Raw genomic sequence first — 56940 nt, 5'->3', positions numbered from 1 at the left:
GATCAGAAAGCCCAGCGGGATGGCGATGGCCGCGGCAATCAGGTAGCCCAGCCCGACCCGGCCCAGCGAGTGCGCCAGCTGGATGCCGATGCCCTTGTCGTTGGGCCCGTTGTCATAGAAGGGGTCGCTCAGGTTCTGAGCGATCACCTCGCCCATCTGGTGCAGCGTGGGGAACGACGACCCGCCACTGCCGCCACTGGCTTCGGCGGCCGGGTCCTTGCCCATGAGCTTGAGGTACTCGATGCGCTCGGGCGTGAGCGTGACGGTGCTGACCTTGGGCAGCGTGGCCACGTGCCAGATGCCCAGCAGCACCGCCAGGATGAGCACCGACAGCACGGTGGATTTGGCGCGTTCGCCTCGCCACCACGGCAGGGATCGTGACATGGCGGGGCCCTCAGGTGCGCTTGATGGCGAAGCTGTTGATGTAGGCGTCGGGCTTGGCCGGATCGAACGCCTTGCCCATGACCTTGAAGCCGGGGTAGGCGCCGTCGGGCGCCGTTTCGCCCAAGGCCTTCATCTGCTTCTTGGCGTCGGTCAACAGGAAGACCTGCTCGGCCAGCTGCTTGTAGTTCACGTCGCCCTTGACGTAGCCCCAGCGCTTCATCTGGGTGAGCATCCACACGGCCATCGACTGCCACGGGATGGGGTTGAAGTCGGCCCGGTCGGGCACGTTGCGGACGTTGCCCAGGCCGTCGGCGAACCTGCCCGTGAGCACCTGGGTCAGCACGGCCTCGGGCTGGTTGAGGTATTCCTTGGGCGCAATCACCTTGGCGATCAGCTCGCGGTTCTTGGCCTGGCGGGCCATGGCGGCGGCCGTGAGCACCGCGCGGTACAGCGCGGCGAAGGTGTTGGGGTTCTGCTGGATGAACTCGGCACGGGTGCCGAAAGCGCAGCACGGGTGGCCATCCCACAGCTCTTTCGTCAGCAGGTGGATGAAGCCGACCTCGTCGTACACGGCACGCTGGTTGAACGGATCGGGGCCCAGGTAGCCGTCGATGTTGCCGGCGCGCAGGTTGGCCACCATCTCGGGCGGCGGCACCACGCGGATCTGGATGTCCTTGTCCGGATCGAGCCCGTGCTCGGCCACGTAGTAACGCAGCAGGAAGTTGTGCATGGAGTACTCGAAGGGCACGGCAAACTTGAAGCCCTTCCAGTCCTTGGGGTCGCGCTTGTCCTTGTGCTTGACGTGCAGCGTGATGGCCTGGCCGTTGGTGTTCTGGATGGTGGCCACGTGCATGGGCTTGGCGGTAGAGCCCAGGCCCATGGTGATGGACAGCGGCATCGGCGACAGGAAGTGCGTGGCGTCGTACTCCTTGTTGAGCATCTTATCGCGGATCAGCGCCCAGCCGGCCGTCTTGACCACCTGCACGTCCAGCCCCTGCTTCTTGTAGAAGCCCAGCGGGTGGGCCATGATCAGCGGCGTGGCGCAGGTGATGGGGATGAAGCCGATCTTGAGTTCCTTCTTCTCGAGCGGCGCGGCCTCCTGGGCCATGGCCTGCAGGCTGGCGGTGGGCAGCACGCTCGAGAGCGCGGCCATGGCCGTGCCCTTGCCGACGGCGCGCAGGAAACGGCGGCGCACGGCATCCTGCGGGAACAGGGCCTTCATCAGGCTGGCTTCGATGAACTCGCGCGAGTGCTGCTCGAAGTCCTCGCTTTCGCTGCGCGCCTGCAGCGTCTGCACGGCGGCATCGCGACCGGCCTGGGCGGCCATCGCGGCCTCGTGTTCTGCGGGACTGTGGGCGCCGCCGCAGGCGCAGTGCAGGCGCAGCGGACGGTCGGCGTCGAACGGATCGAAGTAGCGGGACATCGGGGCTCCTTGCGGTCAGCGATGTGCCACTGTAGAAAGCGGGCCGGTCGGGCGCCATCACGGCGCCCGTGATTTCCCTGTAGGGCTGGCCCTACATGGCCTTGCGGGCGCCGCGCTCCAGGTCAATCGTGTGGGTCACGGCCGCTTCGGGTACACCCAGCGCCTGCAACGCCGATGCCGTCAGCTGCAGACCGGCTTCCACGGCCTCGGGCACGACGACGGTGGCGCCCGCCTCGAGCAGCTCGCGCGCGTGGTCTTCATCGCGGCTGCGGGCCACCACCGGCACGTGCGGGCAGGCACTGCGCAAGGCCTGCACCGCATGCAGTGCGGCGGCTGGCTGGTCCATCGTGACCATGACGACGGCGGCCCGGTCGACATGCAGCTTCTGCAGCATTTCGGGGCGGGCCGCGTTGCCGTAGTACACCGGCCGCCCCTCGCCGCGCCATTGCGCCACGCGGGCCGCGTCGTGCTCGACCGCAATCCAGGGCACCCCCTGGCGGCTCAGCACATCCCCGGCCAGGCGGCCCACCCGGCCGAAGCCCGCGATGACGACATGGCCGTGCGACACCTGGGCCTCGTCGACAACGGTGGTGTCGCGCGGGCCACGCAGACGGGCGTCCAGCGCCTCACCGGCCATGGCGCCCCAGCGCGCCAGCATCGGGGTCACGAACAGGCTCAGGCCCACCACCAGCAGGATGAACTGCACGGTCTGGCGGTCCATCAGGCCGGACGTGGCGGCCACGCCCACGACGATGAAGGCGAACTCGCCGCCCTGGCCCAGCAGAAAGCCGCCTTCGATCGAGCGGCCCCACGACAGTCCGCCCAGACGGAACAGCCCGGTGACGATGGCCGCCTTCAAAAAGATCAGACCGACCACCGACAGCGGCAGCCACACGGGATCACGCAGGATGGCGCGCACATCGATGCCCATGCCGACCGACATGAAGAACAGGCCCATCAGCAGACCCTTGAAGGGCTCGATGGTCACTTCGACCTCGTGTCGGAACTCGGTTTCGGCCAGCAGCAGGCCGGCCAGGAAGGCGCCCAGGGCCATCGACAGGCCCGCCGCAGCGGTGAGACCCGCCATGCTCATGCTGATCAGCAGCGTGAGCGCCATGAAGACCTCGGGCTGGCGCTGCTGGGCGAATGCGCGGAACAAGGGCTGGATCAGCCGGCGGCCGAACACCCCAATCAGGCCGACCACCAGCACCGACTTCAGCACCGTCAGTCCCACGGCCGTGCCCACGTCGTCGCCCGCGCCGCGCGGGCCCAGCAGGTCGATGAGGATGAGCACCGGCACGACGGCCAGGTCCTGCAGCATCAGCACCGAGAACGTGGCCTGACCCAGCGGGGTGCCGAGTGCCTGTCGCTGCGTGAGCAGCTGCACCACCACCGCGGTGGACGACAGCGCCAGCACCAGGCCCAGCACGAGCGCGTTCGGCCAGCGGTTGCCGAAGGCCCACGCGAGCAGCCCGATGCAGGCCGCACTCAGCAGCACCTGCGCGGTGCCGGCACCGAACACCCATTTGCGCAGCGCCCACAGGCGTTCGGCCGACAGCTCCAGGCCGATCATGAACATCAGGAAGATCACCCCCAGTTCGGCCAGCTGTTCCACCCCCTCCGTCTCATGGAAAGTGATGTGGGCCAGCCAGGGAAAGGTGTCGATCCACAGCGCGAGGCCATGGGCCCCAAGCAGCACCCCGACCGCCAGGAAGCCCACGATCTGGTTGATCCGCAGGCGTTGCAGCAGCGGGATCAGGATGCCGGACAGGGTGAGAAACACCAGCGCTTCGCGCAGAAACGGCAGGGTGTGGGATTCGGACAAGAGCGGGGTCTCCTCGGCATGCGAACGGGTTTCGGAGGGCTGGCCTCCACGTTCCGAGCATAGCCTCAGTGCCGCGTCGGGGGTCCGAGGAGGAGCGCCTCCCGGCCGCCGCTTCTTCGCACGCCCGCCGAGGGGGTATCAGCGGCGGGCCACGGCCGTGCACCCGGCTCGGGCGAACACGCCGATGGCGTCGCCCAGCCGCCCAGCGCGGTCCTGCAGATCAGCGGCACTGTCGGCAGCCCGCTCCACCAGTGCGGCGTTCTGCTGGGTCATCTGCTCGAGCTGCGAGACCGCTTCGCAGACCTGGGCCACGCCGGCCGACTGCTCGGAGGTGGCTTCGCTGATGTCGTGGATGAGCGCAGTCACCTCGCGCACCTGGGCCACGATGGACTCCATGGTGCGACCGGCCGTGTCCACCAGGGTGGCGCCGTCCTGCACCTTCTGCACGCTGTCGTGGATGAGGCTCTTGATCTCGCGGGCGGCATCGGCACTGCGCTTGGCCAGGCTGCGCACCTCGCTGGCCACGACGGCAAAGCCGCGGCCCTGGTCGCCCGCGCGGGCCGCTTCGACGGCGGCATTCAGCGCGAGGATGTTGGTCTGGAAGGCAATGCCGTCGATGACGCCGATGATGTCGGCAATCTGTCGGCTGGACGACGAGATGGTGCTCATGGTGTTCACCACCTCGCCGACCACCTTGCCACCCTGGCCCGCAGCCACGCTCGCCAGCCCGGCCAGCTCGGCGGCCTGACGGGCGGTGTCGGCATTGGCGCGCACATTGGCGGTGATCTGCTCCATCGAGGCGGCGGTTTCCTCGAGGTTGACGGAGGTCTGCTCGGTACGGGCGCTGAGGGCATCGTTGCCCTCGCTGATCTGCCCGCTGGTGCCCCCGACCCCCTGCACCTGCTCCGCCACGTCGTCGACCAGCGAGCGCAGGTTCAAACCCGCCTGGTTGACGGAACGCAGGATGGTGCCAATCTCGTCGACGCGGTCGAGGTTGACGTTCTGTCCCGGCTGGCCCGCCGCCACGCTGAGCGCCTGCCGCTCCAGCAGGCCAAGCGGCGCCGCAATCTGGCGCTCCAGCCACCATGCGGAGGCGCCGCCCAGCGCCAGCAGCACCCCGGCCATGGCGGCCAGCGCCGGCCCCTGCAGTCCCAGCAAGGCGGCCGCCGTCAGCGCCAGCACCCCCGACACGAGCACCGGCGCCAGCAAGCGGGCGCGCACGCGCAGCGTCTGCAGGCAGGAAGCCCAGCGCCACAGGCCCGTGCGCACCACCAGCCCCTGATGAAAGCCCAGCGCCCCCTGCTTCTGCTCGCGGAAGCGCCGGTACAGCGCCTCGGTGGCCGCCACCTCATCGCGCCCGGGCTTGGTGCGGACCGACATGTAGCCCACCACCCGGCCATTGCGCATCATCGGCGTCACGTTGGCCCGCACCCAGTAGTGGTCGCCGTCCTTGCGGCGGTTCTTGACCAGCGCCGTCCAGGAACGCCCTTTCTTCAGCGTGGCCCACATGTCGGCGAAGGCCTCCACCGGCATGTCCGGGTGGCGCACGACGTTGTGAGGCTGACCCAGCAGTTCCTCGCGCTCGAACCCGCTGACGGCCAGGAAGGCGGCATTGGCGTACGTCACCCGGCTGTCGGCATCGGTCGTGGACAGCAGGGTGGCGTCGGCCGGGTAGTCGTGTTCGCGCTGGGTGACAGGCAGGTTGTGACGCATGGGAGGCTCTCGAAGGGGGAGGTCAGAACCGGCTGAGGTTTTCCGGTCATTCGGCGCCGAGATACTCCCATAACGCGTATCGAAATGTAATTAACCCATCTCGTTATCCTGGGCAGCTCCCGTGAACAATGCCACGGCGCCTGGGTTCAGACCGCGACGAGGCGCTGGCGCACGGCATACAGCGCCAGCTCGACGTCGTTGCGCGTGCCGGTCTTTTCCAGGATGCGCGCCCGGTAGGTCGAGACGGTGTTGGGCGACAGGCTCAGGACCTGTGCGATCTGGCTGACCGACTGCCCCTCGGCCAGCAGCCGAAAGACCTGGTGCTCGCGCTGTGACAGGGCCTCGTGGCCGGGGCGCTCGCGCAGTTCGTGCAGCGACACCGCCATGGCTTCGGCCGCCGCCGCCGTCAGGTACACACCGCCCGCCGCCGCCTTGCGCAGGGCCGCGGTCAGTTCGTCGGGGTCGGCTGTCTTGTTCAGATAGCCGGCCGCGCCGGCACGCAGGCAGCGCACGGCAAACTGCTTGTCGGGGTAGGTGCTGAGCATCAGCACGGCAAGCCTGGGGTGTTCGGCCTTGAGCTGGCGCAGCACGTCCAGCCCGTCGCGGCCGGGCAGCGCGATGTCCAGGAGCACCACGTCCAGGCCGCCCCCGCCCTCGGCCAGCCGCGCGCGCACCTGCTGCACCGCATCGCCGGCATCCATCGCTTCGCCCACCACGTCGATGTCGGCCACATCGGCGAGCAGCTGGCGCAGCCCGCGGCGCACCACGAGGTGGTCGTCGACCAGCAGCACGCGGATCATGCGGCGCGCTCCTGAGGCAGGCGGCTGTGGGCGCCGGCCTGGTACAGCGGCATGCTGAGGATCACCTGCGTGCCCTGGCCTGGCTGGCTGTCGATGTGCAGCCAGCCTCCGAAGTGGCCCGCGCGCTCGCGCATGCCCATCACGCCCCAGGCATCGGGCCGCTCGAAGGCGCTGGGCGGGGCGCCGCGGCCGTTGTCCTTCACCCGCAGCGTCAGGTCGCTGGCGGTGGCGCTGATGCGCACCTCCACCCGCGTGGCGCGCGCATGCCGTGCCACGTTGCTGAGCAGCTCCTGGAAGATGCGGAACACGGCCGTGGCCAGCGGGCCGCCCGGGTCTCTCAGGCCGGGGGCGATGTCGATGGCCCAGTCGCACGTGAGCTCGCTGTTGTCGATGAAGTCCTGCAGCTGCCACTCCAGCGTCGCCCACAGGCCCTGGTGATCCAGGATGGAGGGGCGCAGGTCGGTGATGATGCGGCCGACGTTGTCCACGGCGCGGTCGATGAGCCCGCGCATGTCCTGGCACTTGCAGCGCAGGGTGGGCTGGTCCAGCACGCGCTTTTCCATCCAACTCACGTCCATCTTCAGCCCCACCAGCAGGCTGCCGAGTTCGTCGTGGATCTCGCGGGCGATGCGGATGCGCTCCTGCTCGCGCACGTGCTCGATGTGGGCCTGCAGGTCCCGCAGCTGGCCCAGGGCCTGGCTCAGGGCCTGGGTGCGCTCGGCCACGCGGTGCTCCAGTTCGTCACGCGCCTGGCGGATCAGGTCCTGCTGCTGCTTGCGCTCGGTGATGTCGACAAAGGTGACCACCGCGCCCAGCACCTGCCCGCCATCCAGGATGGGATAGGACGAGTACTCGGCCGGGAATGCGCGGCCGTCACGCCGCCACAGCACCTCGGTGTCGATGCGGCACGGCACGCCGGCCCGGAAGGCGTTGTAGATCGGGCAGTCATCGACCGGGTAGCCGCGACCGTCGGCATGGGTGTGGTGCGCCAGGTCGTGCATGTTGCGGCCCAGCACCTCGTGCGGCTCGTAGCCCAGCATGCGGGCGCCTGCGCGGTTGATGAAGGTGCACAGGCCATCCATGTCGATGCCATAGACGCCCTCGCCGGTCGATTCCAGCAGCAGGCCCAGCCGGTCGCGCCAGACGGCGGCGGCCCGGGAGGCGTCGGCCCCGGCAGCGGCGGGCCCCGAGAGGGGGTGAGGAGGGGTGCTCATGGTGCCAGGGGCGTTCGCAAGGCCCATGCCACCACGAGGCCGCCCGGCCCACAGGAAAACCCGCAGAACCGAGCCCCCGGCCCCTCAAATCGCGAAGGCCTGGCGCACCGCGGCGGCCAGTTCGGCGTGGGCTTGGCCGGCTTCGGGGATGAAACGCCCCATGTTGATGAAATCGTGCAGCACCCCGGGCCACACACGCACCTGAACGGGTACGCCCGCCGAACGCAGCCGGTCGGCGTACAGCTGGCCCTCGTCGGTCAAGGGGTCGCATTCGGCCAGCCCGATCCAGGCCGGCGCCACGCCCGTGTGATCCGGCGCGAACAGGGGCTCGCGGAACCAGGCCTGATCGGGCGGCAGGGGCGCGGCCGACTGGGCCTGGAACCAGGCCATCAGCTCGGCCGACAGCGGGGTGTCACGCGACCAGGTCTTGAACGACTCGGTGGCCTGGCGCGCCTGCACCGTGGGGTAGAAGAGCGCCTGCAGCCGCAGCGGGATGCCGGCATCGCGCGCCATGAGGGCGGTCGATGCCGCCAGGCACCCGCCGGCGCTGTCGCCCGCCACGGCCATGCGGCGCGTGTCCAGACCCAGCGTGTGACCGTGGTCTGCCAGCCAGCGCAGCGCAGCCATGCTGTCTTCCAGGGCGGCCGGGAAGCGGTGCTCGGGCGCCAGCCGGTAGTCGATGGCGACCACGGCCACGTCGGCCAGCTGCGCCACGCGGCGGCACATGGCCTCGCAGGTGTCGAGGCCGCCGATCACGAAGCCCCCGCCGTGCAGGTACAGCAGCACGGGCAGCCCCGCTTCGGTGCGCGGGGCCCACAGCATCGCCGGGATCTGGCCCGCAGGGCCGGGGATGCCGAGCCGCTCGACCCGACCCAACGCCGGGCCGGGCTCGCTCATGGCGCCCACGCCCGCGGCATAGGCCTGCCGCGCGGCCGCCAGAGGGAGGGTGTGGAGGGGCGGCAGGCCGGCGCGGCGGATGTTGTCCAGCAGGGCACGGGTCAGGGGGCTGAAGCGGTCGGAGGGCGACATCGAAACGCAGGAGGTGGGCAAGGGGCATCCTGTGCGGTGGCACAGGATGGACGGTCGTCGGCCGCGGTCAGGGCAGGCTGATGCGGATTTCCAGCACGCCGCTGTCGTCGCGATCGACGGAGCGGGTCGACAGCGTACCAGCCTGCTGGGCTTCGGTGCGCTGGCCGCTTCGCGCCACCACCGTCCATTCGCCCAGGGGCACGAGCAGGGTCGAGGCCACCTCGGTGCGCCGGCTGACGCCATCCGGCTCGTAGGCCTGCCCTGCGCGGGCCGAACTCGCCTGGAAGGCCACGCGCACCGGCGCACGGCCGCCCGGCCAGCTGGGCTGCACGCTGAGCCCTTGGCCCAGGTCCAGGAACACCGGCGCCGCCGCTGCCCCAGTCCCACTGCCACACGGTGTAGGGCCGGCTTTCGCCGACGAACAGGCGCGCCTGCCCGCCATTGAGCACCAGCATCTGCTGCTGCCCTTGCTCCCGCGTGCGGGTCTGCACGCTGCCGCCCCCGATGGTCACCGTCGTCTCCGAGCGCCGGGTGGTGGACACGGTGTAGCCACCCTGCGGCCCCGGGCTGGTGGTCGTGATGCTCACCCCGGCACCGGCCCGGTTGTCCGCCACCTGGCCGGCCACCCGCCACTCGATCAGCAGATTGCGCTGGGGCAGGGCTTCGGCGCGCACGCCGCCGGTGGCGCCCAGCGCCATGAACGTGGCGGTCAGCGCCCCGATCCAGACGGGGAGGACGGGCTTCAGAAGGCTCGACAAGGTCATGACGCGTTCCTCGAGAACTGGACCACCGCAAGGGGCTTTCTTGCGTCTTCCGAAAAACTGTGACGCGCGAAGCTCAAGACCCGGCCGCTGGTGGTCGATATCTGGTCAATCTGCCACAGACCGGGCGCCCCTGCCGGGAAGTCGGTCGGCGGTGCCCTATGTGTCTTTCGAGATGGAGGCTCGCACACATGCAGCTCGAAGCCCTTTTCAAACAGCCCCAGGCCCTGCCGGCCGTCCCCAAGATCGTTCACGAGTTGATCGACAGCTTCAACAGCGACGACATCTCGATCGACGAGATCGCGCGCAAGCTGGCCGCCGACCCGGTGCTGTCGGCACGGCTGCTGCGCCTGGCCAACTCGGCCTACTACCACGTGTCGCGCAGCATCGGCACGGTCAACGAGGCGCTGGCCATGCTGGGCTTCGTCACGGTGCGCACGCTGGTGATCAGTTCGGGCCTGACGGGGGGCTACAAGTCGATGCCCGGCATGGACCTCAAGCGATTCTGGCGCTACAGCCTGCACACGGCCGCCGTCGGTGGCTGGCTGGCGCGCAAGGCGAATGTCAACAGCGACCAGGCCTTCACGGTGTGCCTGATGCACAGCATCGGTGAGCTGGTGATGCATGCCGGCATGCCGGAACAGATGCTGCAGCTGGACAAGATCGCCTCGCCGATGGACCCGCGCCGCATGGACATGGAGCGCACCTCGTTCGGCTACACCTACGCCGACGTGGGCGCCGAGTTGGCGCGGCTGTGGCGCTTCCCGACGGCGTTCGCCGATGCGATCCAGCACTTCCCGGAGCCGCTGGCGCATGCCCCGTTCGACCCGGTGGCCGCGCTGGTGCACGTGTCGGCCTGGCGTGCCCGCTCGGAGCACAACGAGCTGAGCCCCGAAGAACTGGCCGCCACGGTGCCGACCGCGGTGCTGGAGCGCATGGGCCTGAAGGCCGACCTGATGCTGACCGAGATGCCGCCGCTGGCAGAACTGGCCGAGGGCCTTGACTGCCTGATCAGCTGAGGCCTTCGCTCAGATCGACAGCGGGTCCACGTCCACCGCCCAGCGGATCAGACCGCTGCGGCGGTGTTGCTGCGCCTGGGCCAGCCACACCGGCTGCGCCGCGACCAGAAAGCGCTGCAGCGCCAGCCGCTGGGGTGATTCGATCATCATCTGCGCGCGCTCGACGTTGGCCACCCGCTGCACCGGGGTGGGCACCGGCGGATACAGGCGCACGGCCTCGTCCGCGTCGGTCTGCACGGCGCGCGCGGCCTCCAGCAGAAAGGCCTGTGCCGCCTCCTGCGTGCGGGCTTCGGCCCGCAGCATGGCGAGGCTGGCGTAGGGCGGCAGGCCCGCCATCTCGCGCTCCTTGAGCTGCTGGCGCGCAAAGTCGGCGTAGTCGTAGCGCCGCAGCGCCTGATAGAGCGGGTGCAGGGGGTGCCAGGTCTGCACCCACATCTCGCTGCGCCCCGCCACATCGGCGTCCCGCCCGGCCCGCCCGGCGGCCTGCAGCAGCAGCGCGAACTGGCGCTCGGCCGCGCGGAAATCGCTCGCGAACAGCGCCGAATCGGGATTGACCGCCGCCACCAGCGTGATGCGCCGGAAATCGTGCCCCTTGGCCACCATCTGCGTGCCCACCAGCACGTCGACCTCGCCCGCGTGCACGCTGGCCAGCTGCGCCTCCAGCGCGCCCTTGTGCCTGGTCACGTCGGCGTCGATGCGGCCCAGGCGGGCACCGGGCAGGGCCTCGGCCAGCTGCTCTTCCAGCCGTTCGGTGCCACGGCCCACGGGCGCGATGTCCTGGTTGCCGCAATCCGGGCAGGCCCGCGGCACCCGCTCGGTGAAGCCGCAATGGTGGCAGCGCAGCGTGCGGTCGACCTTGTGGAACACCCGCCAGGCGCTGCAGTGCGGGCAGCCGCTCTTCCAGCCGCAGTCGCAGCAATGCAGCACCGGCGCGTAGCCCCGGCGGTTCAGCAGCACGAGGCTCTGCTCGCCGCGTTCGACGCGCTCGGTGATGGCGGCCAGCAACTCGGCCGCCAGCGGCGGCGCGCTTTCGCCGCGAGGCGGCTTGGGTGCGCGAGACAGGTCCAGCACCCGCACCACGGGCATGTTGCCGTCGCCCACCCGCGCCGGCATGGCCAGGCGCCGGTAGCGACCGGTGCCCCCCTCATCGGCAGGCAGCGCGTTGAACCAGCTCTCCAGGCTGGGCGTGGCCGAGCCCAGGATCACCGGCACCTTCTGCAGGTGCCCGCGGTACACCGCCAGATCCCGGGCCGAATAGCGGGCGCCGTCCTGCTGCTTGTAGCTGGGGTCGTGCTCCTCATCGACCACGATCAGGCCCAGGCGGGGCAGCGGTGTGAACACAGCGAGCCGGGTGCCCAGCACCAGATCCGCGTGGCCGTAGTGCGCCATCAACCAGTTGCGCAGGCGCTGCGCCGGCGTCAGGCCGCTGTGCAGCGACACGATGCGCCGGTCGGCGAACCGGGCCGCCACGCGGGCTTCCAGCTGCGGCGTGAGGTTGATCTCGGGGACCATCATCAGCACCTGCTGCCCGGCATCGAGCGCCCGCTCGGCCTGGCGCAGGTAGACCTCGGTCTTGCCGCTGCCGGTGCTGCCCCACAGCAGGAAGGGCTTGAGCTGCCCGGCCTCGCTCAGGGCGGCCAGCGCCGCGTCCTGCTGGGGTGTCAGGTCGGGGCGCGCGGCCCCGGCGGCGTTCGGGTCGTGGGCCGCCACGGCCTTGTGCAGGCGCTTCTCGCGACGGGCCCACTGGGTGGCATCCAGCTGGCGCAGTTCAGGAGGCAGCACCATCAGGGCCATTTCGCCCAGCGCGCGCTGGTAGTAGCCGGCTGCAAACGACACCACCTGTCGCCATGCCGCAGGCAAGGGGGGCAGACCGTCGAGCACCTCGGTGATGGGCTTGAGCTGGTCGTCTCGCAAGGCGGACACGCTGCCATCCGGCACGGCGATCTCATCCCACACCACCCCGAGCACCACCCGGCGGCCCAGCGGCACGCGCACCAGCGTGCCGGGCGGCAAGGCCTGCGGTGCGAGGTAGTCCAGCGGGCTGGTCAGGCCGCTGTGCTGCGGCGTCTCGACCACCACAGCCACGCGCGCACCCGGGGCCGCCCCATCGGCGGCCAGCAAGACGTCCCCGACGTGTCTCTGTTTTTCTGACAAGGGCATGAAAAAGAATCGGCAAGTGCTTGATCCAGAAGGACCGCGCCCTTATCCCCGACGCCTGTGGATAACTTTGTGGGGAAGCGTTGTAAACGCACGCTAACTGCTTGTCACGCCGGGCGCTTCTCCAGATTGCCTCATCGCGCAGCATCGGGAGCACCTCTATAAGAATCAAACACTTAGCGCACGCGCCCTGGGATCATACCCGGGCTGCGCCACAGCGCGGCGCCTGCAGCGTCGCTCGTGGCGCAGTGGGGATAACTGAGAGCCCGCAAAACCGAAACAAGGGTTTTCCCTAGTTGCCCACACGATGACGGGCGCTGCCGTCAGACCGTGACGCATGCCACGGAAAATCGGACGGCCCATCGCATTCCGGACATCCCTGACCCCAGTTGCATGCCAGAGCGGATGCAATGCCGACAGAGTGCCATGCAAGTCCTTGATTCTTCGACCCTCGAAGCGCCGCCCAAACCTGTGGATAACTTTGTGGGAAAAAACGGGACGGTTCTCACGCCCGGGCCTTGTCCCAGGGTTTCCACCCACTCCACCCAGGTCAGGGATTTCCGGAAAAGCCTTTCAATATCAATCACTTGCCACGAGTTTTCGTGCATTTTGCGGGTCTTGACCGCAAGGCCGAAAGGTGGTCCCCCGCTCGCCCGAATGTGGGGATAAGTGTCTGACCGCGGACAATGCTCGTGCATCTTCCGAGGGCGCACTGCCCCTGTTTTGTGCTAGCTTGGGCGACCGGATCGGTGCAGGCCGCCCGGATGAGCGGACAGGCGACAAACAATCGTTTGAACGCGGTATGCTACTGGTTGCACACCGGCCTGTGGCGTGGACACGCTGCGCCGTGCGCCCCCTGTCAAACCCATCACTGAGAGACACAAGCATGAGCTTCTCGATCGAAACCAAACTCGGCGACCTGCTGGACAACGAAGCCACCAAGGCCATCCTGGAAAAGCACCTGCCGGGCATCTCCACCCACCCGCAGATCGGCATGGGCAAGGGTTTCGCGCTGTCGATGGTCGCGAAGTTCTCCGGTGGCCTGATCACCGAAGAGGCCCTGGCCAAGATCAACGAAGAGCTGGTCGCCCTGGGCTGATCCACCGTCTCGCTGACACCGTCTCGACCCCCTGGCATCGCAAGGTGCCGGGGGGTTTTTCATGGCGCACGCGCCGTCAGAGCCGCCCCACGCAGCGCGGGGAGCCGCACCGGCACACCAGCCGGCCGCCATGGTGCGTGGCCCCATACCGCGCCGTGAGCTCTTCCCCCGCGGCGATGTCCCGCAGGGCGTAGAAGGCCACGCGCCCTTGCTGCACCTTGAGCACCATGTTGGGCTCACAGGCGTGGTTGGCAAAGCGCAGCGGGTCGGTCGACCGGGTTGCATCCACGGCGCGGCGCTCGGAGACCGCCACCATGAAGATGCGGCCGGTGCGGCGCTCCGCCTCTCGCGCGCGAGCGCGGGCCTCGGCCATGTCGACGAACTCGCCGCGGATCTCGCCGATCTTGGCGCGCGCCGGGATGGCTGCCGTGGCGAACGCCCCCTGTCCGTCGATGGCACTGGGTCCGACGTACACCGGGTGCTTCTGCGGATCCGCCGGCGTGCCACGGACCGGGACAGCACCCGGGGCCGGCTGAGGGGCGGGTACCGGGGCATCGGCAGGGGAGGACAGAGGGCGCAGCGTGGGCATGCTGCGATTGTCGGGCATGGCCGCCCGGTGCGCAGCGCTCCGGACCTCAGCCGAGCGTGGCCTCGGGGTCGTCCCACTCCAGGATCTGCCACGCCTCGGGCTCGGTGGGGGCACCGGGCCGCACGGGCAAGGTCACGCCGGCCATCCGGGCATCCAGGCGGTGCAGCTGACATGGCAAGGCCTGGCCGTCCAGCTCGGGCAGCGTCGAGCGCTCGACCTGCCAGACGCCCTCGTGCAGGGTGCCGAAACTGATCTCGCAATCCAGCCAATCGTGTGCGCGTTCTGGCTGGGTCAGCAGGGCCTCGGTCAGGCTCAGGCCGGGCGGCATCCCGCGGGGCCAGCCCCGCTGTCGCGGCCGCACCCGCGCCAGGTAATGCCCCGCGAGCAGCAACCGGCGGCCATCGTCGCGCCCGTCAATGTCCAACCCGCCCAGGGCGACGTAGCATCCGCTCGAGCCGGGCAGGCGTTCCCACACCTCGTTGTAGTCGGCATGGATGCCGACTTCGACCAGGCGATCGGGGCGCTCGAACAGCAACCAGCCCGCATCCGGATGCAGGCTGGGTGGCTGGAAATCGGTGTGGCGCAACCAGGTGCAGACCTCGCCCGTGGGGTGGGTCTCCACGGTGGTGACGCCCGTGAAACCCTGCTGCTCGGCCAGCAGCGCGAGCTGAGCCGGCGTTTGCTGCGCCAGCGGAGCGACATGGCGGGCCTGCAGCGCCCGCTCGGGCACGCGCAGGTCGACGTGCCAGCGGCTGGTCTGCAGCCAGCGCACCCAGCTGGTCGTGTCGCTCGGGGGCGCACCGGCATGCTCGGCCAGCGTGTCGGTCTGCAGGAGCGTGCGCACCCACACCCCCCGGAGGTCATCCGGAACGGGGGCGGTGATGGGCCACGCGCGGGGTGTCGTCGCAATCATCGCGCGCACCTGTGCCGCGGAGCCGTCCCTGACCGGCCTGCCTGTCTCATCCGTGCTCGTCCCTGTGTGGTGGTCTGAGGGCGGCGGCAGATTCTGGTCGCTGTCCGTTTCGCCCAGGGATGCACTGTACAAGAGTTGCAGCGCCGACACATCGGGCTCAGCCCGACATCGGCCCCTGGCCTCGGCCGGAAACCGCTCAGGCGGCCAGGAGACCGTCGGCGCGCAACAGGCTTTCCAGTGCCTGTTCGCGGATGCCGTAGAAGGCCTTGATCTCGCGGATCTGTGCCAGCACCTCGTCGTTGGGCTTCGGCCGCAGGCGCTTGACCGCCAGAATCATCTTGTTCTTGTTGGTGTGCTCCAGCGAGATGAACTCGAACACCTGCGTGTCATAGCCAGCGGCCTCCAGCAACAGCGCGCGCAAGCCATCGGTCAGCATCTCGGCCTCCTGCCCCAGGTGGATGCCGTGCTGCAGGATGGGCCGCAGCGGGTGCGGGCTCAGCAGCTGCGGACGGATCTGTTTGTGGCAGCACGGCGAGCACAGGATCACCTCTGCCCCGGCGCGGATGCCCAGGTGGATGGCGTAGTCGGTGGCGATGTCGCAGGCGTGCAGGGCGATGACGACATCGAGGTCGCTCGGGTGGTAGTCGCGCACGTCACCCTGCTCGTAGGCCATGCCCTGCAGACCTAGCCGGCGGATGACACCCTGGCAGAACTGGACCAGGTCCGGCCGGAGCTCCACGCCGGTCACGCGCGCCTGTCGACCCAGCGTGTTCGTCAGCCAGTCATGCACGGCAAACGTGAGGTAGCCCTTGCCCGAGCCGAAGTCGGCGACATGCACGGCGGGCTGGTCGGCCAGGCGCGAGCGGCCCAGCGCGGCGGCGAACACCTCGACGAACTTGTTGATCTGCTTCCACTTGCGCGACATGGCCGGAATCAGGTGGCCCTGGGCATCGGTCACCCCTAACTCGCGCAGAAAGGGGCGCGCCAGGTCGAGGTGGCGGTGCTTGTCGCGGTTGTGGGCGGCCAAGGCCCCGGCGCCCGGCACCTCGGGCACGGGCGATGCCGAATGCGCTTCGGCGTCGCTGGCCCCGCCGGCCTCACCGGGCGTTGTCTTGCCGATGCGCACACTGGCTTTGCCTTTCTTGCTGAAGGCGAGTTGCACCTCCTCCGAGGGCGTGTGCAGGTGCGCGTTGCGGAAGGCCCCCGCCTGCAACCAGCTCAGGATGGCCTCGACGCCCTCGTCAGCGGGCAGGTTCTTGGTGATGTCCTTGGTCGGATAGCGCCAGACCAGGCTCAGATGCGGCTCGTCGCGCAGCGCCACGGCACGCACGATGACGCGCTGCAGAGGCTGCCCCGCGGCATCGGCTTCGGCCACGCCGCCCTGGTAACCCACCAGCACCAGCCGCTGCAGCCGGTCGGCTGTCAGCGCCTCACGCAGCAGCGTGGTGAAACGGGCCAGGTGGGGGGCATTGAAGGCGGCAAGGGCGGTGTCGGTCATGGCAGGCGGCGAGGTCAGCGCGCGATTGTGCCTGCTCGCACCCCTGCACGCGAGCCCCGCGGCGACGCGGCAGTCACCGCTGCCGGCAGCACGCCAGCCAGGCACGCGCCGCGTGGCTCATGTAGCGCCCGCGCGCCCACAGGTGGGCCACCGCCCAGTCCATCTCGCGCGCGGGCAGGCGCCGCTCAGGATCGCCCTCTGTGGGCAAGTCCTGCACTGTCCATCTCGCGCGCGGGCAGGCGCCGCACGACCAGCTCGGGCGCCAGCTGCAGGCGCTCCAGCACCGGCAACGGCAGGATGGCCGTGCCCATGCCCGCCTGCGCCATCGACAACAGGAAATCCCACTGGCCGCTTTCGGCCACCACATGGGGCGTCACGCCGTGCGCGCGCCACCAGTCGTGCAGGTGGCGGTGCAGGGTGAAGCCCTCGCCCGGCATCACCACCGGCTGGCCGTGCAGGCTGGCCAGGCCGGGCCGCTTCAGCCGCGTCCAGGCCATGTCGGCCGTGCCCACCAGGCACACCGGGTATCGCCCCAGCAACGCGGTTTGCAGATGGGCCAGATCGGGGGCCAGCGGCAGCGTGCCCACGCCCACCTCCAGCTCGCCGGCCGCGATCATCTGACCGATCACGTCGCCGCCCGCCTCCTTCATCTGCAACACGATGCCCGGGTGCGCGGCCCGGAAGCGCTGGATGAGCGGCGAGAAGAACACATTGACCATGGGCGGGATGCCGACGACCAGCGTGCCGCGGCTGAGCGCGGCCAGGTCGTCCAGCTCGGTGTGCAGGCCCTGTACCACGGCCAGGGCCTCCTGCCCGCGCGCCAGCACCACCTGGCCGACATCCGTCAGGCGGACGCCGCCCGGAACCCGCTGCAGCAGCGGCTGACCGACCTCGTCTTCCAGCTGGCGCACCATCTTGCTGACGGTCGACTGCGTGACGTGCAGCGCCTCGGCCGCCTGCGTGAAGCTGTTGCGGCGCACGGTTTCCACAAAGTAGCGCAAGGCGCGAAGGTCCATGATGAGGTCTCCGGATTGCCATTCTTTTTGCGACTGGCCTGCATGAATATTAGTCGCTTTACGCATGCATACCGTTTGTCGATACTGCGGCGACCTCGGCATACCGGGTTCGCGGCCCGCCCCGGGGCATTGACGCACAGGAGACACCATGCACCCCGATCGCATCCGCCTGCCCCAGCTGCGGGACAAAGTGATGTCGGCCCACGAGGCCGCTGCCCTGATCCACGACGGCATGACCGTCGGCATGAGCGGTTTCACCCGCGCGGGCGACTGCAAGGCGGTGCCCTTCGCCCTGGCCGAGCGCGCGAAGACCCACCCGCTGCAGATCACGCTGATGACCGGCGCCTCGCTGGGCCATGACGCCGACAAGGTGCTGAGCGACGCCGGCGTGACAGCGCGCCGCATGCCTTTCCAGGTCGACGCCAGCCTGCGCCAGCGCATCAACGCCGGCGAGGTGATGTTCATGGACCAGCACCTGTCGGAAACGGTGGAAATGCTGCGCAACCGCCAGCTCAAGCCGGTGGACGTGGCGGTGATCGAGGCCACCTGCATCACGGCCGATGGCGGCATCGTGCCGACCACCTCGGTGGGCAACTCGGCGAGCTTTGCCATCCTGGCTCAGAAAGTGATCGTCGAGATCAACCTGAGCATGCCGCTCGAGCTCGAAGGCCTGCACGACATCTACATCCCGACCTACCGCCCGCACCGCCAGCCGATCCCGCTGGTGTCGGTCGACCAGCGCATCGGCACGCCGGCCATTCCCATCGACCCCGAGAAGATCGCCGCCATCGTCTGCACCGACCGCCCGGACAGCCCGTCGACCGTGCTGCCGCCGGATCTGGAGACCGCGGCCATCGCCGATCACCTCAACGACTTCCTGATGCGCGAGGTCAAGGCCAACCGGCTGAGCCCGTCGCTTCAGCCGCTGCAGGCCGGCATCGGCACCATCGCGAACGCGGTGCTGCATGGCCTGCTGGATTCGCCCTTCCAGGATCTGCGCATGTACTCGGAGGTGCTGCAAGACAGCAGCATCGACCTGCTGGACGAGGGCCGCATGACGTTCGCCTCGGCCGCGTCGATGACGCTGTCGAAGGCCTGCTACGAGCGGGTGATGAACAACCTGGCGCACTACAAGTCGCGCCTGGTGCTGCGCCCGCAGGAAATCAGCAACCACCCCGAGGTGGTGCGCCGGCTGGGCCTGATCACCATCAACACGGCGCTGGAGTGCGACCTGTACGGCAACGTCAACTCCACGCACGTCAATGGCACGCACATGATGAACGGCATCGGCGGCTCGGGCGACTTCGCGCGCAACGCCCACATGTCGATTTTCGTGACCAAGTCGCTGGCCAAGAACGGCGACATCTCGAGCATCGTGCCCATGGTCACGCATGTGGACCACACCGAGCACGATGTGGACGTGATCGTGACCGAGCACGGCCTGGCCGACCTGCGTGGATTGGCGCCCCGCGAACGCGCCCGCGTGGTCATCGACCAGTGCGTCAGCCCGCTGTACCGCGATGCGCTGAAGGACTACTTCCGCGATGCCTGCCGCCGCGGTGGGCACACACCCCATGTGCTGGAAGAGGCCTTTGCCTGGCACACGCGCTACCGCCAGACCGGTTCGATGTTGAGCCGCGACATGATGCTGGCCGACTGAGCCTAGCACCACCGGCCGACGGGCTGCCCGCGTGCGGCCCGGCTCGTCAGCTCGGTCGGCACAGGGCCCGCAGGCCCTCCACATCGAGGATGTCGACGCGACCATAGCCCTTGGCGATCAACCCCTGGTCGGCCAGCAGGCCCAGCATCTCGTTGACCGTCTGGCGCGTGAGGCCCAGCGTGGCGGCAAACTCTTCCTGGTTGAGCGACACGGTGCGCAAGGCCGCCTGGGCCGTCAACATGCCATGCCCGGTCGACAACTGCAGCAGCCGCTTGGCCACCCGCGCCTGCGTGCCGAGCAAGGCGGCGTCTTCCAGCTCTTCGAACGCCGCACGCAGCTTGTGCACGGCCAGCGCGGCAAATGCCTGCCAGTGGCGCGGTTCGGCCTGAAGCAGCGCCTGCAGCGCCGGCAAGGGCACCCACAGCAGGTCGGTGGCCTCCCGGGCCTCGGTGTCGTGCGTGCGCGGGCCCTGGTCGATCAGCGCCAACTCGCCGAACCAATGCGGCGCGGGCACCACGGCCACCAGGTTCTGTCGCCCGGACGGGGTGACGGTGCCCACATGGACCGAGCCGCGCAGGACAGCGTACAGACCGCAATTCGGGGCACCGCGGCGAAACAGGCATTCGCCGGCCTTGAGCCGCCGCAGACGCCCGGCCTCCAGCAAGGCCTCCTTGAGATCCTCCGGCAGCGCACCGAACCACGCACTGCGATCGAGCAGCGGACGGTGAGCATGGGCGTCGAAAGCAGGAGGGCCGGACATGGTACTGCGGGGTACAGGCGGGGTTCGATGATGCCACGAAGGGACGGCGGCGCGACACACCCCGGACAGGGTTGCGGGCAAACCCGGGGGCGCACGGTGGCGAAACGTCGGAGGACCGACAGACGCGCACCGGCCCGCCGCCGGAGCATCGGTGGCATGAAAACGCTCACCGACCAACTCGCCCAGTACGCCGATTACCACCGGGACCGCCGCAACATCGCGACGCACCTGGTCGGCATCCCGATGATCGTCGTGGCCGTGGCCATCCTGGCCTCGCGCCCGGTGCTGGCCGAAGTGGGGGGCGTGGCGCTGTCGCCGGCCACCCTGCTCGTGGCCGCGTCGGTGCTGTACTACCTGCGGCTGCACCTCGGCTACGGGCTGGTCATGGGGGCACTGTTCGCCAGCACGCACGCCATCGGCCAGGCCGTGGCCGCCGGCAGCCTGGCCAGCTGGCTGGGAACCGGGCTGGGGCTGTTCCTCGTCGGCTGGGTCATCCAGTTCATCGGCCACGCCTTCGAAGGCCGCAAGCCCGCCTTCGTCGACGACCTGATCGGTCTGGTGATCGGCCCGCTGTTCGTGGTCGCCGAGGTGGGCTTCTGGCTGCACATCGGGCGCCGCATCCAGGCCGACATCGAGGCGCGCGTGGGCCCGACCCGCGTCGGCCGGCCGGATCACCATCCCGCCTGAACACCCGGCGCCCGCTGCCCGCAACGGCAGGGGGCATCGCCACACGGCTTCGCCCCCGGCACAGCGGCGGCGTAGGATGGGCGGCATCGCCATCCCGGGCGCGTTGCGGCGCCGTCCGGAGGCCGCATCCCGTCGCCCCGTCCCGCCATGTCCGTCCTCACGCCCTCCAGCCTGCCCGCCCCGTTCACCAACCTGACACCCGCCAGCGTGTGGACCCACTTCGCGACGCTGTGCCGCATCCCGCGGCCGTCCAAGCACGAGGGCGTCCTGCGTGACCACCTGGTGGCCTGGGCGCAGGCCCGCGGGCTGGCCACCCAGGTGGACGAAGCCGGCAACCTGATCGTGCGCAAGCCGGCCACGCCCGGACACGAGGCCGCGCCCGGCGTGGTGCTGCAGGCGCACCTCGACATGGTCACGCAGAAGAACAGCGACAGCGGCCACGACTTCTTCCATGACCCGATCACGCCCGTGGCCCGCGACGGCTGGCTGGTGGCCGAGGGCACGACGCTGGGCGCCGACAACGGCATCGGCGTGGCGTTGATGCTGGCCGTGCTGGAAGACCCGGAGGCCGTGCACGGCCCGCTGGAAGCCCTGTTCACGGTGGACGAGGAGGCCGGCATGGGCGGTGCCCACGGCCTGGCGGCCGGTGCGCTGCAGGGCCGGCTGATGCTCAACCTCGACACCGAAGAGTGGGGCGAGTTCTACCTGGGTTGCGCCGGCGGCGTCGATGTGGCGGTCAGCCGCCACGCCCCGCCGGTGCCGCTGGAGGCCGGTCACGCGCTGCGCGATGTGAGCCTGCGCGGGCTCCGTGGCGGGCACTCCGGTGTCGACATCCACGAAGAGCGCGGCAACGCCATCAAGCTGCTGGTGCGCGTGCTGCACGATCTGGGCACCACACTGCCGCTGCAGTGGGTCAGCCTGCGAGGCGGCACAGCGCGCAATGCGCTGCCACGCGAGGCCTTTGCCACCGTGGCCCTGCCCGCCGACAGGGTCGACGCCCTGCATGCGGGCCTGGCACGCTGGCAGGCGCTGCTGGCCGATGAACTGCAGGGTGTGGAACAAGGACTGAGCCTGACGGCAGAACCCACGCCGGCCCCGCTGCCCGGACTGGTCATGGCACCGGCCGAGCAGGCCGTCTGGCTGGCGAGCCTGCACGCCGCGCCCCATGGCGTGCGCCGCATGAGCCGACAGGTGCCCGGCGTGGTCGAAACCTCGAACAACCTGGGCGTCGTCAGCCTCACGCCCGAAGGCGGCCAGGCGCACTTCATGGTGCGCTCGCTGCGCGACAGCGGCAGCCTGGCGCTGGCCGAAGAGATCGCCAGCCTGTTCCAGCTCAGCGGCACCACGGTCGACATCAACGGCCACTACCCCGGCTGGACGCCGAACCCGGGTTCGCCGCTGCTGGCCTTGTGCCAGCGGGTCTATGCCGATCGCCACGGGGCCCCGGCACACGTGCAGGTCATCCATGCCGGGCTGGAATGCGGCATCCTGGCTGCGAAACACCCGGGGATGGACATCGTGTCCTTCGGCCCCACCATCCGCGGCGCACACGCCCCGGGCGAGCGCGTGGAGGTGGCCTCGGTGGGCCGGTGCCATGACCTGCTGCGGGCCATCCTGGCGGAAGCCGCCGTCCGGCCGCCCAAGGCGGGCGCAGCCACAGTCTGAGCGATCAGGCGGCGTCGGGTCCGGTACACGGCGCGCGCCCATCCCGCTCACAGGCCACCGCCCGGAGACCCCACCGTGCCCCGCATCTTCGACCCGCTGACCGGCGACCTGTTCGCCGACCTGCCGCCGGCAGACGCTGCGGACGGCGCGGCTGCGGCCGTCTCCGGGGAGCGGGCCGCACGCATCGACCTGGACGAGGGTGTGGTGCTGCTGCCTGGCCGGGCACTCGACGACGAGGCGGGCATCCTGGCCGGGGTGCAGTCGGTCATCGCCACCGCCCCGTGGCGCCAGATGCAGACGCCGGGTGGCCTCACCATGCAGGTGGCCATGAGCAACGCGGGCGCACTGGGCTGGATCAGCGACCGGCGCGGCTACCGCTACAGCGGCATCGACCCCTTGCGCGAAGCCCCGTGGCCGCCGATGCCGGACGCCTTCCTGGCGCTGGCGCGCACCGCCGCCGAGGCCGCCGGCTTTCCCGGCTTCGAGCCCGATGCCTGCCTGGTCAACCGCTACGCGCCGGGCACGCGGCTGTCGCTGCACCAGGATCGCAATGAGCGGGATTTCAGTGCGCCCATCGTGTCCGTCTCGCTGGGCGTGCCCGCGACCTTTCTGCTGGGCGGCCTGGCACGCTCCGACCGCACCCGCCCCGTTCCACTGCAACACGGCGACGTGCTGGTGTGGGGTGGTCCGGCGCGGCTGCGCTTCCATGGCGTGCGGCCGATCAAGACAGCGCACCACCCGGCCTTCGGGCCCGACCGGATCAATCTCACCTTCCGGCGCGCAGGCTGAAGCAGCCCGACGGGCGGAATCAGCGCGCGGGCGCGTCGATGCCGCCGTCCAGGCGGATCTGCACGGCGCCGCTGCGCGCCAGCTGCGCCACCACGTCGCGCGCCACCGCGGCCACCTCCCGACCGGCGTACAGCGCGGCCAGGGCGGGCTGCCGATCGAAGGCGGCCTGCACAATGGCCTCGATCGCGGACTGGCTCAGTGAGCGAGCCTCCATCAGCTTGAACGACACCAGCACCTTGAGCGCGTACTCGGCGTGCTTCACCGGCTCGTTGCGCAACCAGTTCAACCGCGCTTGCGCCGCTTCGAGCGCCGGCTGCACCGCGGTGAACGGCGCGCCATGGCCCGGGATCACGACACGCGGCGCCAGGTCGGCGATCAGCGCCAGCGTGGCCGCCTGGGCCTCGAAGCCCGCCTCGCCGACGAGTTCGGGAAAGATCACGCCGAATCCCTTCTCCCACAGCGCATCGGCCGATACCAGCACACCCTGTCGATCGCACCACAGCATCACCATGGCATCGTCATGGCCCTCGGCGGGCAGCACGGTCCAGTCCTCGCCCCCCAGGTGCAGGGTCTGGTGGGGGTGCACCAACGCATCGAACCGGAAGCGCGGGCACTGCTGGCTGGTGGGGCGGTAACTCAGGCGGTCTTCGTCCCACACGGCGGCCGCCTCGCTCTCGCCGGGCGGGATCCAGGTGACGCAATCGTGCCGGTCCTGCAGCGCCGCGTTGCCGCCAGCGTGGTCGGAATGCAGGTGGGTGTTGACGATGCGCTTCAACGGCCGGCCCGCGAGCGCCTGGTCGATCAAGCGCAGCGTGTCGTCCACTTCCGTGACGTAGCCGGTGTCGACCACGGTCGCGCCGTCGTCGTCGAACAGCAGGATCTGGTTGGAGGACAGCCAGCCGCGTTCGAGCACGCGGAGGGAGGGGGGCAGGGGCACGGCGTTCGAGGGCATGGGGCGATGATGCGACCTTGCCCACCGACCGCGGGCTGGGGAATGCCGTGGTTGACAGCACAGCAGGGCCGAAAAAAAGGCCCGCACCCTCGCGGGCGCAGGCCTCTCAAGGAACCGATCGGTTCACGCTGTCATCGTTCAACCCTGGCGGATCAGGTGGTCGAAGGCACTCAATGCCGCCGTCGCACCGGCCCCGGCCGCAATCACGATCTGCTTGTACGGCACCGTGGTGCAGTCGCCGGCCGCGAACACGCCCGGCACGTTGGTGTGGCCCTTCGCGTCGACGATGATCTCGCCGAACTTGCTCAGTTCCACCGTGCCGCGCAGGAACTCGGTGTTGGGCACCAGGCCGATCTGCACGAACACGCCTTCCAGCGGCACCGTGTGCTCTTCACCCGAGACGCGGTCCTTGTACTTCAGGCCATTGACCTTGCCCTCTGCGCCGGTGATCTCGGTCGTCTGCGCGTTGGTGTGGATGGTCACGTTCGGCAGGCTCTTGAGCTTGTTGACCAGCACGGCGTCGGCCTTGAGCGTGTCGGCAAACTCGATCAGCGTCACGTGGGCCACGATGCCCGCCAGGTCGATGGCGGCCTCGACACCCGAGTTGCCGCCGCCGATGACGGCCGTGCGCTTGCCCTTGAACAGCGGGCCATCGCAGTGCGGGCAGTAGGCCACGCCCTTGTTCTTGTACTCGGCTTCGCCGGGCACGTTCACGTTGCGCCAACGGGCACCGGTCGACAGGATCACGGTCTTGGCCTTGAGCGTGCCGCCGTTTTCCATCTTCACCTGAATCAGGTCACCGGGCTTCGCAGCCGGGATGATCTGCGCGGCCTTCTGCAGGTTCATGATGTCGACGTCGTACGCCTTGGCGTGGGCTTCCAGCGCGGCAGCCAGCTTCGGCCCGTCGGTTTCCAGCACCGAGATGTAGTTCTCGATGGCCAGCGTGTCGTTCACCTGCCCGCCAAACCGTTCGGCGGCGATGCCGGTGCGGATGCCCTTGCGGGCTGCGTACACACCCGCGGCTGCACCGGCAGGGCCACCGCCCACGATCAGCACGTCGTACGGCGCCTTGGCGTCGATCTTGGCGGCTTCCTTGGCAGCCGAGTTGGTGTCGAGCTTGGCCACGATCTCGGCCACCGACATCTTGCCCGAGGCGAACACCTGGCCGTTGAGGAAGACCATGGGCACCGCCATGATCTCGCGCTTCTCGACCTCTTCCTGGAAGGCGCCGCCTTCGATGACGGTGGTCTTGACCTTCGGGTTCAGGATGGCCATGAGCGACAGCGCCTGCACCACGTCCGGGCAGTTGTGGCAGCTCAGGGACATGTAGACCTCGAAGTTGAAGTCGCCGTCCAGGGCGCGGATGTTGTCCAGCGTCTCGGCTTCTTCCTTCGGGGGATGACCGCCCGTCCACAGCAGCGCCAGCACCAGCGAGGTGAACTCGTGGCCCAGCGGCAGGCCGGCAAAGCGCAGGCTGGTGTCGCTGCCCACGCGCTGCAGCGTGAACGAAGGCTTGCGGGCGTCCTGCCCGTCGGTCTTCAGGGTGATCTTGTCGGCGCGCAGACCTTGGATCGTCTGCAGCAGCGCGAGCATCTCGCGGGAGTTTTCACTGTCGCTCAGGGAGGCCACGATCTCGAACGGCTGTTGCACGCGCTCCAGGTAGGCGCCGAGTTGGGCTTTGAGGCTGTCGTCCAGCATGGTGGTCATCCTTTTCTGAGTGAATTCGGTGTCAAGCGACTGTGAAAACCGGCCTCCTGTACTGCGTCAAGGGTTGGGGCCAGCGAGCAGGCTGCACTGCCCCACCCCGGCCGGCTTCGTGGGCCCGCAGGGTAGGCAGTGTCAGCGGTGTGGGAAGGGCGCGCCCTCTCACAGGTCAAACAACAGCGTGTCTGACGTCAGGTCGATCAGATCTTGCCGACCAGGTCCAGCGACGGAGCCAGGGTCTTGGCGCCTTCCTTCCACTTGGCCGGGCAGACCTGGCCGGGGTTGGCGGCGGTGTACTGGGCAGCCTTCAGCTTGCGCAGGGTTTCCGACACGTCGCGGGCGATCTCGTTCGAGTGGATTTCGACGGTCTTGATGACGCCGTCCGGGTTCACCACGAAGGTGCCGCGCAGGGCCAGGCCTTCTTCGGGGATGTGCACGCCGAAGGCGTTGGTCAGCGTGTGGGTGGGGTCGCCCACCAGCGGGAACTTGGCCTTGCCGACGGCCGGCGAGGTTTCGTGCCACACCTTGTGCGAGAAGTGGGTGTCGGTGGTCACGATGTAGACCTCGGCACCGGCCTTCTGGAACTCGGCGTAGTTGTCGGCAGCGTCTTCGATCTCGGTCGGGCAGTTGAAGGTGAAGGCGGCCGGCATGAAGATCAGGACGGACCACTTGCCCTTCAGGCTCTCGTCGGTCACCTCGATGAACTCACCCTTGCCACCACGGTTGACGAAGGCTTGGGTCTTGAACGGCTGGACTTGCGTGTTGATCAGGCTCATGGATCGGTTCCTTGGTTTGGGTTGTGTTGTGAGACAACAGGACGAATATTAGGTCAGCCAGTCCCATATAGCGAATTGATTGAACAAATTCACTTCATTGATGTCGTCTATTGGCATGTCACCCGGCGGACATGAAAAAGCGGCCTGTGCACCGAGGTGAACAGGCCGCGAGAAAAGGGCCCCAGGGACGCCGGGGCGCGAGGATGCCAGTTTCAGTACACGTAGAAGGTGGTCCCGGTGATCGGGCGGTCCGCCATCGGGTTGACGGCGAAAGTGGCCACGGCCGGGCTCACGGTCTTGCCCGTCACCTTGACCGCCACCGAGATCGAGTTGGTCCCGCTCGGCACGCGGCAGACGTACAACCCCGTGGTGCCGACCGTGCAGGTCACGCCCGACGTGGTGGAGCCGATGGTGGCCGTCCCGGTGTAGGCGGCCCCGGTGGAGGTACGCAGCGCACCGGCGACCATGGTGGCGCCCGTCACATCGACCCCTGCATTGGCAGGCTTGCCGAGTGCAGCCACGATGGACTTGGTCTGCAGCACGGTAGACACCACGTTCTCTGCCGTCGTCCCGCATGTGGTGCCAGTGGTGGTGCACTTGATCTGGGGCGACGAGAACAGCGCGACCCGCGGATAGACGTAGGACATCACGGTGCCAAAGCTGCCGCTCACGCCACGGCCGTAGCTGTAGGGGAACACGCCGGTGGTACCGGAGTTGGCCTTGTCGTGCACTGCCCCCAGGTTATGTCCCAACTCGTGCGCAAAGCTGAGGGCCGAGCAGTAGCTGCTGCCGTTCTGTCCGTCATTCAATGCCGAAACGCCCAGCAATGGAACCTGAGCACGGTAGGCTGCCAGCCCTTGCGAGCCTGCCGCCGGCACATAGGCCAGACCACAGGTGTTGGTTGACGCGGTCACGCTGTTGAACGGCGCGAAGAAGGTCACCAGCGCAGCGCCCGCCGTGGTGCGCAAGGTCGAGACACCCGTGAAAGCGCCACTGCTCATGCGCAACGCCGGCAACACGGTCTGCGGTGAAGCATCAGCTTGGTTCACCAGCTTCCAGCCCACCACCTTGAAGCGCACGCCCGTACCGCTGTTGCCATACGCGGTATTGGCCACCTGAACCAGGTTGGACAAGCGAGTCCGGGCAGCGGTCTCCGTTCCCCACATCTTCACGAACGAGGGGCTGTAGGTCATCAACAGCGTGATCGTGGTGTCGACCGTCCCGGCCGCGAGCGCCGACGGCACCGCGGTGGTCGCGCTCGTCGTCGTGGTCGCGGTGTTGGCCGCGGTTGTCGCGTTCTTGGTCGACACGGCCGCGGCCGCATACGGCTCCTCGTGGCCATCCGTCACATGGTCGTCACCACGCGGCTCCGTCCAGCCCGCTGCGCGGGGATCCAGCATCACGGTCCGACCATTGCGCGTCTGCACCTGATACTCACCCTGGGGCGTGAAGATGGCAGCGAAGGTGGCGTCCGTGCCGACGGTGACCACCGTGGCGTTGCCGCGCCCTTCGAGGCGGCTGATGGCTTCGAGCTGGAGGTTGCCCTCGGCGTCCAGCGCCGTGCTCGTGACGATCGCCACCTCGGTGCGCCCACCCGGCAGGGGGATGGCCAGTTCGCTGCCCACCGTGGCCTGTGTCAAAGCAGACAGGTTCTGGTTGACGACGGTGGTGCCTTTGTCGAGGCGTTCGCCCAGCGCCCAAACCTGGCCGCTGACCTGGGCCATGTCACGCGTCGTCACCAGCGAGCGGTCGGCTTCCTGGCGGAAGTTCACCAGCTTGCCATTGAAGCGCACGGCCCCCACCACCCGGCCATTGGCCAGTTCCTGGATCACCACCCGATTGCGCTCGTTGCCGGCCAGATGGCCGTGCCAGTAGCGCAAGCCGCCCACGCCGGCCGTGGTGTGCTCGAAGACCACGTTCTGGCGGCCAGCCACCGGGAAGTCGATGCTGACCTGCGTGCCAGGCTGCATCGACAGCAGTTGCTCCACCCGAAGCGAAGCAGCCTGCGACAGATTGGTGCTCAGGACCGACGAGGTGGTCGGTGCTGCAGCGTGCGAAACGAGACCGGACGCGCCCAATGCAACCAGAGCGGCAACGGTGATGATCGAAGAACGAAGATTGAACTTTTGCCAGCGCATGAGCGCCCTCCTGTTGACTGGTGACCACAAGGTCGGTCGGACGGGCAGCGCTGGGCTGGATGACACGATCCGGACCGCACGCTTGTTACACGTACGACCTTCCGTGGCGGCCCGGCTGGCGTGAACGATCGGATCGTCTTTAGCCCCGCAGCTTTGCGCCCTCGCCCTTTCGGACGGGTTGCCCTTGGGAATGAAGCATAACGGCGCTGGTTTGCCGCTGTCTGTGACACCCTTCACACACGGGAATTTCCGGTAACGGCGTTGATACAAATCACGGTGTGATCAAACGTCACTCAAGGACCGAAATGGCATGTTTTTCCCAGACAAATGACTGGGCCCTGAACAGGGTGCTGTTCCGAGTGCTTGTCAGACAAATTCTTACAAAGAAGCTAGCCGTGCGCCGACCTGCCTTACAGCCAGCCGCCTATCAAGAAAACTGGCCGTTGTTTGCACAATGACTCCATCGACAACGCAGTTCCGCACTGCACCGCACAGCCAGACAACGGAGCCCGACATGACCAACGAACAGATCCTCAACGAAATCCGCGAAACCAACCTGTCGTACCTGATGCTGGCTCAGAACCTGATCCGCACGGACCGCGAACAGGCGCTGTTCCGCCTGGGTCTGTCGGAAGAAGCGGCCGACCGTCTGGCCTCGCTGACCCCGGCTCAGGTGCTGAAGATCGCGTCGGGCAACACCCTGGTGTGCCGCATGCGTGTCGATGACGACCTCGTGTGGAACCTGCTGACCAACCACGGCAAGGGCGCCGCCAACGACGCCGTCAGCCGCCTGCATGCCTCCATCCTGATGGCCGGCCGCCACCAGGAAGCCGCCTGAGTCTCGGTATCACCCGCCTGACCCCGTCCTCACGATCCGCCCCCCTCCGAGAAAGCCCATCATGCGCACCAAGAGCCTGTTGACCGAAGCCAAGCAAATCGAGCGCGCCGTCACCCTGATCAACCTGGGTGCCCGCCTGCAGGTTCTGGAATCGGAAACCGACATGTCTTACGAGCGCCTGCTGCGCCTGTACAAGGAAGTCTCGGGCAAGTCGCCGTCGAAAGGCCAGCTCCCCTTCTCGACTGACTGGTTCATGACCTGGCAGCCCAACATCCACGCCAGCCTGTTCATGAACATCCACGAGTACCTGAACAAGGCCGCGGAAATGGACGAGATCGACGTGGTGATCAAGGCCTACCAGCTCTATCTGGAGCAGACCGAGGTGCAGGGCCTGGAGCCGATGTTGTCCGTCACCCGCGCCTGGCGCCTGGTGAAGTTCGTGGACAACGGGATGTTGACGATGACGAAGTGCTCCAAGTGCGGGGGCCACTTCGTGACCCACCCGCATGAAATCTCGCGTCACTTCGTCTGCGGGCTGTGCAACCCCCCGGCCCGTGCTGGCAAGGGCAAGGCCGCTGGCGGCATCCAGATGCACTGAGTTCCCGAGGGGGACGGCCCCTCATCCGGCGCGGCGCCGGTTCACGCCGCATCGCAGTGGTTGTTCTCGTTGTCTCTGTTGTCCCTGCTGTAACCCGCCGGACCGGCTTGGCCGTCAAGGCCCTGCTCCCGTCAGGCGGACCCGTTCTGTTTCATGCTTGTCTCCTCCTAGCAGCACGGCAGTCTTGTGCTTTCCATACGGGCCCTTCGGGGCCCGTTTTTTTTGCCCGGGCGTCTTGTACAGCGCTGCTCCAGTCCGAAACACCGCGGCGCAGATGTGTCACCGCTGTCACACGGGCTCGAGAAATTCATGATCACCCCCCCGGGTCTCCCCGGACACGGGCCCGCGGATGGCATCGGCTCGCCCCGCGCGCGCCCTTGGGTACGCCTGGCACGGTGTCTGCACCCGGACACTGTCCGCTGCCGGCCAGACCGGCACACACCGCACGCACAACGACACCATGAGACACCCCACACCGCACCGCCATCCCGCCTTGCTTCAACTCAGCCCGCTGGCCTGGGCCACCCTGGCCACCTGTGCGGGGCTATTGAACGCCTCGGGCGCCATGGCAGCCGAGTCTTCCGAGGCCCCGTCCGAAGTCGAGCCCGTGGTCGTCAGCGCCAGCCCCCGCGCCACGCCGCTGCAGGACGCGCCCTTCGCAGCCAGCGTGGTCGATAACCGCACGCTGCGGTCCGCCGGCCCCATGGTGAACCTGTCCGAAGCAATGGCCCGCGTTCCGGGTCTGGTGGTCAACAACCGCAACAACTACGCGCAAGATCTGCAGATCAGTTCGCGGGGCTTCGGCGCTCGGGCCACCTTCGGCGTGCGCGGCCTGCGTCTGTACACCGACGGCATCCCGGCCACCATGCCCGACGGCCAAGGTCAGGTGGGTCACTTCGACCTGGCGAATGCCCAGCGCATCGAGGTCATTCGCGGGCCATTCTCTGCCCTGTACGGCAACGCGGCCGGCGGGGTGATCTCGCTGGTCAGCCAGCCCATCACGGAGCGATACTTCGAAAGTGCCATCGACATCGGCAGCAACGCGCTCTATCAGGTCAGACTGGCAGGCAGTGCACCCATCAGCGACACACTGTCCATGTCGGCCAGCGCCTCCAGCATGCACACCGATGGCCCGCGTGACCACAGTGCCGCAGACCGCCATCTGGGCAACGTCAAGGCCGAGTGGCGGCTGACGCAGGACCGCATCGTGGCGCAACTCAGTCACCAGGTCCTCCAGGCGCAAGATCCGCTGGGGCTGAACCGGCAGCAGTTCGACGCCGACCCCGACCAGACCACGCCAGAGGCCCGCCAGTACAACACCCGCAAGAACCTGAACCAGACCCAGGTCGGCACGAGCTGGCAACACCGGTTCACGCAGGCCGGTGCGCTGCAGGAAAGCCAGCTGGTGGCGTACGCCGGACGGCGGACGGTGACGCAGTTCCAGAGCATCGCAGCCAGCACCCAGGGCACCAACCCCCTGACATCGCGCCACAGTGGTGGGGTGGTCGATTTCGACCGGGATTACATGGGCCTGGACGGCCGACTGAACTGGCGCTGGACGAACGTCGACCTGGTGACCGGCCTCAATGCCGAGGACCAGTACGACGCGCGCCGGGGCTACCTGAACTACACGGGTCCGAGCAGCAGCCCCGTGTATGGGGTCAAGGGCAGCCAGCGACGCGACGAGGCCAACTCGGCGCGCACCCGTGAGGCCTATGCCCAGGCGGAATGGACTTTCGCCCCGGAGTGGGCCGCCACGGCCGGCCTCCGCTCAGGGCAGGTGACGATGGTGAGCAAGGACAACTACGTCCTGGGTGCCAACGTCAATGATTCGGGCTTGCTGCGCTTCCACTACAACACGCCGGTCGTCGGTCTGCGCTGGAAAGCCAGCCCCACCCTGACGTTGCACGCCGGCGCAGGCCGCGGCTTCGAATCGCCAACCCTGGGTGAGGTGGCCTATCGACCGGATGGCTCTGGCGGCTTCAACATGGCGCTCAAGCCGCAGACCAGCCGCCACGCCGAACTGGGCAGCAAGTGGCGCCCGTCCGCCGGTGTCGGCCTGGACGCCACGCTGTTCGTCGTGAACACGAGCAACGAGATCGGTGTGCTCAGCAACAGCGGCGGCCGCTCGACCTTCCAGAACGTGGGCCACACCCAGCGCAAGGGGCTCGAGCTGGCGGGCCAATGGCGCCTGAATCCGCAGTGGCGGGCCGCTGCCGCCTTCACCTGGCTCGATGCCACGTACCGCGACAACTTCCTCACCTGTGCGGGCACCCCGTGCACCGTGGCCACCGCCCCTGTGGCGGCCGGCAACCGCATCGCCGGCACGCAGAAGCACAACGCCTTTGCCGAACTGGTGTGGCAGCCGAAGCGCGGGATGGAAGCCGGCCTGGAATGGCAGGCGCGCGGGCGCACCGCCGTCAACGACCGCAACAGCGACTTTGCAGCCGGTTGGGGCGTCGTCAACGTCCGCTGGACCCAACGCTTCCAGCTCGACGCTCAGGGCAGCGCCATCGAGGTGCTGGCCCGAGTGGACAACGTGGGCGACAAGCGCTATGCCGGCAGCGTGATCGTCAACGACGGCAACAGCCGCTTCTTCGAGCCTGCAGCGGGCCGCAGCGGCCTGCTGTCCGTCCGCTATCTGCACGGCTTCTGAGCGCCCCCCCCGCACCACGCCCAAAAAAGCGGCGCCCCCCGGGGCGCCGTGATGAGACCGGGGTGCTGAATCCCGGCGTCGCTTGAAAGCGGTTCAGTGCTGCTTGTTCTGCCAGTGCAGCTTGCGGTAGATGGTGTTGCGGCTGATCCCCAGTTGCTTGGCCGCTTCGGAAATGTTGCCACGGGCCGCCTCGACGGCCTGACGAATGGTCTGCAGCTCAATGTCGACCAGAGACGCCGGGGCCGCCGACGCCGGGGCCGGGGCCGCGCCATTCGGGGCGCCCCGCAGCGCATCATGCGGCTCGGTGCCACCCACGGGGGCATGGGCTTCGGCGTAAGCCGCCACCCCACTCCCGCCATGCGACGCGCCGAACCCACCGCTCGAAGCCGGTCCGTGAGGCAGCCCGCCGCCCATCGACGACAGGCTGCCACCGATGTAGCCTGAGCCTGCCCCGACAAGGCCGCCGCCGGTGGCACGCGCGCCCAAGCCGGCCTGGCTCTGACTGCGCAACACATCGTCCATGAAATCGTCCGACAGGTGGGCTCGGGTGATGAAGCGCTCGTCGCCGGCCATCACGCAGGCGGTGCGCAGCACACCGGCCAGCTGACGCACATTGCCCTGCCAGCGGCACGCCTGGAACAGGTTGACCACATCGGGCGCCAGTTCATGGGCCACGTCGGGGCACTCACGCTGCAGGATGCGCTCGACCAGCACCATCAGGTCGGTGCGCTCACGCAACGGCGGAATGCGCACCACCAGCCCGTTGAGACGGAAGTACAGGTCCTCCCGGAACGTCTTGCGCTCGATCATCTCGCGCAGGTTGCGGTGGGTGGCGCACACCAGGTTGATGTCGATCGGGATGGCCCGGCCGCTGCCCAGCGGCGTCACCTCGCGCTCCTGCAGCACGCGCAGCAGGTGGGCCTGCAGCGACAGCGGCATGTCTCCGATCTCATCCAGAAACAGCGTGCCGCCGTGGGCCTGCACCATCTTGCCGACCGCGCCCTTACGGCGTGCACCGGTGAACGCGCCTTCCTCGTAACCGAACAGCTCGGACTCGATCAGCGTTTCAGGGATGGAAGCGCAGTTCACCGCCACGAAGGGTGCGGTGGCGCGGCTGGAATCGTTGTGGAGGGCCCGGGCCAGCAGCTCCTTGCCAGTCCCCGTCTCGCCCTGGATCAGGATGGGAATGTCGCGGTTGAGCACCCTCTTGAGCTTGTCGAGCAGGGCCGCCATCTGGGTGTCGCCCGTGGCCAGCGCAGTCAGACCGAGCTTGCGTGACGACGAGGACCTGGGAGGCTCACCCGATGAGCCAGCTGATGAGCCATCGGCCACGAACGCATCGGCCAGCTTGCCGCTGGGCACGCCGAACGGGCTGCCCGGCGGCATGGCCGATGACACCGACGTGGGGCCACTGCCCAACGCGCCGCCCAGGCCCGCCGGGGTCGGGGCGCCGGTGACCCCGGCCACTTCCGCTGTGCGCAGGCCCGCACGCCCGGCAGCCGCCGGGTCCCGGGGCGCCCCGGCGGCAGCCGGCGGCAGGCTCAGCTCCCCCGCAGGCAGCATGCCGGCTGGCGACGGCGCCGGCGTGGCCTCGACCGCATCGGCCGCGGTGTCGGACAGGCTGTGCCACACCGGCCAGTTGAAGCGAGCGCGCAAGTGCAGTTGCCGTCCCGACACGGTCTCGACCAGCATGGGAGCCGCCTGCGTCGAGCGGAAGCGTTCGGTCAGCGCTCCCATCGTCGCCCCGAACAGCGAGGTGACGGTGTGCATGCGCAGCGCAGCGCTGCTCATGCCCAGTTGCTCCTGGGCGCCCCGGTTGGCGCCCATGATGCGGCCGTCCGGGTTCACCGCCAGGATGCCTTCGGTCAGGGTCCCGAGGAACTCGGGGCGGGCGTGCAGGTAGATGTGCCCCACATTGCGATGGTCGTCCGAGAACCAGTGGTTCTCGATCATCCGCACCGACATGCGCACCAGCCCCAGCGTGTAGGGGTGGAAGGTGTGCTGATCGCCCGTCACGTCCAGCACGCCCAGGATGTTGCCCCGGGGATCAAGGATGGGCGCCGCGGAGCAGGTGAGGAAGTGGTTGGCGTTGATGAAGTGCTCGGCCCCGTGCACGAGGGTCGGCAGCTCCTCGATCAGGGCCGTGCCGATCGCGTTGGTCCCCTTGGTGGACTCGGACCAGTTCACGCCCGGGCTCAGGGCCACCTTGGCAGCCCGCTGCAGGAAGGCATCCGGGCCGATGGTATGCAGGATGGTGCCGTTGGCGTCGGTCAGCACGACCATGCTCTGCGAATCGAGGATCTGGGAGAACAGCGTCTCCATCACCGGCGCCGCGTGCAGGTAGAGCCGGTGATTGCGTTCGCGGGCCAGGGCCAGCTCGTTGCGGCTCAGCGTGGGGAAATCGACGCGGTCGGTGCGGTTGAGGCCCAGCGTCATGCAGCGCTCGTGAGACTGCTGAATCGTCTCCGCGTGGCGCTCCCCCAGAACGGGCTCGGGCATCATCGGGCCGCCCGTCTCGGACAGGCCGCCGCGCAACGGGGCCCCTTGGTGCAGCGATCGCATGGTCATCTTCGCAGGTCTCCTCAGCACTGTGACCGGTGCCCCCGCCGACGGGATCGCCGCCAACCTGGTACACCGTGCCGGGCATGTGTCCCCGACGCGTCACCTTCTGGAGCACACACAGACCCCAGAGGACCGCCATCGTAGGCAGGGGTGTCAAGAGGCCGACACTGCCGGGAACCCTCTTAGGGTTTACCCTCAAAAGTGTCACGGAGCGTGACAGGTGTGCCGCGGCGCTGTGTCACGAGCGTGCCACATCGCACACCTGGCCAGAAGGTACCAATCCGTTCCGAAACGAACGTCCTCGCCGGGGCGGGCGCGCCATTTGCCGAACGCGGTGAATCGGCCGTCATGGCCCCTTTCCGGAGACCGCCGCCATGCCTCGTCAGACCTCTCCCGCTCCCTGCTTCTCTCTGCGCCATCGGGTCGTCCTGTCCCTGTTCGCGATCGCGGCCCTCGGCCTGACAGGCTGCGACGAAGCCAGCAGGCTGCCTGCGGAAGCCGGTTACGGGCCCCAGCCCAACCTGCCGGCGCCCTCACCGCAGCGCATCCCGACGGTGCATGTGGCGCAGGCCACCGGCTGGCCGGAAGGACGCCAGCCGGTGGCTGCAGAAGGACTCAGCGTGCAGGCCTTCGCCAGTGGCCTGCAGCACCCGCGGTGGTTGCTGGCCCTGCCCAACGGGGATGTGTTGGTGGCCGAGACCAATGCGCCACCCAAGCCGGAAGACAGCAAGGGCATCCGAGGGTGGTTCATGCAGAGGGCGATGAAGAAGGCGGGCTCGGCCGGCCCGAGTGCCAACCGCATCACCCTGCTGCGCGACGCAGACGGCGACGGTCGGGCCGAAACGCGGATGGTGTTGCGCGATGGACTGAACTCGCCATTCGGCATGGCCCTGGTCGGCTCGCACCTGTATGTGGCCAATACCGATGCCGTCGTGCGCCTGCCCTTCCAGCCGGGACAGACACGGATCGAGGCCCCACCCGAAAAGGTGCTCGACCTGCCAGGCGGGCCGCTCAACCACCACTGGACCAAGAACCTGATCGCCTCGGCCGACGGCAAGCGTCTGTACATCACGGTCGGCTCCAACAGCAACATCGCAGAGAACGGCATGGACAAGGAGGAGGGACGTGCCGCCATCTGGGAGCTGGACCTCGGCACGAAGCGCCACCGTCTGTTCGCCACCGGACTGCGCAATCCCAACGGCATGGCCTGGGAAGGCGGCCGACTGTGGACCGTGGTCAACGAGCGGGACGAACTCGGCAACGACCTTGTGCCGGACTACCTGACCTCGGTGCAGGAGGGCGGTTTTTACGGCTGGCCTTACAGCTACTGGGGCCGGCATGTCGACGAGCGGGTCCAGCCCCAGCGTCCGGAGCTCGTGGCCCATGCCATCGCCCCGGACTACGCGCTGGGCGCCCACACGGCGTCCCTGGGCCTGGTCAATGCGGCCGGCAACCGACTGTCGCCAGCGTGGTCGCAGGGCATGTTCATCGGGCAGCACGGGTCGTGGAACCGCAAGCCCCGCAGCGGCTACAAGGTCGTTTTCATCCCTTTCAACGACGGCAAGCCTGCGGGCGCCCCGGTCGACGTGCTGACGGGGTTCCTCAGTGAGGCGGGCGAGGCGCACGGCCGACCTGTTGGCGTGGCGCTGGACCGGCAGGGGGCGCTGCTGGTTGCGGACGATGTCGGCAACGTCATCTGGCGGGTGGCCGGTGCGACGCCCCGTTCGGGGGCCAAAGCACCGTGAGATGCGCAGGCAGACCGCTTTTCTGCAAGGCACGGAGGTCGGATGTCCCTATGATGCACATCGATGTTCTTCCGCCGTATCACCAGCAGCATCGTCACGCGGCTTGTCCTGTTCGGACTGGCCCTGGCGCTCACCGGATCCGCCATCCGGTATCAGGTGCTGCCGGCCTTCCTCCACGATCAGGTGGGACAGGTGGTGGCCGGGCAGCAGGCCGCGCTGGCGACCTATGTGGCGCAGGACATCGCGGCCAAGCTGGATGATCGGGAGAGGGCGCTGCAACGGCTCGCGGCTGCCGCACCGTGGCATGCCCTCCATGATGCGGAAACCATGCAGAACTGGCTGGCCACTCAGCACCGCACCCAGCCCTTCTTCGTCGCAGGCATGGCTGTGGTCGCCCCCGACGGGCACACCCTGGCACAGGTCCAGACCACGTCCCCGCCCCTGACCCTCGATCGGTCCGGCGACCGCGTCGCCCTTCCGGAATGGGTGGACACCGCCCTGCGCGGCTCTTCGGCCCTGGGGCGCCCCCTGCGATCTCCCCAGACCGGTGAGGTGTTGCTGCCCATGACCGCGCCCGTACGCGACACCCTGGGGCAAGTGCGCGCCGTGCTGATCGCGGCCACCGAGCTGGGCGCCCCCGGCTTCCTGCAGCCGCTCGAGCAGGCCAGGCTGGGCACGGAGGGTTCCTTTCTGCTCATCACCCCTCGGGATCGCCTGATCATCGCGGCCACCGACCCGGCCCTCGTGCTGCACCCCGCGCCGGCAACCGGACAGGTCCCGCTGTACGACCAGGCCGCCGTTGGCTACCGAGGGGGCGCCGTCATCCGGGAGCCCGGAGGCGAAGAAATGGTCACGGGGGTCGCGCCCGTTCCCGGCGCTGGCTGGATCGTCGTCGCCCGGGTGCCTGCCACGGAAGCGCTGGCCGCCGTCGCCGAGGCCCGCCGCTTTGTCAGCGTCCAGGCCGCGGTCACCGTCGGGGTCTTCCTGCTGCTGGCGTCCGTGGGCCTGTACCTCGTCTTCCGCCCCCTGTTGCGCACCGCCGCCCTGGCCGATCGCATGAGCCGCGGCGAATTGCCACTGGCATCCTTGCCCGTTCTGCGGGACGACGAAGTCGGTCACCTGACCAAGGCCTTCAACCGGCTGTTGCGGCGCCTGCTCGATACCCAGAATGAGCTGGCGCGCATGGCACACCACGACCCGCTGACCAGCCTGCCCAACCGCGTGCTGCTGGCAGACCGCATGGCGCTCGCACTGGCCCGTGCCCGCCGCAACCACACCCGCCTGGCCGTGCTCTTCATGGACCTGGACGGGTTCAAGCCCGTCAACGACCGGTTCGGCCATGAAGCAGGGGACCGGGCCCTCATCGAGGTGGCCCGCCGCCTGGACCGCGTGGTGCGCGAAACCGACACCCTGGCACGGGTGGGGGGCGACGAGTTCGCGCTCGTGCTCGGCGATCTCGGCCCCACCTCGACCGACGCCGAACTGGCCGCGCGCGCGGTGGCCAACAAGTGCATGAACGCACTGGCCACGCCCATCCGGATCAACGGGCAGGACGGGTCGCTGGGCCTGTCGATCGGCATCGCGCTGGGCGACGGCGACAGCTCGCTCGACGCCCTGATGAGCGCGGCTGACAGTGCCATGTACCAGGCCAAGGAAGCGGGGCGCGGTCGCTTCGTCGTGCATGAAGAAGAGGCCACACCCTTGATCCCCACGGGCACGCGGCGCACCGGGTGACCCTTGGGCCCGGCATTGGCGGGAACAACGCTTGCTGGAGCGGGTCACACCACCATGGATCCCCTCTTCGCCTTCCTCTCTCTGACTGCGATCGTGCTGGGCCTGCTCGGCGTGGTCCTCCCCCTGCTGCCGGGCACGCCGCTGATTTTCGCCGGCATGTGGCTGGCCGCCTGGGCGGACGGATACACCCGCATTGGCGTGGGCACCCTTTTGGGTCTCGGGGCCCTGGGCTTTCTCGGCTGGCTGGTCGATTACGTCGCCGCCATCGTGGCCGTGCGCCGGGCCGGGGCGAGCCAGCAAGCCATGGGTGGCGCCGGGCTCGGTTCGGTGGCCGGGCTGTTCGGGGGGCTACCGGGGCTGATCCTGGGGCCCATGCTGGGCGCCCTGCTGGGCGAGTGGGTGGCCCGCAAGGACCCGGCTCGCGCTGCCCGAGCCGGCGTGGCGGCTGGGTTCGGCTTTGTGCTGGCCCTGATCGCGAAGATCGTGCTCGGACTGCTCATGATGACCTGGTTCGGGGTCGCCTGGTTCATCGGCTGATTCCGCGACACCCGGCTTACAAGCTGTTTCACGCTCACCCTTAGGGGGTGGGCCATCTGCCGCCCGTCCACCGGAAAATCCCCTGCTCAAGCGCACTGCGCACACCAACAACATCAGGGAACCGTCCATGGGCATGGGCACAACGAGGCTGCCGGGCGCTGTGGCGTCCGGGGCGCTTTCCGGCTGGGCAGAAGGCCCCGGCCGCCTGCTGGGCCGGTTGATCGCCGCCTGGCAGACCGACACCCGTCTCTACACCCTCACCGGCGTGGGCGCAGAGCGCCCGCTGCCTGCCGACCTCATGGTCGAGCGCTTCGTGCTGACCGAAGCTGTTTCCGAGCCCTTCCGGCTCGAACTGCACGCCCTCGTGCTCGACGCCCATGTCGAACTCAAGCAGCTCTACGCCCGGCCCGTCACGCTGCATACCACCCTGGCCGACGGCCGCCGCACGCGTCGCAGCGGCTACGTCACCGAAGCCCGCAGCCTTGACGCCGACGGCGGCCTGGCCCGCAAGGCCCTCGTCATCCAGCCCTGGATCGCGCTGCTGGGCCACACGCTGCACAGCCGCGTCTGGCAGGACAAGAGCGTCATCGACATCGTCGAAGACGTGTTCGCCGACCACCGCAGCGTGGCCGCCTGGCACTGGGACGACGGCGTGGCCGAGCACGTGGCGCAAGGCCTGTGCGCCAGCCAGGGCGGCCAGCGCACCTATTGCGTCCAGTACCGCGAATCGGACCTGGCCTTCGTGCAGCGCCTGCTGGCCGAAGAAGGCATTGCCTGGCGCGTTGAAGAAGACGACACCGCCCCGGGCGGCCACCGCCTCGTGTTCTTCGTGCACAGCGCCGCCCAGCCGCAAGACGCCACCAGCATGGCCGACGGCGGCATCCGCTTTCATGGCAGCAGCAGCCAGGAGGCACAAGACAGCATCCAGGCCCTGGGCGCCTGGCGAGCGCTGGGCCCCACCGCCACCGTCGTGCAGGGCTGGGACCCGCAGGCCCACGCCGCCATCACCGCCGAGGTGCCCACGGCCCACGCCTGGGGTGGCGACGAAGCCCGCAGCCTGCAAGGCTGGCTGGCCAGCTACGACCCGACCGGCGACTGGCTCTTCAGCGGCAGCGACGAAGCCACCTTCCTGGCCACGCTGCTGCAACAGGCCCACGAAGCGCGCTACAAGACCTGGCTGGGCCGCGGCACCGTGCGCACGCTGCGTGCCGGCAGCTGGTTCGCCCTCACGCACAGCACGCTCGACACCCTGGCCGCCTTCGGCCTGGCCGACGAAGACAAGCAGTTCTTCACCACCCGCGTGACGGCCCTCGGCATCAACAACCTGCCCAAAGACCTCAGCGAGGCGGTGGCCCAGGCCATCGGGGCATCCGACCTGCTGGATGACGGCCTGGACGGCTTGGACGGCGCCCCCCCGCTGGGCGAAGCCCGCACGCCGGCCGCAGACACCACCGCCCTGCGCGAGCGCGCGGCGGCCACCGGCTTTGCCTGCGCCTTCGAAGCGCTGCGCCGCAACGTGCCCTGGCGCCCCGTGCTGATGGACGACACCGGCCTGCGTCCCCGCCCGCGCCCCACCGCGCTCGGGCCCCAAACCGCCATCGTGGTGGGCCCCGGCGGCACCGTGTCGCCCAGCGGCGCCGACGAGCTGTACACCGACGTCCAGGGCCGCATCCGCGTACAGTTCCACTGGCAGGCCAACCCCTTTGCCCCGCAGCGCGCCAACACCGACCACAGCTGCTGGCTGCGCGTCGTGCAGCGCGCAGCCGGCCCCGGCATGGGCCACCAGTTCATCCCCCGCATCGGCCAGGAGGTGCTGGTGGGCTTTCTGGGTAACGACATCGACCGCCCCGTGGTCATCGGCGCGCTCTACAACGGCCAGGGCGAGTCCGGCATCCCGCCCACGCCCGGGGGCCACACCGCGCAGGCCGACACCACCGCGCTGGCGCAATCGACCGACCACCGCCCCGCCAGCCAGATGAACTGCGTGGCGGCCGGCGCAGGCGGCCACAGCCCGGCCTGGCACGGCGCGGCGCCCGGCAGCACCAGCGACGGCAACGAGGGCCAGGCCAACGCGGCCGCGCTCAGCGGCGTCAAGAGCAAGGAGTTCGGGGGCAGCGGCCACAACCAACTGGTGTTCGACGACACGCCCGGCCAGCAACGCCTGGCCCTGCACACCACGCAGGCGCAGACCTGGCTGCAGATGGGCCACCTGCTGCACCAGGCCGACAACCACCGCGGCAGCCTGCGCGGCCTGGGCCTGGAGCTGCGCACCGACGCCTGGGGTGGCCTGCGCGCCGCGCGCGGCGTGATGCTGAGCACCTATGCCTTGCCGCAGGCGCAAGGCCAGAGCGCCACGCCGGCCGGCGACAACGCACCCGGCATGGCGCTGGCCAAGCAGGCGCAGCAACTGAGCCAGACCTTCCACCAGGCGGCCACCACGCACCAGACGGTGGGCGTGGCCACCGCGGCGGGTTCACTGGGCGCCGGCCAGAGTGCGCTGAACGACCGCGCCGCCCCGGCGGCCGCACTCACCCAAAGCCTGAGCGGCATGGTGAGCACGGCCAGCCTGGGCGAGGCCTGCGGCGATGCAGCCGACCAGTGCACCACGCCCGGCACGGGCAAGGTGCCGCACATGGCCGACCCGAACATTGCCCTGATCGGCAAGGCCGGGCTGGGCCTGACAGCCGGACAGGACCTGCACCTCAGTGCGCAGGACACCGTGCAGATCGCCAGCGGGCAGGACACGCAGGTGGCCGTGGGCGGGCAGGCGCGCGTGCACACCGGGCAGGCCATCGGCGTGTTGGCAGGGGCCGTTCAGCCGGGGTCGGAAGCCGCTGGCAAGGGACTGACGATGATCGCTGCGCAAGGCGCAGTGGACATGCAGGCGCAGGCCGGTGCGGCCCAGGTGGCGGCCAAGCAGACGCTGGAGTTGAAGACGGCGAATGGGGTGGTGAACATCGCAGCGGCCAAGAAGGTCGTGCTGGCGGTGTCGGGGGGGGCGAGCATCATCATCGAAGGCGGCAGCTTCACGGCGCAGTGTCCGGGGAAGATCACGGTGAAGGCGGGGAAGAAGGCGATGGTGGGCGGTGGGCAGCAAAGTGCCACCTTTCCTCAGATGCCCAAGAGCATCTGCGTCGAATGCCTCAAAAAGTCGCTGGCGGCCGCGCCTGTTTTCACCTCGGTGGGTTGATCGACATGGCGCTCGACTTCATCGATCCCTGGGTGCCAGACTGGGCTGACCATCTGCAGCGTCTGCTGGGTCGCCTCCCGGAGGGGCATCACGTTCACCTGCTGTTTGACAGCGTCTTTGTCCCGGGTACGCATCAACGGTTCGGGGCCTCGACCCGCTGGCTTGCCTTGTTCGATGGCAATCCGGGTGACCCGGCCACGCTGCGCAGCGTCAGCCCTTTGACCCTCACCTTTGCGTCCCACAACACCACTTTGCTGACTGTGCTCCAGGCGGGCTCGGGGGCTCCGGCGCTCAGCGCCGTGATCACGCCCGAACCGTTGGAGGACTGGACGGCCCGCTTGCGCCCCTGGTGTGTGGTGCAAGTCGAGAACCAGTGGTTCAACTGCCGCTTTCCGGATACCCGACGCCTGCCGGGCTTCCTCGCCGCCCTGAGCGATGCGCAGCGTGCAGCTTTCATCGGCCCGGCCATCGCCTGGCACCACATCGGGCGCGACGGCGCATGGCATGAACTGCCGATCGAGGCCACACCCGACGCCGCCATCCCGGACGAAGTGACGCTCGAGCAGGACCAGTTCGATCAAATGCTGGACGATGCAGCGGTTGACGAAATGCTGTTTCGCTTCATGACCCAAGGGCGCCATCAGCAGTTGACGCACGCAGCGCGATATCGCCTGGCAGCCCAGGCACTGGAGGCGGCCCAGCAACACAAGCTGCCGGAACGCGCCCATCTTGACTGGGTCGACCACTGGCTATCGGAAGCCGGGCGCGCGGATGCGGCTGACACCCCGCCCAACACACCAGACACGGAAACCGCCTTGCGCGCCTGGTCTGAGGAGAACCTCGCTTGATCACATCTTTCACCCGAACCGTGTGGCGCCTGTCCGCCCTAGTGCTGCTGCTTGGCAGCGCAGCATGCAGCTCGGCGCCCAAACAGCTGGGCCTGCCCGTGGTGGGCGTGAACTACACCGACTTCGACTACAGCATGTCGGTCTACGACACCGCACGCGCGGACAACCGCGTCAGTTCGGGCGAGCTCACGCCTTTCTCCGCCGGTGGCCAGATGTGCTGCTTCGACCTGCCGCGTCAATGGCAGCCGGGCATGAAGCTCAAGGTGCGCAGCTACAAAGGCGTCTCAGAAGGCGGGAAGTGGGTGCGCGACGACGTGACCGAGCAGTTGGTGGAAGTGCCGCGCTACGAGCCGGGAGAACTCGGCACGCTGTGGGTGCTGCAATTCGCGGATGGGCGGGTGGAAGTGCTCAACAGCATGGTCTCGCCAGAGCATCCGCAGTGGACAGGGTCGGTGAAAGGCTGGCCTCAGCCGTCGCTGGCTTACCGGACGAAGATTTGGAAGATCTATTACGACCAAGCAAATGGCTACGTAAAGCTCTTCGAAGAATCTATCCGCAACCTGCAACTCAACCCCGAGGAAGAGCTTAGAGACGCTTGGAACCATGCGGCGCGACGACGGCCTGATGAGCTTAAGCGATTCCGTGGTCCAGACGACCCTGAGTACAAGAAATGGCTGGCGTCCTCGTACGAATCTTCCTTAGCCGATAGCAAAAAACAGTTGGAGCAGATTGCGGAGGAGAGGCCAAGATGATCCGGCTAAGCGAATTGATTTCAAGCTCCTATGCCTCGGCTGACAACTACGAAGTGGTTTTCGATGGGCGCGAACGCAGAGATTTGAAGCCATATTTGTCCCGCGAACAACCCCAATACGGCAAACCCGGCGAGTCCTGCAAGTACAACCTGTTCTTCGGCTTCTTTTTCGACGGCACGCGCAACAACTACATGGCGTGTGAGCCGAGCGACCCGCAGGCCGCAGCGACGAAGCACAAAGAGAAGGAAGAGCGCAAGTCCCCCAACTGCCACAGCAATGTCGCGCGCCTCTACGACGTCTATCCGGGCCAGAGCGTGCCCGGCGTGCTCGCGTCCGACACCGACTGGGCCTACAAGCCCGAGCTGTACAAGCACTTCTTCAAGGTCTATGTGCCAGGGGTTGGCACCGAGTTCAAGCAGATCGGCGACACCGGCAAGGGCCTGCTCGATGGCACGCTCGGTGCGGCGGCCGCCAACAATGGCAGCGCCCGTCTGGTGTGGGCATTGGTCCAGGCTATCAACAACGTGCATCGCTTCTTCAAGCAGGGGGCCATGCTGATCACGGCCGACGAGGCTCACCGGCTCGCCAACCGGACGTACTTGTCTGCCAGCACGTTGAAGCGGCTGTCTGAGCGCGGCTGGTTTGCCGACCCCAGCGACGACGGCGCAACAGACCCAGCGCGCGCCACCCGCGAGGCCTTCACAGGCCTGCTGACTCGGCTGCACGACGCGATCCGGCCACACTGGCCCACCGGCCCAGACTTGAAGCCGGCGCGGCTGGATCCCGGTATGGTCGAGAAGATCAACGTGTCGGTCTTCGGCTTCTCTCGTGGCGCGACCAAGGCACGAGTGTTCGTGAACTGGCTGCAGGCGCTCGGCAAGCTCGACGCGCAACTCTCTGGCATGTCCACAAAGCACGCAATGACGCTGGGTGGCTTCCCATTCGAGATCGAGTTCCTCGGCATTTTCGACACCGTGGCCTCAGTGGGCCTGGCCAACACACTGGGCAACTCGCTGTTCGGCCGCTGGCTCGACGGGCACTCGGCCTGGTCGGATGCTGAAGTCAGCTTGCGCGTTCCGTCGGATGTGCGCTGCCTGCACCTGGTGGCCGCCCATGAGGTACGGCGCAGCTTTCCACTAGACTCGATCTCGGTCAACGGGCAGTACGACGGGAAGATGCAGGAGATCGTGCTGCCCGGCGTGCACTCCGACATCGGCGGTGGCTACGCGCCGCAGGAGCAAGGCAAAGGCCTGAGCGCCGATGGCGAGGACATGCTGTCGCGCATTCCGCTTATCATGATGTACCGCGAGGCGCGCCTGTCCGGTGTGCCGCTGAAGCTCGAGTTGGCGTCGGACAAGGCCAAGAAGCGGTTCGCGCTGTCACGGCGCACCATCGACGACTTCAACCGCTACCTTGAGGTCTGCCAGGCAGGCAAGCCCGTCGTGACTCAGTCGGGACAGACGGTGTGGCCATCGTCGCTCACCGACATCTTCCGCGAGCAGCGCCAGCTGTACATCCAGTGGCGTCTGCTGCGTCGCGTCGGTCAGTCGCTGCCGCTGCACGAAACGGAAAGTTTCAGGCGTTCCTCCACCTTCGACCAGAACGATCTGCACTCGGCCAACAGGGAACTGGAAAACGAGCTGGACGCCTTCCAGCAGTGGCTCCGGCGCAAGGGGCCGGACTTCGTGCCGAAACGGCAGTCTCCGGGTTTCTCGGACGACCACGCGCGCGAATGGGAAGAGCTGGCCACATGGTGGCATGCGGCCACACCGATCACGGATGCCGCAGCCGCCTTCTTCGACGAGTACGTGCATGACTCCCGTGCCTGGTTCAAGCTGGTGCCCGGTAACCCGGACAGTCAGGACGACATGGAGGCCATGCTGGAAGATTGGCACAAGCGGATCCAGCGGGCGGAGCGCGCAAGCCAGAGGCACCACGCCGGCCGGGAGATGCCAAATGGCGACGGGTTGACCGACGCTCAGCGCCAGGCTGCAATGGAGTTCCACCGGACGAAGCAGATTCCTCGCATGCTGACCGAAGGCCGTGAACCCTTCCTGCTTGCGAAGGCGGGCTACCTCCGCTATCGCAAGGTGTACGCGGGCTCGGACAGGATGCTGATCTCCAATGTGCGACCGCCAACGCCCGCGACGCCGGATGTTGCGGCCCCCGACAGACCGCGTGCGATCGCATGAGAGGGCAGATCCGAGCTCACGGCCTCCGATCCACGATCCTTGTACTCTTGATCTCGCTCTGGGCGAACAACAGTCACGCCATGGGCGAGCGTGTGGTCATGGAGGGCGTCAGCATGACGGGCGTGGACCACTTGGCAGACCACCTCAGCGTGCAGGACTTCTGGGTAGACGGGCGCCATGGGTTCCAGGCCGGGAAGGGCGGTAGCGTCGTTTGCTGTGCGCGCATTCCAATGAAGTGGACAGCTGCCACCAGTATCGAGGTGCGGTGGGAGGTGGCCAACTGGCGCGAGGGAACATGGCGGTGTTTCCGACGGCGGGTCCCGCTTGATCGCTATGCCGAACTGGGTGCACTGTTTGTTCACTTTCTTCCGGATGGCAGCGTCAGGGCGGTGGTGTCCAACTATGCGCCTTGGTCTCCGGTTTACAAGGGCCCTCGCACACCGATTCCGCAGAAAGCGCCCTGGGATCATTACCCGATGCCCCCCGCCACCGAGGACTGCCCCGATAACAAGTACAGCGCTCCATGAACGGACTCAACATCGACGAAGCGCGTGTGCAGCCAGGGGGCCCTCGCTCAGCTTTCGCTGCATTCTTCACCGCTTGCCTTGGCATCACAGCTTGCGTGGCGTCCCCATCCAGTCCAGTGGCAGAAAGCGGGAGCGGAGCACATGACCTACAAGGTCTTTTGATTCAAGGCTACAACTACACGGACACCTACATCGACAGCTTCACGGTCAATGGAGCAGGCGGAGGCAACGTCTTTGTGAGCAGCCCGACGACCGGCGGCGGCAAGTCAACGTGTTGCTACAGCTTCAACCCGTCGAGCAAGGCACAAGTGACCATTCGGTGGTCAGCCAGTTACTGCACGTACTTGACCACCAACAGATACGGTGAGACCCATCAATGGCGCAAGAGCCTCTTTCGGGAGGTTCAGGTGCCTGTCGCCGACCTTTCAGGCGGCGAGCCTGCTGCGCTGGAGGTGCACTTCTACCCCGACGGTCATGTCGAAGCCGCCGTGACGCCCGGCTATTCCCCACCACGGCTGAAACTGCCCATCACCGGAGACGAACAACGCCCAGGCGCCTCTCACAACCATCCACCGTGCAACGATGATCAACGCCAGCAAGCCCGCTGAGGCCTCCACGGCAGGTCACGCCACGCGACAGCCTTACGAAGCCCTGAGCAGCAGCTTCGAGCACCTTGACCACACCTGTATGCCCACCGCCACCACACTGAAGATCGCCTTCTTCTTCGGCGGAACCGGCAACAACCTGGAGGCTGACGAGAGCACGGACAAGCACAGCAATGTCGAGCGCCTGTTCAAAGCACACCCAGGGAAGATGTCGAGAAAGGCATCTATACGCACCACATCCCTGACCGGGGCCGGCAGGGTTCATCAGTTCCGTCTATTCCACTGATCAGGCCAGACAGGCTGGTGGTCCGGGCAGCGATCCATCTGGATTGCTCCGCTGAACGACCAGGGTCCTGCCCGAGGCAGAATCAGAGCATCTCGCTCACCCTTCCCGCTCGTCCCATGCCCACCCGCCTCACCCCCATCCTGGCCCTCGCCGCCGCCCTCATCCTCCCCGCCCACGCCGCCAAGCCTTTCCAGGGCCCTGACCTCAGCGGTGTGTACGACTGCACCGGCCAGGACGCCAAGGAGGGGCCCTACACCGCCGTCGTCACCATGGCGCTCGAAAAGTCGCAGAGCGTGGGCGCTTATGGCGCTTACGCGTTCAAGATGGACGTGCCCGATTTCGGCACCTACCTGGGTCAGGCCGTGGCCACGGGCTCGCACATCGCCATCACCTTTGCCCTGACCGATCCGTCCACCAAGGACTACGGCACCGGCCTGGGCACGGTCTCGGTACGCAAGGGCAAGGCCAGCTTCCAGAAGTTCTATTACGAGGCCGAGTTCAAGGGCGGCAACCACGGTTTCGAGCGCTGCGTGCGCCGCTGAGCACCGCATGGCCGCCCGCACGCCGAGCGGCCGCCACCCTCGTTGACCCGCTCGCTCCTCAGCACTCCACGATGTTGACGGCCAGCCCGCCGCGGGCCGTCTCCTTGTACTTGCTCATCATGTCGGCGCCGGTCTCGCGCATGGTCTTGATGACCTTGTCCAGGCTCACGTGGTGGCGCCCGTCGCCGCGCAGCGCCATGCGGGCCGCATTCACGGCTTTCACCGACGCGATCGCGTTGCGCTCGATGCACGGGATCTGCACCAGCCCGCCCACCGGGTCGCAGGTCAGGCCCAGGTGGTGCTCCATGCCGATCTCGGCGGCGTTCTCGACCTGCTCGGGCGTGCCGCCCAGCACCGCGCACAGCGCGCCGGCAGCCATCGAGCAGGCCACACCCACCTCGCCCTGGCAGCCCACCTCCGCCCCGCTGATGCTGGCGTTTTCCTTGTAGAGGATGCCGATGGCGCCGGCCGTCAGCAGGAAGTCGATGACGCCCTGGTCGCTGGCGCCGGGCACGAACTGGCGGTAGTAGTGCAGCACCGCGGGCACGATGCCGGCCGCGCCGTTGGTGGGCGCCGTCACCACCCGCCCCCCCGCGGCGTTCTCCTCGTTCACGGCCAGGGCGTAGAGGTTGATCCAGTCCATGGCGCGCAACGGGTCCTGCGCGGCGGCGGCATCGGGCGGCGCCGACAGCTGCCGGTGCAGTTCGGCCGCGCGTCGGCGCACCTTGAAGCCCCCGGGCAGGGTGCCGTCGGTGGCGCAACCGCGGGCCACGCAGTCCTGCATCACGCGCCAGATGCGCAGCAGGCCGCGGTCGATCTCGTCGTCGCTGCGCCAGTGGCGTTCGTTGCGGCGCATCACGGCGGCGATGCTCAGGCTTTCACGGCGCGCCAGCGCCAGCAGCTCGTCGGCGCTGCGAAACGGCAGCGGCAGCACGGTGGTGTCGGGGGCGATGACCTTGTGGCGCTGACCGTCTTCGGCCACCTGTTCGCTGACCACGAAGCCGCCGCCCACCGAGTAGTAGCGCTGCGCGTCGAGCACGGTGCCGGCGTCGTCGAAGGCCCTGCACGCCATGCCGTTGGCGTGAAAGGGCAGCGATTCGCGGCGGTGGAAGATCAGGTCGTCGCGTTCGGCGAAGGCGATGTCGTGAGACCCCAGCAGCGCGATGCGCCCTGCTTCGCGGATGGCGCCCAGCGCGGCCGGGATGGCATCCACGTCCACCGATTCGGGCTCGTGGCCGGCCAGACCCAGCAGCACGGCCTTGTCGCTGCCGTGGCCCTTACCCGTGGCGCCCAGCGAGCCGTACAGCGCCACCGTGACGCGGGCAGTGCGGTTCAGCACCCCGCCGCGCTGCAGGCGCTCGGCAAACATCCGCGCGGCGCGCATCGGCCCCACGGTGTGCGAGCTTGAGGGCCCGATGCCGATCTTGAAGAGGTCGAAGACGCTGACAGCCATGACCCCATTGTTCGGCCGAACCGGGCCGCGAGGCATGGCGGATTCCCCCAAGCCCTGATGGGCACAGGGGCAGGCGGGTGAAAGCCGGGGCACAGGACGGGCCCCAGCCCCCTCGCGTCACCCCTTGTCCGGCAGCAGGAAGTTGCGCGCGCCCAGCCCCAGGGCATCGGCGGGCTGGGCGGTCTCGTCCTTCAGGCCCACGCCGGTCAGTTCGCGGCGGCGGGCTTCGGTCAGCAGCCAGTGCAGCTTGTCGGCGGCTTCGTCGTAGGGCAGACCGGCGGGGCGCACGTTCGAGATGCAGTTGCGGCTGGCGTCGGTCAGGCCCACACGCGGCATCCAGGTCATGTACAGACCCATGCTGTCGGGTGAACTCAGGCCCGGCCGTTCTCCGATCAGGATCACCACCAGGCGGGCGCCGAGCAGCTCGCCCACCTCGTCGGCCACGGCCACGCGGCCTTGTTCGACCAGGGAGATCGGGGCGATGCGCCAGCCTTCGTCGCGCAGGCGGGGCACCATGCGCTGCAGAAAGGGCAGGGCGTGGCTGCCGATGGCGAGCGCAGACAGGCCATCGGCCACGACAAAGGCGAGGTCGTAGGGCCGAGCGGTGGGCGCGTCGGCCCCGGCCGTTGCCCGGCTGCCGCCCGCATCACGGCGCTCGGTCAATTGCGCCCGTGAGGCCGCATCCAGCCTTCGCCCCAGGTCGGGCCGTTGCAGGTAGGTGTCGCGGTCGGTGGCCGCGCTGTGCAGCCGCAGGCAGCCCAGTTTGAGCGAAGCCAGCGCCTGTTGCAGCGCGTCCAGATCCAGCGCCAGGTGCACGGCATCGCGTGCCTGGGCGTGCGCCAGCTGGAAGGCCAGTTGCGGCTGCGTGGGTTGGCTCACGCCGGCCCGACCGAGCCCGATGCGCGCGGCGGTGAAGTGGCGCAGCGCGGCCCAGGGGTTGGCGTGCACCAGCGGGGGCGCGTCGGAACGATCATCCTGCGCCATCAGGCCGCCCCCTTGAGCGCAGGCTGAAACAAGGCCGGCATGCCCTCCGGCAGGCGGAAGCCGGCATCGGCCTGGCTGAAGATGCCCACGCGGGCCAGCCACGCTTCGAACTCGGGCGCCGGCCGCAAGCCCAGCACGCGGCGCGCATACAGCGCATCGTGGAAGGACGTGGTCTGGTAGTTCAGCATGATGTCGTCCGAACCCGGGATGCCCATCACGAAGGTGCAGCCGGCCGCGGCCAGCAGCGTCAGCAGCACGTCCATGTCGTTCTGGTCGGCTTCGGCATGGTTGGTGTAGCAGACGTCGCAGCCCATGGGCAGGCCCAGCAGCTTGGCGCAGAAGTGGTCTTCCAGCCCGGCGCGGATGATCTGCTTGCCGTCGTACAGGTACTCTGGCCCGATGAAGCCCACCACCGTGTTGACCAGCAGCGGCTTGAAGTGACGCGCCACGGCATAGGCGCGGGCCTCGCAGGTCTGCTGGTCGACACCATGGTGGCCGTTGGCCGACAGCGCACTGCCCTGGCCGGTTTCGAAGTACATGACGTCGTCGCCGACCGTGCCGCGGTGCAGCGACAGCGCCGCCGCGCGGGCCTCGCCCAGCACGGCAAGGTCGATGCCGAAGCTGCGGTTGGTGGCCTCCGTGCCGCCAATGGACTGGAAGACCAGGTCGACCGGCGCGCCGCGCTCGATGGCCTGGATGGTGTTGGTGACGTGGGTCAGCACGCACGACTGCGTGGGGATCTCGTAGCGGTCGATCACCTCGGCCATCATGGTCACCAGCTTGATGACCTGGGGCACGTTGTCGGTGGCGGGGTTGATGCCGATGACGGCGTCGCCGCTGCCATAGAGCAGGCCGTCGAGCATGCTGGCCGCGATGCCGCTGGCGTCGTCGGTCGGGTGATTCGGTTGCAGCCGGGTGGAAAAGCGCCCCGGCAGGCCGATGGTGTTGCGAAAAGCCGAGCGCACCGCGCATTTGCGGGCCACCAGGATCAGGTCCTGGTTGCGCATGATCTTGCTGACGGCCGCGGCCATCTCGGGCGTGATGCCGGGTGCCACCGCGGCCAGCGCATCGGCATCGGTGTCGTCGGCCAGCAGCCAGTTGCGGAAGTCGCCCACCGTCAGGTGGGCGATGGGCGCAAAGGCCGTGGCATCGTGCGTGTCGAGGATGAGGCGGGTGACCTCGTCTTCCTCATACGGGATCAGCGCCTCGTTCAGGAAGGTGGCCAGCGGCAACTCGGCCAGCGCCATCTGGGCCACCACGCGTTCTTGCGCCGAGCCTGCGGCCACGCCGGCCAGCCGGTCGCCGGAGCGCGCGGGCGTGGCCTTGGCCATCAGGTCCTTCAGGTCGCGAAAGCCGAAGGTCTGCGTGCCGACGCGGTGGGTGTAGCGGTGCGATGCAGAGCCGGTCATCGTGTCAGTGCAGGGCAGGGGTGGCGGGCGCGGTCGGTGCCTCCGTGCGCTGGTGGCCCGTGGCACGGTGGTAGACGTAGCCCACGGCCAGCATGGCGACGAACACGCAGAAGATCAAGAAGTTGTAATAGACCATGGCGACCATGCAGACGGTGGCACCGACCAGCGCGATGGCGGGGAAGACCGGGTACATCGGCGCACGGAAGGGCCGCGCCATGCCCGGCTCGCTGCGGCGCAGCTTGAACAGGCTCAGCATGCTGAGGATGTACATCAGGATCGCGCCGAAGACGGCCATCGTGACGATGTTGGCTGTCAGCGTCTGGCCGCCGAACTGGATCAGCTCGTCGCTGTAGATGGCCGCGATGCCGATGACGCCGCCCGCCAGGATGGCGCGATGCGGGGTGTGGAAGCGCGGATGAACCTGGGCGAAGTAGGCCGGCAGGTAGCCTTCACGGGCCAGCGCGAAGATCTGGCGCGAGTAGCCCAGGATGATGCCGTGGAAGCTCGCCACCAGGCCGAAGAGGCCCAGCCACACCAGCATGTGCAGCCAGCCACTGTTCTCGCCCACGATCATCTTCATGGCCTGGGGCAGCGGGTCGTTGATGTTGGCCAGCTGGGTCCAGTCGCCGGCACCGCCGGCAAACACCATCACGCCGATCGCCAGCGCCACCAGCGTCAGGATGCCCGCGATGTAGGCGACGGGAATGGAGCGCTTCGGGTCCTTGGCTTCTTCCGCGGCCATGGCCACGCCTTCGATCGCCAGGAAGAACCAGATGGCAAACGGGATGGCAGCGAAGATGCCGGGGATGGCCGCCAGGCTGAATTCGTCCTGCCCGGACCAACCGCCCTTGACCAGGTTGGCCACCGAGAAACCGGGCGAGACCACGCCCATGAAGACGAGCAGCTCGAAGATGGCCAGCAGCGTCACCAGCAGTTCGAAGGTGGCGGCAATCTGCACGCCGACGATGTTGAGCCCCATGAAGATCAGGTAGGCGCCCAGGGCCGCCGTCTTGGGGTCGAGCGATGGGAACTGCACGTTGAGGTAGGCCCCGATGGCCAGCGCAATGGCCGGTGGCGCGAACACGAACTCGATCAAGGTGGCGGCCCCGGCCAGATAGCCCCCGGTGGGCCCGAAGGCGCGGCGGCTGTAGGCAAACGGCCCGCCGGCATGCGGGATCGACGTGGTCAGTTCGGTGAAGCTGAAGATGAAGGTGGTGTACATCGCGGCCACGAACAGCGCCGTGACCATGAAGCCGAGCGTGCCGGCCGAGGCCCAGCCGAAGCTCCAGCCGAAGTACTCGCCCGAGATGACGAGGCCGACGGCGATGCCCCAGAGCTGCAGGGTGCTCAGCACGGGTTTGAGGGTGTGCGAACCGGGTGACGAAGGGGTGGACATGGCGGCGACGGGCTGATCGGGCAGCCGGGTGGATGGAGCTGAGCCTCAATGTAGGAAGCACCCCGGCCGCCGCGTTATCGGAATTTGGCAAACCTGCCCCGCGCAGCACCGGCGCCCCTGCAGGTTTGCCAAATCTTGATAAGGCTTGGCGCACGACTGCCGAAATACTGGGGAACGTCTTCGCAACCACCCTGGAGCCTCACGCATGTCCCTGCCCCTCTCGCTGCGCCGCCTGCCTTCGATCGCCCTGGCCGCCTCGCTCGCGCTGCTTGCCCCGCTGGCCGGCCACGCCCAGACCACCACGGCCTCTGGCTGGACCCTGACCGGCACCGCCGGCGTGGTGTCCGACTACCTGTTCCGCGGGGTCTCGCAGACCCAGGGCAAGCCGGCCGCCCAACTGACCTTCGACGCCACCCACACCAACGGCTGGTTCGCGGGCCTGTTCGGCTCGGGCGTGTCGAATGCCGCCTACGCCAACAGCTCGGGCACCGAAATCGACCTGTACGGCGGCTGGCGCACCGAGATCGGCGCCGGCATGGGCCTGGAGCTGGGCTTCATCAGCTACTGGTTCCCGGGTGCCTTCACGCGCGACGCCGATGGCAAGCACGTCAGCTACGACACCCAGGAGCTGCACGCCGCCGTGAGCCAGGGCGCGGCGTCCGTCGGGGTCTGGTACGCGGTCAGCTCGCACTGGGCCGCCTTCGCGGTCGATCCCTACAGCGGGGTCAACAAGAGCTCGCGCGGCTCGACCTATGTCGAGGCCAACTGGAACCCCGAGATCGCCCCCGGCTGGACGCTGAACCTGCATGCCGGCCGCCAGATCGTCAAGAACTTCGGCCCGTACAACTTCACCGACGTGAAGGTGGGTGTGTCGCGCGTGGAAGGCCCCTGGACCTTCTCGCTGGCGGCCAGCCACAACACCGGCAACGCCAAGAAGGGCGACACCGCACTGTGGACCTTCTTCGATTCCAACGGGCGCGGACGGAATGTGGTGGGCACGCGCTGGGTGGCCAGCCTGACCCGGGCCTTCTGATCGGGTGACAGGCGTCGGGGGGCACCGCAAAACGGGTAGGAAAGTTGCTTGAAGCAGGGTTGACGTTGTTTTCAGCCCTGCGCCATGCCCTCAGCCCGCCCTGTCGACGCCCCTTCGGCCCCGGCCGCCCCACTGTGGGGCGCCCTGGCGTCCGCGCATGCGGGCCTGCACGAGGTGCGGGCCCACGATGTCGACGAGCATGCCCACAACCTGACGGCCTGGCAGCAGCACTACGATCAACTGGGCCCGGGGCGCTTTGTGGGCCGGCTCACCGAATGGCGGCTGCCCCACATCCAGGTCTTCCGCGAACAGACCAGCCAGGCGCTGCGCCAGTCGTGCGAGGTCTGGACAGACTCCTTCTGGTTCGGCGTGCCCGACCCGCTCGCCACCCTGCCCACCCGCATCAACGGCCGCCTGCACGGCACGCATGACGTGATGGTGCGCCCGGGTGGAGAGCGCTTCGAGCTCGTCACCCCGGACCGCCACAGCCTGTTCGGCGTGGTCGTGCAGCGCCAGGCGCTGATGGACGCCGCCGCGCAGCAGGGCTGCCGGCTGGACTGGCACGCGCTGCAGCAGGCAGAGGTGCTGCGCGCCCGCGACGACGCCCGGCAGGCCTGCCTGCATGCATGCACTCGACGGGCTGCTGCCACTGAGTGAGCCACAGCCCGCGGCCCGCCGCGATGCCGACCTGCAGGCCATGGAAGGCGCCGTGCTGAGTCTGCTGCTCGATCTGCTGGACACCAGCGAGGTCGACACCGCGATGCGGCACAGTCTGGCCCGTCGGCAGAAGGTCGTGACGCAGGCCCACGCCTACGTGCTCGCGCACCCCGACCAGGCGGTGACCGTGCCCGAGCTGTGCGAACGCCTTCACGTGAGCCGACGCACGCTGCAGTACTGCTTTGAAGAGGTGATGGGCCTGAGCCCGATCCAGTACCTGCGCGCGATCCGCCTCAATGGCGCACGCCGCCACCTGCGCGAGGCCGCCCTTCAAGGCCAGGGCGTGCAGGACGTGGCCGCCCGCTGGGGCTTCTGGCACCTGAGCCAGTTTGCGCTGGACTACCGCAAGCTGTTCGGCGAGAGCCCCTCAGAGACGCTCAACCGCGGCGCGCACTGAGTCCGAGGCCGAGGCGGTCTCGGAAGCGGCCAGGCGGCGGGCCTCGGCCCGGGCCACGCAGGCCAGCCGCTCGGCATCGGGCATGTCACGCCACGCCCGGATGTCGTCGATGGTGCGCCCGCACCCGATGCACACCTTGTCTTCGTCCAGCTTGCACTGGCTGCGACAAGGGCTGGGCACAGCCGTGGGGGCGGAAGGAGGGGGCGAGGACGACATGGGCCGACACTGTAGGGCAGAGCGCCAAGCACGCGCTGGCGTCGCGGTCTTGTCCCCACCCCTTGCCGGGCCCCGGTTGCAGAGGCCGATATGCTCACGCCCATGCTCGACGTCCGCCAGCTGGCCAAACGCTATGGCCCCGACCCTGTTTTCTCCCAGGTCGACCTGCAGGTCGCGCCGGGCCAGTTCGTCGCCATCGTGGGCGAATCCGGCGTCGGCAAATCGACGCTGCTGAACGCTCTGGCGGGGCTCGACACCGTCTCGGAAGGCACGATCACCGTGCTGGGCACGCCCATCACCACGCTCGACGAGGCCGCCCAGGCCCTGTTCCGCCGCCAGCACCTGGGCTTCGTCTTCCAGGCCTTCCATGTGCTGCCCCACCTCGATGTGGCGCAGAACGTCGCCCTGCCCTTGATGCTGCTGGGCCAGCAGGACGATGCCCGGGTGGCACAGGCGCTGGATGATGTCGGGCTGGCCGGCCTGGGCGCCCGGCTGCCGCAGCAACTTTCGGGCGGGCAGTTGCAGCGCGTGGCGATCGCGCGGGCCCTGGTGCACCGTCCGGCCCTCATCCTGGCGGACGAGCCCACCGGCAACCTCGACCCGCGCACCGCCGAACAGGTCATGGGCGTGCTGGTGGCCCAGACCCGGCAACACGGCGCAGCCTGCGTGATGGTCACCCACTCCGAGGCCGCCGCGGCCCGTGCGGACCGGGTGCTGCGACTGACGCCCACGGGCCTGATCGAACTGCGCGGGTCGGCATGATGGCCGCCCCCTCTCCGCTGGGCCGCCTGCTGCGCGCCTTTTCCTGGCCCGAACTGCGACACCACGGGCTGCGGCACGCCACCGCGGTGCTGGCCGTGACCTTGGGCGTGGCCCTGGCTTTTTCGGTGCAGCTGATCAACAGCTCGGCGCTCAGCGAGTTCAGCGCGGCCGTGCGCAGCGTCAACGGCCAGGCCGATCTGACACTGCGGGCCGCCAGCGGCGGCTTTGCCGAGGCCTTGTATGCCAGGGTCGCGGCCCACCCCCAGGTGGCGCTGGCCAGCCCGGTGGTGGAGGTGCGCACCCGCGCGCGCCGGCCGGGCCAGAATCCGGCTCAGGCCGTGAGCTTGCAGATCCTCGGGCTTGACACCCTGGTTGCGGCCCCGCTGGCCC

At 68.4% G+C, this 56940-nt stretch carries 49 protein-coding genes and 1 riboswitch (2 of these 50 cut by a window edge); of the genes, 25 read left to right on the top strand and 24 right to left on the bottom strand.

Going from position 1 to position 56940, the window contains the following annotated elements; all coding sequences use genetic code 11:
• The 8 genes from ntrB to QZ709_RS06585 all read right to left on the bottom strand — a co-directional run.
• Positions 1-384, bottom strand: the 5' end (the start) of a protein-coding gene (ntrB, locus tag QZ709_RS06620; RefSeq protein WP_294636469.1) for a nitrate ABC transporter permease. 501 nt of this gene lie to the left of the window's left edge; 384 of the gene's 885 nt are visible here — the first part of the coding sequence; it begins with the start codon at positions 382-384; its stop codon lies beyond the left edge, outside the window.
• A gap of 10 nt (positions 385-394) precedes the next feature.
• Positions 395-1807, bottom strand: a complete 1413-nt coding sequence (locus tag QZ709_RS06615; RefSeq protein ID WP_294636468.1) for a CmpA/NrtA family ABC transporter substrate-binding protein — start codon at positions 1805-1807, stop codon at positions 395-397.
• Between the two features lie 91 nt (positions 1808-1898).
• A complete protein-coding gene (locus QZ709_RS06610) occupies positions 1899-3632 on the bottom strand; it encodes a cation:proton antiporter (RefSeq protein WP_294636467.1) in 1734 nt (577 codons plus the stop codon).
• A gap of 138 nt (positions 3633-3770) precedes the next feature.
• The gene (locus QZ709_RS06605) at positions 3771-5345 is read right to left on the bottom strand and encodes a PAS domain-containing methyl-accepting chemotaxis protein (RefSeq protein ID WP_294636465.1); all 1575 of its coding nucleotides are present in this window, start codon (positions 5343-5345) and stop codon (positions 3771-3773) included.
• Between the two features lie 146 nt (positions 5346-5491).
• The gene (locus QZ709_RS06600; protein WP_294636464.1) at positions 5492-6145 is read right to left on the bottom strand and encodes a response regulator transcription factor; all 654 of its coding nucleotides are present in this window, start codon (positions 6143-6145) and stop codon (positions 5492-5494) included.
• The gene (locus QZ709_RS06595; protein ID WP_294636463.1) at positions 6142-7359 is read right to left on the bottom strand and encodes a PAS domain-containing sensor histidine kinase; all 1218 of its coding nucleotides are present in this window, start codon (positions 7357-7359) and stop codon (positions 6142-6144) included. Before QZ709_RS06595 ends, QZ709_RS06600 begins: the two co-directional genes overlap by 4 nt.
• An 84-nt stretch (positions 7360-7443) precedes the next feature.
• Positions 7444-8409: an alpha/beta hydrolase gene (locus QZ709_RS06590; RefSeq protein WP_294636462.1), complete on the bottom strand. Its 966-nt coding sequence runs from the start codon at positions 8407-8409 to the stop codon at positions 7444-7446.
• 46 nt (positions 8410-8455) lie between these two features.
• Complete coding sequence (locus tag QZ709_RS06585; RefSeq protein WP_294636461.1) at positions 8456-8749, bottom strand: hypothetical protein; 294 nt, start codon at positions 8747-8749, stop codon at positions 8456-8458.
• 591 nt (positions 8750-9340) lie between these two features.
• Here QZ709_RS06585 and QZ709_RS06580 point away from each other — a divergent pair.
• Entirely contained in the window at positions 9341-10168 is an 828-nt protein-coding gene (locus tag QZ709_RS06580; protein WP_294636460.1) for an HDOD domain-containing protein, read from the top strand.
• Between the two features lie 9 nt (positions 10169-10177).
• On the opposite strand, the gene QZ709_RS06575 is transcribed toward QZ709_RS06580, so the two are convergent.
• The gene (locus QZ709_RS06575) at positions 10178-12328 is read right to left on the bottom strand and encodes a primosomal protein N' (RefSeq protein ID WP_294636459.1); all 2151 of its coding nucleotides are present in this window, start codon (positions 12326-12328) and stop codon (positions 10178-10180) included.
• 883 nt (positions 12329-13211) lie between these two features.
• On the opposite strand from QZ709_RS06575, the gene QZ709_RS06570 reads away from it, so the two are divergent.
• Positions 13212-13424, top strand: a complete 213-nt coding sequence (locus QZ709_RS06570) for a hypothetical protein (protein WP_294636457.1) — start codon at positions 13212-13214, stop codon at positions 13422-13424.
• Positions 13425-13500: 76 nt separating this feature from the next.
• Here the strand turns inward: QZ709_RS06570 and QZ709_RS06565 are convergent, their stop codons facing one another.
• From QZ709_RS06565 to QZ709_RS06550, 4 genes are all read right to left on the bottom strand, one after another.
• Positions 13501-14031, bottom strand: a complete 531-nt coding sequence (locus QZ709_RS06565; RefSeq protein WP_294636456.1) for an SET domain-containing protein-lysine N-methyltransferase — start codon at positions 14029-14031, stop codon at positions 13501-13503.
• A 28-nt stretch (positions 14032-14059) separates the two neighbouring features.
• Positions 14060-14926, bottom strand: a complete 867-nt coding sequence (locus tag QZ709_RS06560) for a hypothetical protein (protein WP_294636455.1) — start codon at positions 14924-14926, stop codon at positions 14060-14062.
• A 196-nt stretch (positions 14927-15122) separates the two neighbouring features.
• Complete coding sequence (locus QZ709_RS06555) at positions 15123-16424, bottom strand: SAM-dependent methyltransferase (RefSeq protein ID WP_294636454.1); 1302 nt, start codon at positions 16422-16424, stop codon at positions 15123-15125.
• Between the two features lie 185 nt (positions 16425-16609).
• Positions 16610-17440, bottom strand: coding sequence for a LysR family transcriptional regulator (locus QZ709_RS06550; protein ID WP_366937149.1), 831 nt, complete (start codon positions 17438-17440; stop codon positions 16610-16612).
• Between the two features lie 148 nt (positions 17441-17588).
• Between QZ709_RS06550 and QZ709_RS06545 the strand changes: the two genes are divergently transcribed.
• Positions 17589-19100: an acetyl-CoA hydrolase/transferase family protein gene (locus QZ709_RS06545; RefSeq protein WP_294636453.1), complete on the top strand. Its 1512-nt coding sequence runs from the start codon at positions 17589-17591 to the stop codon at positions 19098-19100.
• Between the two features lie 46 nt (positions 19101-19146).
• Here QZ709_RS06545 and QZ709_RS06540 read toward each other — a convergent pair whose 3' ends face one another.
• The gene (locus QZ709_RS06540) at positions 19147-19860 is read right to left on the bottom strand and encodes a Crp/Fnr family transcriptional regulator (protein ID WP_294636451.1); all 714 of its coding nucleotides are present in this window, start codon (positions 19858-19860) and stop codon (positions 19147-19149) included.
• Positions 19861-20016: 156 nt separating this feature from the next.
• Between QZ709_RS06540 and QZ709_RS06535 the strand changes: the two genes are divergently transcribed.
• From QZ709_RS06535 to alkB, 3 genes are all read left to right on the top strand, one after another.
• Positions 20017-20547: an Mpo1-like protein gene (locus QZ709_RS06535; protein WP_294636450.1), complete on the top strand. Its 531-nt coding sequence runs from the start codon at positions 20017-20019 to the stop codon at positions 20545-20547.
• Between the two features lie 147 nt (positions 20548-20694).
• Positions 20695-22212: an aminoacyl-histidine dipeptidase gene (locus tag QZ709_RS06530; RefSeq protein ID WP_294636449.1), complete on the top strand. Its 1518-nt coding sequence runs from the start codon at positions 20695-20697 to the stop codon at positions 22210-22212.
• Positions 22213-22395: 183 nt separating this feature from the next.
• A complete protein-coding gene (gene alkB, locus QZ709_RS06525; RefSeq protein ID WP_294636495.1) occupies positions 22396-23001 on the top strand; it encodes a DNA oxidative demethylase AlkB in 606 nt (201 codons plus the stop codon).
• Positions 23002-23020: 19 nt separating this feature from the next.
• Here the strand turns inward: alkB and QZ709_RS06520 are convergent, their stop codons facing one another.
• The 4 genes from QZ709_RS06520 to QZ709_RS06505 form a co-directional block, all read right to left on the bottom strand.
• Positions 23021-23953, bottom strand: a complete 933-nt coding sequence (locus QZ709_RS06520) for an MBL fold metallo-hydrolase (protein ID WP_294636448.1) — start codon at positions 23951-23953, stop codon at positions 23021-23023.
• A gap of 138 nt (positions 23954-24091) precedes the next feature.
• On the bottom strand, positions 24092-25651 hold the full coding sequence (ahpF, locus tag QZ709_RS06515; RefSeq protein WP_294636447.1) for an alkyl hydroperoxide reductase subunit F: 1560 nt from the start codon (positions 25649-25651) through the stop codon (positions 24092-24094).
• A gap of 206 nt (positions 25652-25857) precedes the next feature.
• Positions 25858-26433 carry an alkyl hydroperoxide reductase subunit C gene (gene ahpC, locus QZ709_RS06510; protein ID WP_294636446.1) on the bottom strand — a complete coding sequence of 192 codons (576 nt, stop codon included), beginning with the start codon at positions 26431-26433 and terminating at the stop codon, positions 25858-25860.
• A 212-nt stretch (positions 26434-26645) separates the two neighbouring features.
• Entirely contained in the window at positions 26646-28571 is a 1926-nt protein-coding gene (locus QZ709_RS06505) for a reprolysin-like metallopeptidase (RefSeq protein WP_294636445.1), read from the bottom strand.
• Positions 28572-28673: 102 nt separating this feature from the next.
• Positions 28674-28764: riboswitch (cyclic di-GMP riboswitch) on the bottom strand.
• A gap of 321 nt (positions 28765-29085) precedes the next feature.
• Here QZ709_RS06505 and flhD point away from each other — a divergent pair.
• The 3 genes from flhD to QZ709_RS06490 all read left to right on the top strand — a co-directional run bounded on the left by flhD (position 29086) and on the right by QZ709_RS06490 (position 32663).
• Positions 29086-29409, top strand: coding sequence for a flagellar transcriptional regulator FlhD (flhD, locus tag QZ709_RS06500; RefSeq protein WP_109033803.1), 324 nt, complete (start codon positions 29086-29088; stop codon positions 29407-29409).
• 61 nt (positions 29410-29470) lie between these two features.
• Complete coding sequence (flhC, locus tag QZ709_RS06495; protein WP_294636444.1) at positions 29471-30007, top strand: flagellar transcriptional regulator FlhC; 537 nt, start codon at positions 29471-29473, stop codon at positions 30005-30007.
• A gap of 460 nt (positions 30008-30467) precedes the next feature.
• Entirely contained in the window at positions 30468-32663 is a 2196-nt protein-coding gene (locus QZ709_RS06490; RefSeq protein ID WP_294636443.1) for a TonB-dependent receptor, read from the top strand.
• Positions 32664-32756: 93 nt separating this feature from the next.
• Here the strand turns inward: QZ709_RS06490 and QZ709_RS06485 are convergent, their stop codons facing one another.
• The gene (locus QZ709_RS06485; protein WP_294636442.1) at positions 32757-35225 is read right to left on the bottom strand and encodes a sigma-54-dependent Fis family transcriptional regulator; all 2469 of its coding nucleotides are present in this window, start codon (positions 35223-35225) and stop codon (positions 32757-32759) included.
• Between the two features lie 374 nt (positions 35226-35599).
• Between QZ709_RS06485 and QZ709_RS06480 the strand changes: the two genes are divergently transcribed.
• The 11 genes from QZ709_RS06480 to QZ709_RS06430 all read left to right on the top strand — a co-directional run bounded on the left by QZ709_RS06480 (position 35600) and on the right by QZ709_RS06430 (position 48183).
• Positions 35600-36970, top strand: a complete 1371-nt coding sequence (locus QZ709_RS06480; protein ID WP_294636441.1) for a sorbosone dehydrogenase family protein — start codon at positions 35600-35602, stop codon at positions 36968-36970.
• A 63-nt stretch (positions 36971-37033) separates the two neighbouring features.
• Entirely contained in the window at positions 37034-38704 is a 1671-nt protein-coding gene (locus QZ709_RS06475) for a diguanylate cyclase (protein ID WP_294636440.1), read from the top strand.
• A gap of 54 nt (positions 38705-38758) precedes the next feature.
• Positions 38759-39241: a DUF456 domain-containing protein gene (locus QZ709_RS06470; protein WP_294636439.1), complete on the top strand. Its 483-nt coding sequence runs from the start codon at positions 38759-38761 to the stop codon at positions 39239-39241.
• Positions 39242-39368: 127 nt separating this feature from the next.
• The gene (locus tag QZ709_RS06465) at positions 39369-42431 is read left to right on the top strand and encodes a type VI secretion system Vgr family protein (protein ID WP_294636438.1); all 3063 of its coding nucleotides are present in this window, start codon (positions 39369-39371) and stop codon (positions 42429-42431) included.
• A complete protein-coding gene (locus QZ709_RS06460; protein WP_294636437.1) occupies positions 42380-43279 on the top strand; it encodes a DUF4123 domain-containing protein in 900 nt (299 codons plus the stop codon). The genes QZ709_RS06465 and QZ709_RS06460 overlap by 52 nt, the downstream gene beginning before the upstream one ends.
• Complete coding sequence (locus QZ709_RS06455) at positions 43276-44031, top strand: DUF3304 domain-containing protein (RefSeq protein WP_294636436.1); 756 nt, start codon at positions 43276-43278, stop codon at positions 44029-44031. Before QZ709_RS06460 ends, QZ709_RS06455 begins: the two co-directional genes overlap by 4 nt.
• A 95-nt stretch (positions 44032-44126) precedes the next feature.
• On the top strand, positions 44127-46223 hold the full coding sequence (locus QZ709_RS06450; protein WP_294636434.1) for a DUF2235 domain-containing protein: 2097 nt from the start codon (positions 44127-44129) through the stop codon (positions 46221-46223).
• A gap of 47 nt (positions 46224-46270) precedes the next feature.
• Positions 46271-46750: a DUF3304 domain-containing protein gene (locus tag QZ709_RS06445; protein ID WP_294636433.1), complete on the top strand. Its 480-nt coding sequence runs from the start codon at positions 46271-46273 to the stop codon at positions 46748-46750.
• Positions 46747-47358 (top strand): DUF3304 domain-containing protein, encoded by a 612-nt coding sequence (locus tag QZ709_RS06440; protein WP_294636432.1) that lies wholly within the window; start codon positions 46747-46749, stop codon positions 47356-47358. The genes QZ709_RS06445 and QZ709_RS06440 overlap by 4 nt, the downstream gene beginning before the upstream one ends.
• A gap of 79 nt (positions 47359-47437) precedes the next feature.
• Positions 47438-47641 carry a hypothetical protein gene (locus QZ709_RS06435; protein WP_294636431.1) on the top strand — a complete coding sequence of 68 codons (204 nt, stop codon included), beginning with the start codon at positions 47438-47440 and terminating at the stop codon, positions 47639-47641.
• 116 nt (positions 47642-47757) lie between these two features.
• Positions 47758-48183 carry a hypothetical protein gene (locus QZ709_RS06430; RefSeq protein ID WP_294636430.1) on the top strand — a complete coding sequence of 142 codons (426 nt, stop codon included), beginning with the start codon at positions 47758-47760 and terminating at the stop codon, positions 48181-48183.
• 58 nt (positions 48184-48241) lie between these two features.
• On the opposite strand, the gene QZ709_RS06425 is transcribed toward QZ709_RS06430, so the two are convergent.
• The 4 genes from QZ709_RS06425 to eat form a co-directional block, all read right to left on the bottom strand.
• The gene (locus QZ709_RS06425) at positions 48242-49636 is read right to left on the bottom strand and encodes an L-serine ammonia-lyase (RefSeq protein ID WP_294636428.1); all 1395 of its coding nucleotides are present in this window, start codon (positions 49634-49636) and stop codon (positions 48242-48244) included.
• A 117-nt stretch (positions 49637-49753) separates the two neighbouring features.
• Complete coding sequence (eutC, locus tag QZ709_RS06420; RefSeq protein ID WP_294636427.1) at positions 49754-50620, bottom strand: ethanolamine ammonia-lyase subunit EutC; 867 nt, start codon at positions 50618-50620, stop codon at positions 49754-49756.
• Positions 50620-52029, bottom strand: a complete 1410-nt coding sequence (locus tag QZ709_RS06415) for an ethanolamine ammonia-lyase subunit EutB (protein ID WP_294636426.1) — start codon at positions 52027-52029, stop codon at positions 50620-50622. Before QZ709_RS06415 ends, eutC begins: the two co-directional genes overlap by 1 nt.
• 4 nt (positions 52030-52033) lie before the next feature.
• Entirely contained in the window at positions 52034-53425 is a 1392-nt protein-coding gene (gene eat, locus QZ709_RS06410; protein WP_294636425.1) for an ethanolamine permease, read from the bottom strand.
• A gap of 205 nt (positions 53426-53630) precedes the next feature.
• On the opposite strand from eat, the gene QZ709_RS06405 reads away from it, so the two are divergent.
• The 3 genes from QZ709_RS06405 (at position 53631) to QZ709_RS06395 (ending at position 55572) form a co-directional block, all read left to right on the top strand.
• The gene (locus QZ709_RS06405) at positions 53631-54458 is read left to right on the top strand and encodes a TorF family putative porin (protein WP_294636424.1); all 828 of its coding nucleotides are present in this window, start codon (positions 53631-53633) and stop codon (positions 54456-54458) included.
• Positions 54459-54542: 84 nt separating this feature from the next.
• Positions 54543-55115 carry a hypothetical protein gene (locus QZ709_RS06400; RefSeq protein WP_294636423.1) on the top strand — a complete coding sequence of 191 codons (573 nt, stop codon included), beginning with the start codon at positions 54543-54545 and terminating at the stop codon, positions 55113-55115.
• Positions 55081-55572 (top strand): helix-turn-helix domain-containing protein, encoded by a 492-nt coding sequence (locus tag QZ709_RS06395; protein ID WP_366937148.1) that lies wholly within the window; start codon positions 55081-55083, stop codon positions 55570-55572. Before QZ709_RS06400 ends, QZ709_RS06395 begins: the two co-directional genes overlap by 35 nt.
• On the opposite strand, the gene QZ709_RS06390 is transcribed toward QZ709_RS06395, so the two are convergent.
• Complete coding sequence (locus QZ709_RS06390; RefSeq protein ID WP_294636422.1) at positions 55543-55788, bottom strand: DUF1289 domain-containing protein; 246 nt, start codon at positions 55786-55788, stop codon at positions 55543-55545. The genes QZ709_RS06395 and QZ709_RS06390 overlap by 30 nt on opposite strands.
• Before the next feature lie 90 nt (positions 55789-55878).
• On the opposite strand from QZ709_RS06390, the gene QZ709_RS06385 reads away from it, so the two are divergent.
• Both QZ709_RS06385 and QZ709_RS06380 read left to right on the top strand, forming a co-directional pair.
• On the top strand, positions 55879-56550 hold the full coding sequence (locus tag QZ709_RS06385; RefSeq protein WP_294636421.1) for an ABC transporter ATP-binding protein: 672 nt from the start codon (positions 55879-55881) through the stop codon (positions 56548-56550).
• Positions 56547-56940, top strand: partial view of an FtsX-like permease family protein gene (locus QZ709_RS06380; RefSeq protein WP_294636420.1) — the beginning only. 2201 nt of this gene lie beyond the right edge of the window; 394 of the gene's 2595 nt are visible here — the first part of the coding sequence; it begins with the start codon at positions 56547-56549; its stop codon lies off the right edge, out of view. The genes QZ709_RS06385 and QZ709_RS06380 overlap by 4 nt, the downstream gene beginning before the upstream one ends.

Source organism: uncultured Aquabacterium sp., from assembly GCF_913773725.1.
GTDB lineage: Bacteria > Pseudomonadota > Gammaproteobacteria > Burkholderiales > Burkholderiaceae_C > Aquabacterium.
This window is presented reverse-complemented; position numbering and strand designations above follow the sequence as displayed.

Excerpts from the sequence above, each read along its gene's own strand:
- QZ709_RS06575 (WP_294636459.1), bottom strand. The coding sequence starts at position 12,328 with ATGCCCTTGTCAGAAAAACAGAGACACGTCGGGGACGTCTTGCTGGCC.
- QZ709_RS06485 (WP_294636442.1), bottom strand. The coding sequence starts at position 35,225 with ATGCGATCGCTGCACCAAGGGGCCCCGTTGCGCGGCGGCCTGTCCGAG.
- QZ709_RS06570 (WP_294636457.1), top strand. The coding sequence starts at position 13,212 with ATGAGCTTCTCGATCGAAACCAAACTCGGCGACCTGCTGGACAACGAA.
- QZ709_RS06415 (WP_294636426.1), bottom strand. The coding sequence starts at position 52,029 with ATGACCGGCTCTGCATCGCACCGCTACACCCACCGCGTCGGCACGCAG.
- QZ709_RS06535 (WP_294636450.1), top strand. The coding sequence starts at position 20,017 with ATGAAAACGCTCACCGACCAACTCGCCCAGTACGCCGATTACCACCGG.
- flhC (WP_294636444.1), top strand. The coding sequence starts at position 29,471 with ATGCGCACCAAGAGCCTGTTGACCGAAGCCAAGCAAATCGAGCGCGCC.
- QZ709_RS06605 (WP_294636465.1), bottom strand. The coding sequence starts at position 5,345 with ATGCGTCACAACCTGCCTGTCACCCAGCGCGAACACGACTACCCGGCC.
- QZ709_RS06475 (WP_294636440.1), top strand. The coding sequence starts at position 37,034 with ATGTTCTTCCGCCGTATCACCAGCAGCATCGTCACGCGGCTTGTCCTG.
- QZ709_RS06600 (WP_294636464.1), bottom strand. The coding sequence starts at position 6,145 with ATGATCCGCGTGCTGCTGGTCGACGACCACCTCGTGGTGCGCCGCGGG.
- QZ709_RS06505 (WP_294636445.1), bottom strand. The coding sequence starts at position 28,571 with ATGCGCTGGCAAAAGTTCAATCTTCGTTCTTCGATCATCACCGTTGCC.
- QZ709_RS06400 (WP_294636423.1), top strand. The coding sequence starts at position 54,543 with ATGCCCTCAGCCCGCCCTGTCGACGCCCCTTCGGCCCCGGCCGCCCCA.
- ahpF (WP_294636447.1), bottom strand. The coding sequence starts at position 25,651 with ATGCTGGACGACAGCCTCAAAGCCCAACTCGGCGCCTACCTGGAGCGC.
- ahpC (WP_294636446.1), bottom strand. The coding sequence starts at position 26,433 with ATGAGCCTGATCAACACGCAAGTCCAGCCGTTCAAGACCCAAGCCTTC.
- QZ709_RS06580 (WP_294636460.1), top strand. The coding sequence starts at position 9,341 with ATGCAGCTCGAAGCCCTTTTCAAACAGCCCCAGGCCCTGCCGGCCGTC.
- QZ709_RS06480 (WP_294636441.1), top strand. The coding sequence starts at position 35,600 with ATGCCTCGTCAGACCTCTCCCGCTCCCTGCTTCTCTCTGCGCCATCGG.
- QZ709_RS06390 (WP_294636422.1), bottom strand. The coding sequence starts at position 55,788 with ATGTCGTCCTCGCCCCCTCCTTCCGCCCCCACGGCTGTGCCCAGCCCT.
- QZ709_RS06385 (WP_294636421.1), top strand. The coding sequence starts at position 55,879 with ATGCTCACGCCCATGCTCGACGTCCGCCAGCTGGCCAAACGCTATGGC.
- QZ709_RS06520 (WP_294636448.1), bottom strand. The coding sequence starts at position 23,953 with ATGCCCTCGAACGCCGTGCCCCTGCCCCCCTCCCTCCGCGTGCTCGAA.
- QZ709_RS06430 (WP_294636430.1), top strand. The coding sequence starts at position 47,758 with ATGCCCACCCGCCTCACCCCCATCCTGGCCCTCGCCGCCGCCCTCATC.
- QZ709_RS06545 (WP_294636453.1), top strand. The coding sequence starts at position 17,589 with ATGCACCCCGATCGCATCCGCCTGCCCCAGCTGCGGGACAAAGTGATG.
- QZ709_RS06550 (WP_366937149.1), bottom strand. The coding sequence starts at position 17,440 with ATGGACCTTCGCGCCTTGCGCTACTTTGTGGAAACCGTGCGCCGCAAC.
- QZ709_RS06530 (WP_294636449.1), top strand. The coding sequence starts at position 20,695 with ATGTCCGTCCTCACGCCCTCCAGCCTGCCCGCCCCGTTCACCAACCTG.
- QZ709_RS06595 (WP_294636463.1), bottom strand. The coding sequence starts at position 7,359 with ATGAGCACCCCTCCTCACCCCCTCTCGGGGCCCGCCGCTGCCGGGGCC.
- QZ709_RS06470 (WP_294636439.1), top strand. The coding sequence starts at position 38,759 with ATGGATCCCCTCTTCGCCTTCCTCTCTCTGACTGCGATCGTGCTGGGC.
- QZ709_RS06440 (WP_294636432.1), top strand. The coding sequence starts at position 46,747 with ATGAACGGACTCAACATCGACGAAGCGCGTGTGCAGCCAGGGGGCCCT.
- eat (WP_294636425.1), bottom strand. The coding sequence starts at position 53,425 with ATGTCCACCCCTTCGTCACCCGGTTCGCACACCCTCAAACCCGTGCTG.
- QZ709_RS06460 (WP_294636437.1), top strand. The coding sequence starts at position 42,380 with ATGCCTCAAAAAGTCGCTGGCGGCCGCGCCTGTTTTCACCTCGGTGGG.
- QZ709_RS06395 (WP_366937148.1), top strand. The coding sequence starts at position 55,081 with ATGCATGCACTCGACGGGCTGCTGCCACTGAGTGAGCCACAGCCCGCG.
- QZ709_RS06435 (WP_294636431.1), top strand. The coding sequence starts at position 47,438 with ATGCCCACCGCCACCACACTGAAGATCGCCTTCTTCTTCGGCGGAACC.
- QZ709_RS06465 (WP_294636438.1), top strand. The coding sequence starts at position 39,369 with ATGGGCATGGGCACAACGAGGCTGCCGGGCGCTGTGGCGTCCGGGGCG.
- QZ709_RS06555 (WP_294636454.1), bottom strand. The coding sequence starts at position 16,424 with ATGACCGACACCGCCCTTGCCGCCTTCAATGCCCCCCACCTGGCCCGT.
- eutC (WP_294636427.1), bottom strand. The coding sequence starts at position 50,620 with ATGGCGCAGGATGATCGTTCCGACGCGCCCCCGCTGGTGCACGCCAAC.
- QZ709_RS06540 (WP_294636451.1), bottom strand. The coding sequence starts at position 19,860 with ATGTCCGGCCCTCCTGCTTTCGACGCCCATGCTCACCGTCCGCTGCTC.
- QZ709_RS06425 (WP_294636428.1), bottom strand. The coding sequence starts at position 49,636 with ATGGCTGTCAGCGTCTTCGACCTCTTCAAGATCGGCATCGGGCCCTCA.
- QZ709_RS06565 (WP_294636456.1), bottom strand. The coding sequence starts at position 14,031 with ATGCCCGACAATCGCAGCATGCCCACGCTGCGCCCTCTGTCCTCCCCT.
- QZ709_RS06615 (WP_294636468.1), bottom strand. The coding sequence starts at position 1,807 with ATGTCCCGCTACTTCGATCCGTTCGACGCCGACCGTCCGCTGCGCCTG.
- QZ709_RS06560 (WP_294636455.1), bottom strand. The coding sequence starts at position 14,926 with ATGATTGCGACGACACCCCGCGCGTGGCCCATCACCGCCCCCGTTCCG.
- QZ709_RS06405 (WP_294636424.1), top strand. The coding sequence starts at position 53,631 with ATGTCCCTGCCCCTCTCGCTGCGCCGCCTGCCTTCGATCGCCCTGGCC.
- QZ709_RS06490 (WP_294636443.1), top strand. The coding sequence starts at position 30,468 with ATGAGACACCCCACACCGCACCGCCATCCCGCCTTGCTTCAACTCAGC.
- flhD (WP_109033803.1), top strand. The coding sequence starts at position 29,086 with ATGACCAACGAACAGATCCTCAACGAAATCCGCGAAACCAACCTGTCG.